Source organism: Sneathiella sp. (assembly GCF_047631475.1).
In the GTDB taxonomy this organism is placed as follows: domain Bacteria; phylum Pseudomonadota; class Alphaproteobacteria; order Sneathiellales; family Sneathiellaceae; genus Sneathiella.
Genome location: NZ_JBLHZT010000010.1, coordinates 57,672 through 98,652, shown reverse-complemented (window position 1 = coordinate 98,652; position 40,981 = coordinate 57,672). Strand labels below are relative to the sequence as shown.

Annotated in this window: 40 protein-coding genes and 1 tRNA gene (1 of these 41 running past the window's edge); 20 read left to right on the top strand and 21 right to left on the bottom strand. The window is 47.9% G+C overall.

Annotation, left to right across the window (positions count from 1 at the left end):
* Nucleotides 1-539 (bottom strand): acyl-CoA dehydrogenase family protein (locus tag ACJAYR_RS06400; protein ID WP_415235832.1); only part of this gene is annotated, 539 nt, incomplete at its 3' end.
* Nucleotides 540-650: 111 nt separating this feature from the next.
* Between ACJAYR_RS06400 and ACJAYR_RS06395 the strand changes: the two genes are divergently transcribed.
* Nucleotides 651-1,049 carry a rhodanese-like domain-containing protein gene (locus ACJAYR_RS06395; RefSeq protein WP_415235831.1) on the top strand — a complete coding sequence of 133 codons (399 nt, stop codon included), beginning with the start codon at nt 651-653 and terminating at the stop codon, nt 1,047-1,049.
* Between the two features lie 103 nt (nt 1,050-1,152).
* Here the strand turns inward: ACJAYR_RS06395 and ACJAYR_RS06390 are convergent, their stop codons facing one another.
* The gene (locus ACJAYR_RS06390) at nt 1,153-2,235 is read right to left on the bottom strand and encodes an endonuclease/exonuclease/phosphatase family protein (RefSeq protein WP_415235830.1); all 1,083 of its coding nucleotides are present in this window, start codon (nt 2,233-2,235) and stop codon (nt 1,153-1,155) included.
* Between the two features lie 249 nt (nt 2,236-2,484).
* Complete coding sequence (locus tag ACJAYR_RS06385; RefSeq protein WP_415235829.1) at nt 2,485-4,473, bottom strand: AsmA family protein; 1,989 nt, start codon at nt 4,471-4,473, stop codon at nt 2,485-2,487.
* A gap of 343 nt (nt 4,474-4,816) precedes the next feature.
* Between ACJAYR_RS06385 and ACJAYR_RS06380 the strand changes: the two genes are divergently transcribed.
* From ACJAYR_RS06380 to ACJAYR_RS06365, 4 genes are all read left to right on the top strand, one after another.
* Nucleotides 4,817-5,800 (top strand): TRAP transporter substrate-binding protein, encoded by a 984-nt coding sequence (locus ACJAYR_RS06380; RefSeq protein WP_415235828.1) that lies wholly within the window; start codon nt 4,817-4,819, stop codon nt 5,798-5,800.
* 39 nt (nt 5,801-5,839) lie between these two features.
* Complete coding sequence (locus ACJAYR_RS06375) at nt 5,840-6,394, top strand: TRAP transporter small permease (protein WP_219821667.1); 555 nt, start codon at nt 5,840-5,842, stop codon at nt 6,392-6,394.
* On the top strand, nt 6,391-7,788 hold the full coding sequence (locus tag ACJAYR_RS06370) for a TRAP transporter large permease (RefSeq protein WP_415235827.1): 1,398 nt from the start codon (nt 6,391-6,393) through the stop codon (nt 7,786-7,788). Before ACJAYR_RS06375 ends, ACJAYR_RS06370 begins: the two co-directional genes overlap by 4 nt.
* Before the next feature lie 109 nt (nt 7,789-7,897).
* Nucleotides 7,898-8,593: a DUF1194 domain-containing protein gene (locus ACJAYR_RS06365; protein WP_415235826.1), complete on the top strand. Its 696-nt coding sequence runs from the start codon at nt 7,898-7,900 to the stop codon at nt 8,591-8,593.
* Nucleotides 8,594-8,597: 4 nt separating this feature from the next.
* Here ACJAYR_RS06365 and ACJAYR_RS06360 read toward each other — a convergent pair whose 3' ends face one another.
* A complete protein-coding gene (locus ACJAYR_RS06360) occupies nt 8,598-9,239 on the bottom strand; it encodes a flavin reductase family protein (protein WP_415235825.1) in 642 nt (213 codons plus the stop codon).
* A 261-nt stretch (nt 9,240-9,500) separates the two neighbouring features.
* Between ACJAYR_RS06360 and ACJAYR_RS06355 the strand changes: the two genes are divergently transcribed.
* Nucleotides 9,501-10,043: a GNAT family N-acetyltransferase gene (locus ACJAYR_RS06355; RefSeq protein ID WP_415235824.1), complete on the top strand. Its 543-nt coding sequence runs from the start codon at nt 9,501-9,503 to the stop codon at nt 10,041-10,043.
* On the opposite strand, the gene ACJAYR_RS06350 is transcribed toward ACJAYR_RS06355, so the two are convergent.
* The 4 genes from ACJAYR_RS06350 to ACJAYR_RS06335 are packed head-to-tail and all read right to left on the bottom strand — an operon-like array spanning nt 10,011 to nt 16,732.
* Nucleotides 10,011-12,074 (bottom strand): hypothetical protein, encoded by a 2,064-nt coding sequence (locus ACJAYR_RS06350; protein WP_415235823.1) that lies wholly within the window; start codon nt 12,072-12,074, stop codon nt 10,011-10,013. The two genes, ACJAYR_RS06355 and ACJAYR_RS06350, sit on opposite strands and share 33 nt — an antisense overlap.
* On the bottom strand, nt 12,071-14,836 hold the full coding sequence (locus ACJAYR_RS06345) for a DUF4159 domain-containing protein (RefSeq protein ID WP_415235822.1): 2,766 nt from the start codon (nt 14,834-14,836) through the stop codon (nt 12,071-12,073). The genes ACJAYR_RS06350 and ACJAYR_RS06345 overlap by 4 nt, the downstream gene beginning before the upstream one ends.
* Nucleotides 14,833-15,732 carry a DUF58 domain-containing protein gene (locus ACJAYR_RS06340; RefSeq protein ID WP_415235821.1) on the bottom strand — a complete coding sequence of 300 codons (900 nt, stop codon included), beginning with the start codon at nt 15,730-15,732 and terminating at the stop codon, nt 14,833-14,835. Before ACJAYR_RS06340 ends, ACJAYR_RS06345 begins: the two co-directional genes overlap by 4 nt.
* 1 nt (nt 15,733) lies before the next feature.
* Entirely contained in the window at nt 15,734-16,732 is a 999-nt protein-coding gene (locus ACJAYR_RS06335; RefSeq protein ID WP_415235820.1) for an AAA family ATPase, read from the bottom strand.
* A 114-nt stretch (nt 16,733-16,846) separates the two neighbouring features.
* Here ACJAYR_RS06335 and ACJAYR_RS06330 point away from each other — a divergent pair, with 114 nt between their 5' ends.
* Genes ACJAYR_RS06330 through ACJAYR_RS06315 form a run of 4 tightly spaced genes read left to right on the top strand, consistent with a single transcriptional unit; the run spans nt 16,847 to nt 19,550 of the window.
* Nucleotides 16,847-17,428 carry a DUF1285 domain-containing protein gene (locus ACJAYR_RS06330; protein WP_415235819.1) on the top strand — a complete coding sequence of 194 codons (582 nt, stop codon included), beginning with the start codon at nt 16,847-16,849 and terminating at the stop codon, nt 17,426-17,428.
* Nucleotides 17,412-18,062 carry a CoA pyrophosphatase gene (locus tag ACJAYR_RS06325; protein WP_415235818.1) on the top strand — a complete coding sequence of 217 codons (651 nt, stop codon included), beginning with the start codon at nt 17,412-17,414 and terminating at the stop codon, nt 18,060-18,062. The genes ACJAYR_RS06330 and ACJAYR_RS06325 overlap by 17 nt, the downstream gene beginning before the upstream one ends.
* Nucleotides 18,062-18,337 (top strand): DUF6111 family protein, encoded by a 276-nt coding sequence (locus ACJAYR_RS06320; protein WP_415235817.1) that lies wholly within the window; start codon nt 18,062-18,064, stop codon nt 18,335-18,337. Before ACJAYR_RS06325 ends, ACJAYR_RS06320 begins: the two co-directional genes overlap by 1 nt.
* A gap of 10 nt (nt 18,338-18,347) precedes the next feature.
* The gene (locus ACJAYR_RS06315; protein ID WP_415235816.1) at nt 18,348-19,550 is read left to right on the top strand and encodes a CCA tRNA nucleotidyltransferase; all 1,203 of its coding nucleotides are present in this window, start codon (nt 18,348-18,350) and stop codon (nt 19,548-19,550) included.
* Here ACJAYR_RS06315 and ACJAYR_RS06310 read toward each other — a convergent pair.
* Entirely contained in the window at nt 19,545-20,408 is an 864-nt protein-coding gene (locus tag ACJAYR_RS06310; protein ID WP_415235815.1) for a hypothetical protein, read from the bottom strand. The genes ACJAYR_RS06315 and ACJAYR_RS06310 overlap by 6 nt on opposite strands.
* A gap of 97 nt (nt 20,409-20,505) precedes the next feature.
* Between ACJAYR_RS06310 and ACJAYR_RS06305 the strand changes: the two genes are divergently transcribed.
* Nucleotides 20,506-20,781, top strand: a complete 276-nt coding sequence (locus ACJAYR_RS06305; RefSeq protein WP_415235814.1) for a hypothetical protein — start codon at nt 20,506-20,508, stop codon at nt 20,779-20,781.
* A gap of 87 nt (nt 20,782-20,868) precedes the next feature.
* Nucleotides 20,869-21,927, top strand: coding sequence for a bifunctional transcriptional activator/DNA repair enzyme AdaA (locus tag ACJAYR_RS06300; protein WP_415235813.1), 1,059 nt, complete (start codon nt 20,869-20,871; stop codon nt 21,925-21,927).
* A 14-nt stretch (nt 21,928-21,941) separates the two neighbouring features.
* On the opposite strand, the gene ACJAYR_RS06295 is transcribed toward ACJAYR_RS06300, so the two are convergent.
* The 3 genes from ACJAYR_RS06295 to ACJAYR_RS06285 are packed head-to-tail and all read right to left on the bottom strand — an operon-like array spanning nt 21,942 to nt 24,138.
* Nucleotides 21,942-22,505, bottom strand: a complete 564-nt coding sequence (locus tag ACJAYR_RS06295; protein WP_415235812.1) for a hypothetical protein — start codon at nt 22,503-22,505, stop codon at nt 21,942-21,944.
* A gap of 14 nt (nt 22,506-22,519) precedes the next feature.
* Nucleotides 22,520-23,206: a hypothetical protein gene (locus ACJAYR_RS06290; protein WP_415235811.1), complete on the bottom strand. Its 687-nt coding sequence runs from the start codon at nt 23,204-23,206 to the stop codon at nt 22,520-22,522.
* Between the two features lie 41 nt (nt 23,207-23,247).
* On the bottom strand, nt 23,248-24,138 hold the full coding sequence (locus ACJAYR_RS06285) for an N-formylglutamate amidohydrolase (RefSeq protein WP_415235810.1): 891 nt from the start codon (nt 24,136-24,138) through the stop codon (nt 23,248-23,250).
* 131 nt (nt 24,139-24,269) lie between these two features.
* On the opposite strand from ACJAYR_RS06285, the gene ACJAYR_RS06280 reads away from it, so the two are divergent.
* The 3 genes from ACJAYR_RS06280 to ACJAYR_RS06270 all read left to right on the top strand — a co-directional run bounded on the left by ACJAYR_RS06280 (nt 24,270) and on the right by ACJAYR_RS06270 (nt 26,154).
* Complete coding sequence (locus tag ACJAYR_RS06280) at nt 24,270-24,641, top strand: response regulator (protein ID WP_169544620.1); 372 nt, start codon at nt 24,270-24,272, stop codon at nt 24,639-24,641.
* A gap of 117 nt (nt 24,642-24,758) precedes the next feature.
* A tRNA-Val gene (locus ACJAYR_RS06275) sits at nt 24,759-24,835 on the top strand.
* Between the two features lie 104 nt (nt 24,836-24,939).
* Entirely contained in the window at nt 24,940-26,154 is a 1,215-nt protein-coding gene (locus ACJAYR_RS06270) for a cation:proton antiporter (protein ID WP_415235809.1), read from the top strand.
* A gap of 48 nt (nt 26,155-26,202) precedes the next feature.
* Here ACJAYR_RS06270 and ACJAYR_RS06265 read toward each other — a convergent pair whose 3' ends face one another.
* Nucleotides 26,203-26,619, bottom strand: a complete 417-nt coding sequence (locus ACJAYR_RS06265) for a MerR family transcriptional regulator (RefSeq protein ID WP_415235808.1) — start codon at nt 26,617-26,619, stop codon at nt 26,203-26,205.
* 235 nt (nt 26,620-26,854) lie between these two features.
* On the opposite strand from ACJAYR_RS06265, the gene ACJAYR_RS06260 reads away from it, so the two are divergent.
* Nucleotides 26,855-27,514, top strand: a complete 660-nt coding sequence (locus tag ACJAYR_RS06260) for a hypothetical protein (RefSeq protein ID WP_415235807.1) — start codon at nt 26,855-26,857, stop codon at nt 27,512-27,514.
* Nucleotides 27,515-27,711: 197 nt separating this feature from the next.
* Nucleotides 27,712-28,206 carry an AAA family ATPase gene (locus tag ACJAYR_RS06255; protein WP_169544624.1) on the top strand — a complete coding sequence of 165 codons (495 nt, stop codon included), beginning with the start codon at nt 27,712-27,714 and terminating at the stop codon, nt 28,204-28,206.
* A 77-nt stretch (nt 28,207-28,283) separates the two neighbouring features.
* On the opposite strand, the gene ACJAYR_RS06250 is transcribed toward ACJAYR_RS06255, so the two are convergent.
* Both ACJAYR_RS06250 and ACJAYR_RS06245 read right to left on the bottom strand, forming a co-directional pair.
* Nucleotides 28,284-29,108 (bottom strand): mechanosensitive ion channel family protein, encoded by an 825-nt coding sequence (locus ACJAYR_RS06250; protein WP_415235806.1) that lies wholly within the window; start codon nt 29,106-29,108, stop codon nt 28,284-28,286.
* A gap of 14 nt (nt 29,109-29,122) precedes the next feature.
* Nucleotides 29,123-29,932: an AsmA family protein gene (locus tag ACJAYR_RS06245; RefSeq protein ID WP_415235805.1), complete on the bottom strand. Its 810-nt coding sequence runs from the start codon at nt 29,930-29,932 to the stop codon at nt 29,123-29,125.
* Between the two features lie 200 nt (nt 29,933-30,132).
* Between ACJAYR_RS06245 and ACJAYR_RS06240 the strand changes: the two genes are divergently transcribed.
* Entirely contained in the window at nt 30,133-31,275 is a 1,143-nt protein-coding gene (locus ACJAYR_RS06240) for a CaiB/BaiF CoA transferase family protein (protein ID WP_415235804.1), read from the top strand.
* 104 nt (nt 31,276-31,379) lie between these two features.
* Complete coding sequence (locus ACJAYR_RS06235; protein ID WP_415235803.1) at nt 31,380-34,610, top strand: hypothetical protein; 3,231 nt, start codon at nt 31,380-31,382, stop codon at nt 34,608-34,610.
* Nucleotides 34,611-34,621: 11 nt separating this feature from the next.
* Here the strand turns inward: ACJAYR_RS06235 and ACJAYR_RS06230 are convergent, their stop codons facing one another.
* Complete coding sequence (locus tag ACJAYR_RS06230) at nt 34,622-35,902, bottom strand: MFS transporter (RefSeq protein ID WP_415235802.1); 1,281 nt, start codon at nt 35,900-35,902, stop codon at nt 34,622-34,624.
* A gap of 101 nt (nt 35,903-36,003) precedes the next feature.
* Here ACJAYR_RS06230 and ACJAYR_RS06225 point away from each other — a divergent pair, with 101 nt between their 5' ends.
* Entirely contained in the window at nt 36,004-36,375 is a 372-nt protein-coding gene (locus ACJAYR_RS06225; RefSeq protein ID WP_415235801.1) for a DUF4870 family protein, read from the top strand.
* Nucleotides 36,376-36,421: 46 nt separating this feature from the next.
* Here the strand turns inward: ACJAYR_RS06225 and ACJAYR_RS06220 are convergent, their stop codons facing one another.
* From ACJAYR_RS06220 to ACJAYR_RS06200, 5 genes are all read right to left on the bottom strand, one after another.
* Nucleotides 36,422-36,646: a biotin/lipoyl-binding carrier protein gene (locus ACJAYR_RS06220; protein ID WP_415235800.1), complete on the bottom strand. Its 225-nt coding sequence runs from the start codon at nt 36,644-36,646 to the stop codon at nt 36,422-36,424.
* Between the two features lie 90 nt (nt 36,647-36,736).
* Nucleotides 36,737-38,554, bottom strand: a complete 1,818-nt coding sequence (gene typA / locus ACJAYR_RS06215) for a translational GTPase TypA (protein ID WP_415235799.1) — start codon at nt 38,552-38,554, stop codon at nt 36,737-36,739.
* 172 nt (nt 38,555-38,726) lie between these two features.
* Complete coding sequence (locus ACJAYR_RS06210) at nt 38,727-39,452, bottom strand: substrate-binding periplasmic protein (RefSeq protein WP_415235798.1); 726 nt, start codon at nt 39,450-39,452, stop codon at nt 38,727-38,729.
* Nucleotides 39,453-39,554: 102 nt separating this feature from the next.
* Complete coding sequence (locus tag ACJAYR_RS06205) at nt 39,555-40,415, bottom strand: DMT family transporter (RefSeq protein ID WP_415235797.1); 861 nt, start codon at nt 40,413-40,415, stop codon at nt 39,555-39,557.
* Nucleotides 40,416-40,418: 3 nt separating this feature from the next.
* On the bottom strand, nt 40,419-40,981 hold the end of the coding sequence (locus tag ACJAYR_RS06200) for an acyl-CoA dehydrogenase (RefSeq protein WP_415235796.1). 1,243 nt of this gene lie beyond the right edge of the window; only the last 563 of its 1,806 coding nucleotides appear in the window; its start codon lies beyond the right edge, outside the window — the gene reads right to left on this strand; it ends in the stop codon at nt 40,419-40,421.

Genomic DNA, 40,981 nt, shown 5'->3' with positions numbered 1-40,981 from the left:
TCTGTGGAGGTACGTACAAGGCAGAAAATCCAATCTGCGTATTGAGCAAGAGTTGTCCAGATTTTTGAACCATTGCACAGAAAATGATCGCCCTTATCTTCGGCTTTCATTTGAAGGGACGCCAGATCTGAGCCTGAACCAGGTTCAGAATACCCCTGGCACCACCAGTCTTCGTTTGTCTGCATCCTTGGCAGGAACCGACGTTTTTGCTCATCCGTTCCAAATTTCAAAATGACCGGCGCACACATTTTGATGCCGAACGGAATAACGCCAGGAGCGTTTGCATTCGCCATTTCGGTCTCGAAAATGTATTTTTGCGTGGTGGACCAACCGGTGCCGCCAAATTCTACAGGCCATTCAGGTGTCAACCAGCCTTTTTTTGCAAGGGCATTTTGCCAGCGAACATGATCTTCGCGGGGTAAATAGCTATTGCGTGTATCTGCCATTTTTTTCTGGAGATCGTCGTCAAAATTGTCATTGATAAACTCGATGACTTCCTGACGGAATTCATTGTCTTTGGGGGTAAATGAAAGATCCATGATTTCCTCTTTGTGTTTTTGCTTTTATCTGCTGGCATCCCTGATCGTGAGATTGTAGCATTCATTGGCAAGGATCAAGTGTTAAGTATAGCCACAAGTCTGGAGAATAAAATGAAAAAAACAGTCAAACAGATGGTTGCGGCCGCAAATGAAAAAATTGAAACCCTGACAACTGCGGATGCAATTGCATTGCATGGTCAGGAAGAAGTCACATTTGTTGATATCCGTGACGTAAGGGAATTGGAGCGTGAAGGGCAGGTTCCGGGTGCGGTACACGCGCCGCGCGGTATGCTCGAATTCTGGGTTGACCCTGAAAGCCCGTATCACAGAGATGTGTTTGCAAGTGGTAAAAAACTGATCTTTTTCTGTGCAGCAGGCTGGCGGTCTGCGCTTGCCACCGCGACGGTAAAGGAAATGGGGTTGGATAACGTGGCGCATATCGACGGTGGTTTCGGTGCGTGGCGGGATCAAGGGGGGCCTGTTGAAGAGCGGGCGGCTAAGAAAGCTTAAGTTTTTCCATTCAGTAGAAAAGGGCGCTCGGCGCCCTTTTTTTGTTTATTGCTCTTTGCAATGGGGGACGTTTGCCATCCCTGATGTAACAAGGCGGGTTATTTTATTTCTCCCAGTCTTCACCCACAGGATTGCGATCCCGTTTTTTTTCTGTGTCAATTACCTCATTCGCTTCGTCGAAATCATTCTTGGTTGCGTCGGGCGGCGTGGTGTTTTTGGCACTAAAATTCAGGGCAAGCTCATACATCATGGGAAAGTGGTCTGATCCTATAAAGGGTTGCCGCATTATATTGACGAGTTCAAATTCTTCAGAATGAAAAATATGGTCCAATGGCCACCGTAAAAAGGGAAACCGGGCATCGAAGGAATTGTACATGCCCCGTCCTTGCCTTGGATCAAGCAGTTGAGACAGTCTCATGAAACGACGAGTGGTTGTAGACCATGCAACATCATTTAGATCACCTGTAATGATCATCGGGCGTTTCCGATCAATGGCAATTTTACCAGCGATCAAAATTTCGGCGTCGCGGCCCTTTGTATCGCTGTTTGGAACCGGTGGATCGGGATGGATTGAAATGAGGTCAAATTGTTGATCATCCTCGTTTTGAAACGTGCAATGAAAACTGGGTATTTTGTCGTTCAGCAAGAATTTTATGTCACCTGAAATCATGTCGAGACGAGAGGCAAGAAACATCCCGTAACTGTTATCCTGTGGGCATGTCAGCGTGTGGGGATAGTGTGAGAAAGCGTCGTTAATCGCGTCAGTCCAAGCCTGATCAGTTTCCATAAGGATGAAGATATCCGGCTCACATTCACGGAGGAGCTCGATAAGCTTTGAATAGTCACGATTGCCCTGTTTCACATTACAAATAAGAAACCGGATGACCGTCCCATCATCCGAAGTCGTATTGGATTTCGCCGATTGTTTGAACCAAAGCGGTGTGAACCGAATGATAAAAACCGCCTGAATAATAAAAGTACTGAGAAGCATGACCAAAAAGACAAGATCCAAGCTGTCGTCTGGCTGTGAAAGAGAAAGGATAATAGCCGTTAGAATTGCAATGGTGGCAATTTGCAAGCGTCCGAAATCGAAGACCCGCACGACCCCATGACTGATGGGTAACAGGGGAAGTAAACTGGCCAGAAGGCAAAGTGATGCGATCGCGCCGAATATGTAGTCTATCATATGGTACCTTCGATGGTGCCCTTGTTTGGGTCGGCTCCGGTGGGGTGGCTCGTGACGACGGAACCCAGTCTACTGGACGCAAGTTGGCCCGTCATCTGAAATTCAAGGCTTGAAATGGACTGCGGACGAAAAGCGGAAACAGAAGATTTCCCAGATTGATAATCTAGGAAATTCTGGCATTCAGTACAAAAAAACCATGACCCCCGGGTCGGCGGCCATGGCTTACTTTGTTGACTTTAAGAAGTTGGATCAGTCTTTCTTTCCCAGAAAGCCGCCCAGGGTTTTCCCAAGAGTATCACCCAAGGTTTTCTTCAGCTCTTCTTTGCCTTTGGTTTCCAGCCCTTCTTTAAGCTTTGCAGGGTCAGCGATATTTGTAATTGCGCCCGCAAGGTCTGGTGCAAATTTTGGATCTTCCCAGGAGCCGGAAATTTTGATCGGGACAACAAGACCGGTTGCATCCTTGCCACCTTGCCCTTCAGTTGTCGCGACCAATTTGGGTTCCACACGGTAATCCAATGTTTTGGGTGGCATATTCACATCCCCTTTACCGGTGATGCGAACAAAAGGATTGAGCATTTTCAGATCATTGTTTTTCAACAAACCATTTACAATTGTGAATGTGCCGGAAAGTTCAGCAAAATCTGTTTTCTGGGTGCCACCACTATCGGTAAAGGCGCTGGTAACATTACGCGCCATTGCGGCCAGATTAATGCCGGAGATGGCACCATTTTCAAACAGGATCTGCCCATTGCCGTTCAATGCTTCGACAAAATCTTTTTGGGATTTGCCCGTCGCATTGATTTTGAGATCGATTTTACCAGTGCCTTCGAGTTTGTCGAAGTCAGCGGCGTCTGTCAGCATCGGTAAGAGTTGTATGCCTTGTAACGAGAAGGATTTCGTGACTTTAGCAGTTGGGTTGCGAGCATCCAGCATGACTGACCCGACGCCCTTTCCATCGTACAAATCAAGTTCTGTCAAATCGACATTAAGAACGCCATCTTGCAATTTCGTTGCAACACTGCTTTTGCCGATCTTTACTTTTTGAACCAATATTTTTCCGACAGACAAATCGAATTTTGCATTGGCCGATTTCAAACCAGAAAAATCTATGGGGTTGTCGTCCCATTTTTGGTCGCTGGCGGTTTTTGCTGGTGCGGACGTGTCAGACGCGGCATTTTGTTCGGTCCCCGCATTCTCGGGCAGATAAGGATTGATATCCAGTTCTACGATATCCAGCCGCCCTTCAAGATAAGGGATTTTCTTTCCAAGATTGACTGAAAAGTCTCCGTTCCCGTTTATTTTGTCAAACACCAAAGTCGCATTTTTAAACGCGTAAGCCGTATCATTGATACTGACATCGCCTTTAACTGAAACCAGACCAAAGGTCCCCTCTTTTGCTTCCATTGGCTGGCCAACCCAGGCCGTAAGATCTTTTAATGATGGAATATTGAGGTCGGTTTTGCCATTTAATTTAAGAGGCTGCGTGGCGTCGATACCGCCGTCCAGAGTAAAGGTAACCTTTGAAGAAGTAACGGATGACTTCAGGCTTGTTGGTTTGTTTTCAAGAACCGCTCTCAAAGCTCCGATTTCGGTCTCAAAATCTACTTTTTCGGCATTCCAAACGGCATTGCCTGCGGCTTTAAACGGGGCGTCCAGTCCGGTGAGTATCAGCGCAATATTAATATCCGAGAGTATTTGGACATCACCAGTTTTCTGGTCATTGTAGGTCAGGGCTCCGCCAATGATTTGCACGTCACCCAAATTCAGATCACTAATTCCCAAATCACCGCCTGAAGAGTCGGAACTACTCTCCGTTTTGGCGTCCGAAGTTCCTGAAGCTGTTCCCGCCGGGCTGGAGAATTCCCAGTTTTTATTCCCCTTTTTATCACTTTCTAAATAGATGACAGGCTTGTTGAGAACAAATTTGTCCACCTGCACCTGACCTGTAAGGATCGGAAGGACAGCAAGTTCAACTGTCAGCGTATCAATGCTAACCATATTCGGTTCATTACTACTCGGGGCGTTGGAAAGAGAAACCGTCGAAGCATTGACGCCCAGTGTTGGGAAAACGCTGACGTTGAAATCGCCATCGATAGACAGTGTTCGTCCCGTTGCATCATTAACGGCTAGTATGAGTTCTTCTTTCAGCCGTTCTGCAGGTACCAGAAATGGTATTGCGACAACAGCCACGATAAGTAGAACAACAATGCCCAGAATACCGTAAAAGACCTTTTTCATTAGTTCACCCCAGTATTGGATCGCGTATGTATGGTGTTGGCCACATGGCCAATAAAACGCTTTGGATCGTTATGGATATCTTGCCATAACTGTGTGTCACAAAGAAGGCTTTGTCAAAATTCATCGCAAGATATTACCAACAATTAATCCGATAATAGAAAGGGAATATGGGATAAAGCTGCAACTTTGCAAACAAATCTACTCGCAAAATGAACAATTAGGCGCTATTCTCCCACTATATAATAAGTATCAGAAAGCTGTATTCCAGTCATTTTGATGACAAGTGCTGTGAAAAACAGCCAATTTTCATAAAAAAGTAGAATAGTTGACAGAGGAGAAAACAATGCGCCTTTTTATTGGAGCTGCAGTCGCGGCTGGTGTGATGCTTGCAGGATTTGTTGCACAAGCTGAACCAATTAAAATTAAATTTTCACATGTTGTGGCGGAAAATACACCGAAAGGGCAGATGGCTCTGAAGTTCAAGGAACTGGCAGAAGCCCGTCTTCCTGGAAAAGTCGTTGTCGAAGTTTTCCCTAACTCTCAGTTATTTGGCGATGGTAAGGTATTGGAAGCGATGCTTCTTGGGGACGTTCAGATCGCGGCCCCGTCTTTGTCCAAGTTCAATAAATACACCAAAAAACTTCAGGTTTTTGATCTGCCGTTCCTCTTTAAGGATATGGATGCAGTTGAAAAATTCCAAAATGGTCCCAAGGGTCAGGAATTGCTGAATTCCATGGAGAAAAAAGGTCTGATCGGACTGGGATATCTTCATAACGGACTGAAGCAACTTTCAGCTTCTCGCGAATTGCGTAGTCCTGTAGATGCGGACGGCCTGAAATTCCGTATTCAGACATCTGATGTTCTGGCTGCCCAGTTTGAGGCCGTTGGTGCAACACCTTTGAAAAAACCTTTCTCAGAAGTCTTCTTGCTGTTGCAGACAAAAGCAATTGATGGTCAGGAAAATACCTGGTCAAATATCTATTCCAAGAAGTTCTTTGAAGTGCAGGATCATATTACGGCTTCGAACCACGGTTTGATCGACTATCTTGTCGTAACATCTGCTGAATTCTGGCAAGGGCTAGAGGACGACACACGTAAGGTTCTGAAAGCCTCTATGGATGAAGCAATTGCCCACGGCAACAAGATCGCTGCGGAAAAAGTCAATAGTGATCGCAAGCGTATTGCCGATTCCGGACGTAGTAAAATTCTGGATCTGAGCGCTGCTGACCGTGCAAAATGGGTTGAAGCGATGAAACCTGTTTGGGCAAAATTCTCTGATGAGATTGGTCAGGATTTGATCGACGCTGCCGTCGCTTCAAACAACTAATTCTCGGTTCCTAGAAAATTTCAGACAAGGGGGCCCATTGTGCGTCACTATGTCGAGCGTTTGGAGGAGGGATTGATTTCCCTCCTTCTCGTTATCATGACGATGCTTGTGTTTGTCGAGGTCGTTATGAGGTTTGTTTTTAACAGTGGGTTTCTCTGGCTTCAGGAACTAACCCTGTTAACTTCTGCGTGGTTTGTTCTCTTGGGCGCGTCCTACGGGGTTCGTGTTGGCGCGCATATTGGCGTAGACGCGCTGGTTCGCTTGCTTCCCCCAAATATCCACCGACTAGTCTCAATTGCGGCCGTTGGCATGTGTCTGTTTTATTGCGGTCTCCTGTTTGCTGGCTCGTGGGTTTATCTTGAAAAGATGAAGAAAATCGGGCTGGAGCTTGAAGACTTGCCGTACCAAAAATGGGTGGCGCATTCCATTCTGGTTGTTGGGTTTGGCCTTCTTTTCATTCGGTTTCTTCAGTTGCTTTGGAAAATCATCAAGGGAGAGAGTATCGGATTTCAGTTGGCTGATGAGGCTAAAGAAGTTTTGGAAGAGATTGCCCATATTGAGCCAGTTAAGAAAAACGAAGGAGATGGCAGATGATTACAGCCGTTCTCTTCATACTTCTGTTTCTGGGCATCTTTATGGGGATGCCGATTGCCATCGCACTCGGTTTCTCCAGTATCGTTACAATTTACTATCTCTCTGGAGACAGTATCGCATCGATGGGACTCAAATTTATTGAGAACCTGACTGATCACTACACATTGCTGGCCATTCCGTTCTTCGTTTTATCCAGTGCGTTTCTTTCAACTGGCGGTGTTGCTAAACGGCTAATCCGATTTGCAAACGCAGGCGTTGGCCACATTCGCGGTGGTCTCGCCATGGCTTCGGTTCTGGCCTGTATGCTGTTTGCCGCTGTGTCGGGGTCTTCACCTGCCACTGTGGCCGCGATCGGCTCAATTGTGATCGCAGGTATGGTCAAAACCGGTTACCCGGAAGAATTCGCGGCAGGCGTGATTTCAAATGCTGGAACATTAGGTATCCTGATCCCGCCCTCCATCGTTATGCTGGTCTATGCTGCGGCAACCGAAGTATCCGCAGCCCGGATGTTTATGGCCGGGTTTATCCCGGGCATCATGATGGGGTCAATTTTGATGTTGGCGATATACATTTATGCGCGCATCAAGGGATTGCCTGCACAGGAACGCGTATCCGCCAGAGAATTTTTCTCCGCGGCGTTTAGTGCGTCTGGCGGTATCATTCTCATTGTCATCATCCTGGGGGCCATTTACGGCGGTATTGCAAGCCCGACCGAAGCTGCGGCTGTCTCCACTATTTATGCCTTTATTATCGCCGTTGCCGGTTACCGGGATATGGGACCGTTGAAGGAAATACCCTGGCGTTATGAAGGGGAGAATGCCGGTTCAGCCATTGTAAGAAATACCTGGCAAATCATGGTTGGTATTCCAAAAGCATTTTTTGCGCCTGATGTACAGAAGGTGGTGCTGGACGGTGCCAAGGTCAGCTTTATGCTGCTTTTCATTATCGCCAACGCAATGCTTTTTGCACATGTTTTGACGTCCGAGAGAATCCCGCATGTGATCGCCGAAGCGATTACAGGGCTTGGATTGCCGGCATGGGGTTTCCTGATCATTATGAACCTCTTGCTTTTGGCCGCAGGTAACTTTATGGAACCTTCCGCCATTCTGCTGATCATGGCGCCAATCCTGTTTCCGATTGGCCTCCAGTACGGCATTGATCCCATTCATCTGGGGATCATCATGGTTGTGAATATGGAAATTGGCATGATTACGCCGCCTGTGGGCTTGAACCTGTTTGTCACGGCGGGAATTACCGGGCGCAGTATTGTGTGGGTGGTGAAGGCTTGTCTGCCTTGGCTATCACTGTTGTTGCTGTTCCTGATAATGGTGACCTACATACCTCAGATATCACTGTTCCTACCAGAACTGATCGATAGTTTGAGAACCCGGTAAGGGGTAAATAAAAGGGCGGTATTGCACCGCCCTTTTTTAATTGTGGAGCCCTATTTCTGACATGAAGGCTTTGCAGAGTAGGGCGGCATTGTCGGTGAAGGAATATTGCGTGCGTTTTAGCCTTTTAATCTGTTTTTTCTGCTGGTTCGGAACGAGTGCGTTCTTATCAACACGCGCCGTTGCCGAGGACGTTGATTTACATCTTGTGCTGGCCGTTGATGTTTCTTCAAGCATTAATTACGACGAATTCGGGCTTCAGATCCGCGGATATGCCAATGCCTTTCGAAGTGCAGAGGTGCAGCAGGCCATTCAATCAGGGGTGCATAAAAAGATCGCCGTTTTAATGACCCAATGGGCGGGCCTGCAAGAACAGAAGGTGGTTATTGGATGGACGGCCCTGTCCACAGTGAATGACGCTGAACAATTTGCCGAAAAGATTGACTATCTCTCTCGCAGCTTTCCGTTCGGCGGTACGGCAATTGCGCCTGCCCTGGAACATGCCTGGCAGCAGTTTGCCACATCGCCGCATAAATCGGCCCGGCGTGTCATTGATCTGTCCGGTGATGGCCGTATTTCCATTGGGCCATCCTTAGAGCCGATCCGTGAAACCGTTGTTGCAAACGGTGTTGTTATCAATGGACTGGCAATTTTAAATGAGGCCCCCGACCTGGATCAGTATTACCGGAAAAACCTGATCGGTGGCAGGGGCGCTTTTGTTCAGGTCGCCAATGATCTGAACGACTTTCCCCTGGCTATTCAAAAGAAACTGGCCAGGGAAATTCGGGGGATATGGTACGGGGTCTAAATGTTTATTTAGTCATCCGTTTTTCCTGAGCCGCCTGATCAGGGCGGTTCAACGAGAAAACTTCCATGACAGCCGAGTAATCCTTGTACCCCAGACGGGCCAAAGGATGAAATTTTGTCATGTCTAGCAGCCCATCGGTAATGAATTCATCCTTGATATGAATCCCAACAACCTGTCCCAAAACCATACGGTTGGGTTGATCGGGATTATTAGACGGAAGGTCGATGGTTTGCAAATATTTGCATTCCATATTCACGGGACTTTCGAGGACCCTTGGCGGTTTGACCATAGAAGAAGGGGCGGCTGTCAGACCACCAAGATCAAATTCATTGACACTTCTGGCCGCCATCTCCGAGGTTGCGTTCATGGCGTCACGAATTTCATAGGTCACAACATTGCATACAAATTCGCCGCAGGCCTCAATATTCGCCAATGTATCTTTTGGTCCCCCTTCTGAATGGTTGCCATTAAACCCAAGGACAACGGTCGGTGGGTTATCTGACATGGCATTGAAGAAGCTGAACGGTGCAAGGTTAAGATTGCCTTGGGCATCCATGCTGCTGACCCAGCCAATAGGGCGCGGGGAAACGATAGCCTTGAAAGGGTTGTGCTTTAGGCCATGATGATTGGCTGTTTCATAAAACATGCAGAAAACTCCACTTTACTGGGGAAAGAGTTGGATAACGAGTTGTGTGAGAAAATAGCAGGGCGAGCCAGTTTGAAGCAAGACAAGTTTATTTTCTTTATTTTCAAATATTTTCGTGATAGATCGCAGTCATGGTACAGAAACAAATCATACGACGACGACGACTGGTAGCGCCAATACGCGCAAACCGATAGCCGTGCCTGTTTTCTAGTCGTTTCCGGGCATCGAGCGTTTTAAAGACTCTATTGCCAGGATAAGACGATGTATAAGATTTGTGACGAGCAGCCGCAGGATGTTGCGGCCATTGAAATTCTCCTCGATGTATGCTTTGGACCGGAAAGGTTCAAAAAAACCGCCTACAAAATAAGAGAAAACCTAAATCCCGAACAAGCCTTGTCTTTTGTCGCGAAAGACGACGAAAGTTTGCTGGCAAGTATTCGTTATTGGCCCGTGACACTGGGCGGTACAACAGAGGCGTTGCTTCTGGGGCCTATCGTTGTCACCCCAGATCAACAGGGAAAAGGGATCGGGGTTGAACTTATTCGCTACAGTATGCAAAAAGCGAAAGCCGCGGGGCACAAGATTGTCGTTCTGGTCGGTGATCGAGACTATTATGCACGGTTTGGTTTTGTGTCAGCCTTTGATGCCGGTCTTTCTTTGCCGGGCCCTGTGGATCCCGATCGGTTTCTGGTGGCCGAACTGGCGGAAAACGCACTACAAGGTGTCAGCGGCGTGGTCGCCGGTAAAGGAACCTCAAACGGGGGGGTAGGATCAGCGACTTTCTCGCCACCATGCCAGGCATAGGATGCCAAGCAGCAAAGATAACGCTATCGCTGGTGGCGTGAGAGCCGTTCTTGTATATCCTGTAATTTCGTAGCTTTTATTCTTCCGAAGGCCGATCCAATTTTGTCCCGCTTGCAATCCATCTGGTGACGTGCGCCTGATTTCCGGTATGACGCCGTTTGTCGTTCGTTTTATGGTTCCGCCTGTTTGCTGAATATAAGGCGTCAGTGGGAGAGCCGATGATCGGATGTCCCGACTTTCAAGTGGATTTAACCGACCCACTGCGACCAGAGTTTTAAGGGCATCTGAACTAAGGCTGTATAAACCCGGCGATGTTATACCCAGCGAACCGGTATCAATCCCGTTTTCGTCCTTGGAAAGCGCGACCTCCGCTGTGGTCCCATCTGGCTTTTCAACAGTGACGGTCTTGGGGCCTGCATCAAGCGACCAGCGTTCCAATTCAAGTCGGTCAGCGTTTACGCGACCGATCAGTCTTTCTTCCTCCAGCTCGGGCTCTTGCATCAACCAGTGGGCTATTCTCCTCAACAACTCTCCCTGTGGGCCGCCGCCTTCAAATCCGTTCCCCCATAACCAAGCATGATCCGACAGCATCTGGGCAACCCGACCTTCGCCGTAGCGTTCGAGGATCAGAAGTGGTTTCTCTGCCGGGCCGGTCATTAAAACGGTGCCCGCAGTCGCGTTCGTGTCAATCATCCGAAACCAGCGACCCCAGTTTTCGCGCTCTTTCGGGGTTGATAGGCGGGCGGTAACCGGGTGACGTTTGCCAGTGTCACTCAGTAGCGGCACAAACCCCTGCTTGAAGACTGACCCGGTTGGTTGCCCCGGAAGAACGTCCGACAACGGTGTTTTGTAAAGGCTGAGAGAGGTCGCAAAGGAAGGGCCCGCCGCTTCAAGAAGAGCGCCCCCCTTCATGACGTAATTTACAATATTTCGAAGATAGGGGGGCGCCAGGACACCTCGCCGCCGGTATCGATCAAAAATTATCAAATCAAATTCGTCCAGTTTCCGTTCGAATAATTCGTTAATTGGGAACGGAATGAGGGACAATTCGTTAATCGGTGTGCCATCCTGTTTTTCCGGGGGCCTAAGGATCGTAAAATGCACAAGATCCACAGACGGGTCTGATTTGAGAATATTTCGCCAGCCCCGCTCTCCCATATGAGGTTCACCCGAGACAAGCAGAACTTTAAGCCTGTCCCGAATACCGTTGACGGTAATAAACGCCTTGTTGTTTTGAAGGCTGATTTCGCCTTCTAATTCCGGGACAGTAATTTCAACAAAATTTGCGCCACCATGGGGAATTGTGATCGCTATGTCGGTGATCCGATCCGTTCTGACAGCCACATTTTTGATGATCTTGCCGTCGAGTTTTACCTCGGCAACAATTGTTTTTGCTGTCTCTACAGGCTCTTTATCTACGGTTTTGATTTTGATGACTGTTTCTTTGTTGACGATGCCAAAAGACGGCGCCGTTTCAACAGTAAGGACCCTGTCTTTCTCATCTTCACTGCCAGTCAGCAGAACATGCAGGGGGCCTGAGCCGTTTAATTCGGACGGTTGATCATGTACTTGTCCATCAGTGATGAAGATACTTCCCGCAACCTGAGAAGGCGGGATTGATTTCAACATTTCTTTCTGGGCTTTAAACAACAGCGTTTTGTCACCGTCTTCGCCAGATAAGCTGTTTCTGACGGTCGACCTTAGAATATTCAGATCGTTTATTTTTTCGAGCCTTGCCAAAAGTGCCTGCAACGCCGCAGTCGTTTGCTGTTCTCTTTCCCCCTGTTTCTGGCTATCTGTTTCATCAACCACAATCAACACCGTGTCCTTCAGATATCGGCGTGTTTCTGAAATAAAAGAAGGATTTGCCAACACAAACAGCAAGCTAACGATAAACGCTGCGCGAAGGAGAGATGTCGGTCCCTGGCGCCAGTAGGAAAGTGCAATGATCAGGACGGCCGCACCGATCATCACTAAAAGAAGGGAATAATCGACAAGGGGATCAAAGAGAAGATTCAGGCTTTCGTTCATTGACCAAGCCTTTCCAGTATCGCGGGAATATGCACCTGATCGGCTTTGTAATTTCCTGCAAGCGTGTACATTACCAGATTGATACCAAAGCGAAACGCCATTTCCCGTTGGCGTTCACCGCCGGGGACCATGGCGGCCACTGGACGCCCTTCAAAATTTATCGCCCAGGCAGCGGCCCAGTCATTACTGCCAACAACAATAGACGCAACACCGTCATTTCCGGCAGCATTCAGGGTATTTTCAACCCAAAGCTCACCATCGTGATATCGGCCCGGAAAAGATTGCATCAAATAGAAAGATCGGGTCAAAACATGATCAGTAGGAACCTGCGTTAATCGCTGAATATCAAGGCGGGATAACAGACTTCTAAGTCTCATGCCTTCTGGGGTTCGGGTAAAATTTCCGTTGCTGACACCGGCGGCAAGCTGGTTTCGGGTATCAAACAGAATTGTGCCACCTATTTTCAGATAGTGATTGATTTTTTCAATGGCTTGATCACTGACCGGTTCAAAATCAGCCGTGATCGGCCAGTATATCATCGGAAAGAAAATCAACTCATTCTGTTCAAGTTTAATAGGCAAAGGTTGAGCTGCTTCTATAGCTGTCCGCCGCCGGAGTTGCTTGCTGAGACCTGTAAGACCGGCTTTGCTCATTTCGTCGATTTGGGTATCACCGGTTACGATATAGGCCAGCCGCGTTTCCAATGTTGCCTGCAGTAGGCGGTCAAGATCATCCTTTGCATAGCTATCGCTCGCTGGGAAAACCGATAGACTTGCAATGAAAGTTATGATGACGGCTTTGGTCGATGCTGATCGAATTAGCAAACGGGATCCGTTCAGCAAAAATATCATGATCAGGCTGTCGATCAGGATCAGACCCAGAGCTGCAGATAACAAGGGCGCCATTAAGGATAGGCTTTTTCCCTCTTCGTAAAACCGTGTTGTCGCTGTAACCTTGGTCAAGTTAATCGGCTCATATCGGTCGATATTCGGGCCGACATTGTTTGCGATACGATTTTGAGGTGATCCGTAATATCCAGAAGCATATAAGCCTCTGTCCGTTGCCTGCGGGTCCAGATAGGAAAGCGATAAGGATTGTTGGGACGCCAGATCAATCGGTCGTCCAAAGCCGTCCAGCAAGGCAAGAGGGGCAAGTAACCCATCGGATGCTGACTGTGAGGGTGAGAAAGAGCCCAGAAAACTTATTTCCCGCAACATTTCAACAAATAAGCCGGAGATAGCCAGATCGGACCAAGCCATTTTTGCCGTCGTATGAAACAGGATGATCTTTCCGCGACCGCGATCATCGGCCGTTACAAGCGGCGTTCCGTCGGCCAGTTGCGCCCACGTTTTTTGACTGAGTTCCGGAGAAGGGTTGGCAAGAACCTGTTTGGAAACAGTGATGTCGGGATCGACCGTAAGGTGGGAAAAGGGACTGTTTTCTGGCATTTTCCCCAGCTTTGCAGGTTTGCCCCAAGACATAGCGCCATCCAGATTACGATTACCGGCACGCAAGGGAACCGGAAGAAGGCCCGATCGTGCGTTCGCCAGTTTCGGTCCAGCAAATCGGATTAATATGCCCCCGTCAGAGATCCATTTTTCAAGCATTGAAGACTGTTTTGCCGGTAAGGCCGCTGTATCCCTCATGGCAATTAAAGCTGGGTCTTCCTCTATCAATTGGGAAAGTGTGTTTTTCTTTATGTCATAAAAAGGCAGCAACGCATTTTCTAGATAATAGTTTTCTTCAAGCAAGGACGGTGTGTCTTCTTCGGCGCTATTTGTGACAAGGCCGATCGTGCGTCGTTTCCAACGGTCATCCAATAAAAAGACAGATCCGGCGCTTTTACTGTTTTGGATCTCAAACCTAGACAGGTCATTGCGGATTTCGTTGGGGAGCTTAAATGTCACCGAGGTGGATTGGGACGTTATGCCGTCAAAGACAACGGGCATTTTCTCCAGAATTTTCCCACTTTCTGATCGGGCCAGCAGCATAGACGGCCTTGCGGGCGAGTTTGCTGGGCGGGTAATCTCAACGGTGATCCCGCCGCCTGAATTTGACACAGAGCGGATAATCGGCGGTCCAATTAATTCCTTGTCCCGATAGATAGTCAAACTGCCCAGATCGGCTATTTTCTCCAACGCATCGATCAGCGCAGTTTCAGAGCCTGTCGTCGTATATCCATTTGTAAACCAGAAAATCTCTGGCGATTGTAAGCGGGAAAGGGCTGGATAGTACTGTTCAAAGACGCGGTGATCGACCCCTTGAGACAAAGGATGAACCTGCCGGCTGATGGCTGAAAGACTGTCTGGTGAGACAGCTTTTAGAGAGTAATCTGAATTATTCTGAGGATGCGCGGTAGTTACGATATAGACCAGTCGGTCCTGAGCATAAAATTCTTTCGCCATTCGGTTTAGCGTTGCTTCTTTGATGTCCCAGTTGCCGGCGCTTAGCCAATCGTTGTCGATAAAAAGCACGATGGGTCGGTCTGTTCCTGTCAGTTCGGTTCTATTTAAGCTTGGTCCTGCCAGCGCAACAATGACGAGCGCGGCGATCATCAGGCGCAGCAACAGAAGCCACAAAGGCATTTTGGCGCGGCTTTCTTCTTTTCCGGCGATCTGTAACAGAAACTGTATGGCGGGAAAACGGACCTTTTTCGGCGCAGGCGGCATAAGGCGTAACAGCCACCAGATCGCAGGTAAAATCAATAAGGCACTGAGGATCCAAGGCGTTGCGAATGTCAGACTAGTCAAGAAGGCTGTCATTTCGTCTTCCTTTGCAAAGAAAAGAAGATGGAAGAAAGAGGCTCGCTCATTGGGTTTTCTGTATTATGGCCAAGATAATCCCATTGCAGTTTGCGCGCAGCCTGTTTGAGAAAATTTTGATGGGCCTGAAATTTTTCCAGATATTCGTCGCGAATATTTTCAGATCTTCCAAACAAGGCAGAAAGCGGACCGTTCATTCCCTTGAAAAGAATTCGGCCTTTAAATGGGAAGCCGATCTCAGCGGGATCATTGATCTGCACTAACAGACCACGATTTTCAGTTTGTTGAAGAATGTTGAAGAATTTTTGTAACTGTTCCTGCGGATATAGAAAATCGCTCACCAAAACGACGCGTGCTTTTTTGGGTAAACGAAGCCCAGTTGTCAATGTTGCAAGGTCCTTGCTGTCCAACCGAAGGAGATTTTCGGTGAAGCGCTCAAACGATACGGGGCCCTGCGATGCTTTTTGCAGACCGCCAATATATGCGAAATTTTCGCTGCCTTTCATGAGAAGTAAAGCCGTCGCAAGCGTAAGAACCCGACTTTGGAAAAGCTTTGACGGGATGGCGTTTTTGGAACTGAACGCCATGCCGGGACTGTTATCGCACCAGAACCACACACTTTCAGGCGTTTCCAATTCATTCTGGCGAATGAAAAGTTGATCACGCTTGGCAGACTGTCGCCAATCGATGCTCGAGGATGGATCGGACTGTTCGTATGATTTGAACTGCCAGAAATCCTCGCCAACGCCGGATTTGCGGCGACCATGTGTTCCGGGATCAAACCCGTTTACCAGTTTTTCAGCCTGTAACATCAACGCAGGCAGGCTGGAGGAAAGCATTTCAGCGTCCACCCTTTCCAGGCGATGTGAGTTTTTGCGCAGGCCCAGGTCGGTCATTTTATTGCATGGTCTGTGTGAGAGATTGAATGATATTTTCTTCCGTTATGTTTTCTGCTCGGGCGGAATAGGAAAGCGCTATTCTATGCTTCAAGATCGGGATAGCGAGGTCGATTACATCATCAATAGAAGGGCTCAATCGGTTTTCCAGCAAAGCTCTGGCACGTGCAGCAAGGATCAGGGCTTGGCTGGCACGAGGGCCCGGCCCCCAGGTGACATACTGTTTGACAAGCGCGTTTTCAGATTGTTCCGGGCGAGCCTGCCGAACCAGCTTTAAAATCGCCTCGATAACCTGATCACTTACAGGAACAGATCTGACCAATTGCTGGGCTTTTAAAAGTTCGCTAGCGGAGAGGACTGCGGGAATATGGGGGGTGTTTGTTCCGGTCGTTTCAATAAGGATCTGTTTCTCGGTTTGTTCATCCGGGTATCCTACATCAATCTGCATCATGAAACGGTCCAGTTGAGCTTCCGGTAGCGGATAGGTGCCTTCCTGCTCGATGGGGTTTTGGGTTGCCAGAACGTGAAAAGGTTCTGGTAGAATATGCTCCTCTCCGGCAATGGTGACCCTTTTTTCCTGCATGGCTTGCAACAAAGCTGACTGGGTTCGGGGACTGGCGCGGTTGATTTCGTCAGACATGAGAAGCTGGGTGAAGATGGGACCCTTGATAAAACGAAAGTGTCGTTGCCCATCCGCGGCTGTTTCCAGGATTTCTGATCCGAGAATATCAGCGGGCATCAGGTCTGGGGTGAACTGAATACGTTTATTATGCAGGCCGAGGACGCCGCCGAGGGTTTCAACTAGCTTTGTTTTGGCAAGGCCAGGAACGCCGATCAGCAAAGCATGTCCCCCAGCAAGTAATGTAGTTAGTGTCAGTTCGATCACTTCTTCTTGACCAAATATTTGCCCGGATATCGCCGTTTTTATATCCTGCAGTCGGGACGACAACATATCTACCTGTTCGAGAATTTTGTCTTCTGTGTTATGTATGTCATCCATGGCGAAGCGAGGTCCTTATAAGTACAAGTATGCTAAATATCAGTTTTACATCTTGGTATGAAAGCTCGATAGAATTAAATATAACAATAATATGCGCGACGATAAGGTCTTAATATGACAACGACAGCATCACAAAATGGACTTAACGCAATAATCAGTCAGATCAAGGACAAGAAGCATCCGCCTGTTCACTTGTGGAACCCGGACTTTTGCGGCGATCTTGATATGAAGATTGCGCGGGATGGGACTTGGTATTATCTGGGCTCGCCAATCGGGCGAAAGCCTTTGGTGAAGCTGTTTTCGGGCGTTATTCGGCTGGATGACGACGGCAAATATTATTTGGTTACGCCAGTTGAAAAAATTGGAATTACGGTAGAAGATGCCCCCTTCGTCGCGGTAGAAATGTTTCGCGAAGGGTCCGGTGAAGATCAGGTTTTGAGCTTCAGAACACATGTTGACGATTTCGTGATCGTTGACGAAAGCCATCCATTGAGATTGGCAATCAATGCGGAAAATAATGAACCTTCGCCTTATGTGCGTGTCAGAAGCAATCTGGAAGCACTGATTGCACGCCCCGTTTTTTATGACCTTGTGGAACTATGCGAGGAGCAGGAAATTGACGGGGAAAAAAGGTTTGGCGTATGGAGCAGCGGTTCTTTTTTTGATTTTGGGTCGGTAGATGACATTTTTGAATAAGACAGTGGATATATTGAAAGAAACCCTGGCGCCGGTTCTGGACCCCATTCCGGAAAGTAACAGAACCGTATTGGATGAGTTTGGTAATTTTCGGGGGGATCACGACCTAAATCCGGCCAGCTTTCCCCAAAATAATATAGTCTATAAACCTGCTGCCGTGCTTGTTCCCATCGTTCACCGTCAATCAAAACCCCATGTAATTCTGACCCGGCGGGCGGGACATTTGAACAAACATGCAGGGCAGATCAGTTTTCCGGGTGGACGAGCGGAAGAAACTGACCAAAGTGTTGTCGATACGGCGCTTCGTGAAAGTCATGAGGAAATTGGTTTAGTGCCTTCCAGGGTTGATGTTCTGGGCACATTGAATACATACCTAACGGTAACACATTATTCTGTTACGCCTGTTGTTGGGCTGGTTGAACCAGAAGGGGACTTCGTGGCAGAAGTAAATGAAGTGTCCGAGATCTTCGAAGTGCCGCTGGATTTCCTTATCGATGCGGAGAACCATCAGAAACATAGTGGTTTTCACAATGGCATTGAAAGATTTTGGTACGCGATGCCCTATAACGATTATTACATCTGGGGGGCAACCGCCGGGATGATCAAAGATTTATCAGATCGGATTTCAGACTAATGCTCAGAGGTATTTTATTCCATCTTATTCCGCTGCTTTTACCGTTCATCGTCTATGGTGTTTATCTCTATTTCAATAAACGCGCTGGCGGAGAAAAGACCTGGCAGGGGAAATCTGTTGCGATAGCAACAATCATTGGCTTGATCCTTATGGGGGCAAGTCTCATTACTCTCGCTGTTTTGAGGGAAGATACCAAAGAAGGCGTTTATACGCCGGCCCGTTTTGAAGATGGAAAGATTATCGAACCACAATTTATCCCTGCAGAAAAAAAATAAAGGCGTCATTGTGCCGCAAGCGCTTGTCGATTTAACGAAAGAGCCGCCCGCCTGGCTTCACTATAAAGAGACACAAAGTTTGTTTGCCGCCCTTGAACAAGCGGGTGGCCAATGTCGTTTTGTTGGTGGCTGCGTACGTGATGCATTGGTTGGTACTTTAAGTGATGATTTGGATGTTAGCACGAACCTGATCCCGGAAGATGCTTCAAAAAGGCTTGAAAAGGCGGGGTTTAAGGTGGTGCCAACGGGCATTGATCACGGGACAATCACCGCTATAAAAAATCACAGGGTTTTCGAAGTCACGACATTGCGCATTGATGCAGAAACATATGGCCGTCATGCATCCGTTGCTTTTACCGATGACTGGAAGGTTGATGCCGCGCGGCGGGATTTTACGTTTAACGCGCTTTCCTTGGATCAGGCAGGGGTCCTGCATGATTACTTTGGCGGGCAAGAGGATTTAGCGAAAGGCAGGGTACGCTTTATCGGGGATGCAGAGGCTCGTATACAGGAAGACTATCTAAGAATATTACGATATTTCCGGTTTTTTGCGCGATTTGGTAATGGCAATCCCGATAAAAATCAGCTGGCACAGATTCAAAAAAACGCGACCTCTCTCTCTCGGTTATCGAGGGAGCGGGTGACAAAGGAATTAATGTTGTTGCTGGGGCTTGATAAACCGGTTCCATCTCTTAAGCTGATGAAGGAATATGGCGTTTTCAGGTCCCTGTTTGGCGTTGATCTTTTCCCGGAATATGTGGAAGCCTTAACGGCGGTTGAGCGAGAAAAGGATCCGGTGGCCAGATTGTTGGCATTGATCGGCGGTGAGATCAATAATTTTCGTTTGGTGCAAGCCGCCTTGAGGTTGAGCAACAAGACGCAACAACGAATTCAAAGCGCGTGTGAAACTGAACTTGCGGCAGATCTTGATCCCCATGCCCAAAAAACGGCGCTTTACCGACTTGGGCCTGTGGTTTTCAAAGACTGCGCGATGATCGGCATGTTGAAAAACAGCAGTGACCGTTCTTTTCAAGAGTATCTAAGGTTAGCCGAAACCTGGTCGGTTCCAGAATTTCCGGTTAAGGGGCGAGATCTTGTGGCTTGGGGGATGAAGCCCGGACCGGAGATTGGCAAAGCGATCACCTTGTTGATCCAGATTTGGATTGACCATGATTTTACGCTCACGGCAGACGAACTGCGCAAACGGTTATAATCCTTCAGATCCCACACCCAAAATCCAGCCTTCTTCTTTTTCGCATCTCAGAAGTTCAGTTTGAGAGAGGTCAGGGGCCCCCAATACGGCACTTAGCGTCTTTTCCTTCAGTGTTTTTGTAATCCAGTTCCGGCAGGCAAGAACCTGACGCGCGTCTTTGATCGGATGATCAATTGCGGTGTGATTACTGAGGCTTGGCCATGTCTCGGCGAGAATTATACCATCCAGTTTTAGATCCCAATGAGTTTCGAACGGCCAAAATCTCGCCCGTTTTGCGATGTTCTTATGCTCAGTAAACCGGATAAGTTCGTGCAAACCGGTGAGCGTCTGACTACCAACAGAGCCCTGTCCGTAAAGCTGCCAAACATTCATGATCGGGTGGCCACGATCCTTTAAATATTTTTCGCAAACCCGCCATTCTGCAAAGGGATGCTGAAAGGCAGGTTTTTTGCGGGTTAGTTGTTCGAATTCCATGGATACGGGGTGACCCCAAAAAGGTCCGGGAGACGCTGATATTTGTTTGTTTAAAACGTTGGCGGCCGAAAATCGATTGTTGGTGTCATCTTCATTCGAAATAAGATGCTGTTGAATAAGTTTTGCCGCTTCGCGCCCGCCTTTCAATCCAGAGCCGTATGGGTATCCAAAGGGAAAATCAAAAGCCAGTAAAGCAGAGCCCGGGCAAGCGGAAACAAGCGCGTGCAGGCGTTTCATGCAGGCCGAGCGGGTGGGGAAATATTCAGCTTCAGAAGAGATTGACTGATTTTGCCAGGCAATCCAGCATCGGTCCGCAGTTGGTTTTTTAGGCCCTTTTGAGGCGGCAGCCGACCAATCAACGACAACAATCAGGTCAAAATGCATTAGAGAGTTTCCCGCCTATACTAAAAATCACGAAAATGACAAAATGTGATATGACATAATAGCTCTGTATAATGTCATTTCCTGACAGGAGATTGGAATGAAAAAAAAGCTTTCGATAATTGGTTTGGGGGTCATGCTGGCAATGACACCAGCAGTTTCCTCCTATGCCGACGAAAAAGGTGCGGATGAACTGGCCGTTGAAGGGTTAAGCAAATTACTGGATGCGTTGAGTGTGTTCATTGATTCCATTCCACAATATGAAACACCAGAAGTTTTGGATAATGGTGACATTATTATTCGCCGTGTGCCTTCTACCAAAGAAGATAAAGACACGGACGATAATGATCACGGAGTTGAGAAAACATCTACTTAAGACGCGTTTTGAAAACGGGAAACGGATAGTTCCCGGGCAGAAGAAGTTTATCCTAGGTGCTTGGTTCAGCTGAGCACGGAGTGAAGAATGGACGTGTTGGAAAAAAGAGTGGCGGTTTCTAATCGGGACAAGAGGTATGATGGCGTTTTTGTATATGCTGTAAAAACAACGGGTATCTATTGCCGCCCGTCCTGCCCGTCTCGGCACGCAAAGCCTGAGAATATGCTGTTTTTCGACCTGCCTGATGACGCTGAAATGAACGGGTTCAGGGCATGTAAACGGTGCCGCCCGGATTTCGTGAATTCGAAAGACCCCCTTTTTTCAATGATACGTCAGGTATCGACCATCATCCGACAGGAACTTGAAGAGAACCCGGACGACAAAGTCTCACTGGGTCATCTATCTGCCAAAACGGGTTATAACGAAGACTATCTAGCCCGTAGTTTTAAGCAGGTTATGGGGGTAAGCCCGTTTGAATATTATGATATGTTGCGTAATGGTAAGCTGAGGGAAAATCTGAAGCGGGGCGAGAATGTCTCAGCCGCGGCTTACGGGGCCGGTTTTGGATCTTCAAGCAGGCTCTATGAAAAAGTGCATGAACGTCTTGGGATGACACCCGCTTCCTACGCCAAGGGCGGAAAAGGGGCTGAGATCGCCTATGCTATCGTTGACTGCTTTCTTGGAAAAATGCTGATCGGGGGAACCCGAAAAGGGGTCTGCGCCGTTTATTTTGGAGATTCTGAATCTTCTCTGTTGGACGAATTGAAAGCAGAATTTCCTGAGGCGGAAATTGCGCCCGAGATTGGCGATCTCGCTGAATGGACAGCAAAGATCAGCGCATTTTTGGAAAGAAAAACCGCAGCTGTTCCCGAAATCCCACTTGATATGTTTGGGACTGCATTTCAGCGCCGCGTATGGCAGGAATTATTAAAAATAGCGCCAGGTGAAAGCAAAACATATAAACAAATTGCCGACGATATGGGACATCATAAATCTGCGCGTGCTGTTGGTCGTGCATGTGCGACGAATCCAGTGTCTTTGGTTGTGCCGTGTCATCGGGTAATCGGGTCAGATGGAAAGTTGCACGGGTATCGCTGGGGGCTTGAAAGAAAAGAGCTGCTTCGGCGGTGGGAACTTACTGAATAAATCCGTCGGGTCTTTTAGAAGGCGCCCGTTCTCTGTTTAGGAGAGGCCGGCCCTCTCAGATTTTTAAGGGCATCATAGCCAAGGGTCAGTTGTTTTTCTCGGGGAAGGCTTTTCAGGTAGTCAAACCCGTCTTTTGTCTTAGTGTTATAAATTGGATCATTTTCTTCTTTTAACCGGTTAATTGCCTTATACCATATAATGTAGATCTTCATTTCATGGGTATGATTATTGTCCAGATGCCGATAGAGCGCACAACAAATAAACAAGATGAGATCGGTAATCTCATCTGCATAATTATAACTGCGGTCAATGGTTGACAACAAACCGTGGTTTGTAACCGGGTCAAGTGACATGACTGAGGAGAAAAAGAATTGTCGATCGTCCGGCGCCAGATAGTTCAAATATTCTGGTACAATATCTGGTTGGTGAGCACGGTTGCTTAATCGATGGAGAAGGCGATATCCACTAAGCGTTAAGGCATGTATCCCAACCGGGTCGGTGTGAGAAAAATGCAGCTTTATCGCCAGATTAACCAGGCGTTTTGCTGCCTCCATTTCGTTGATACGATTTTTTTGCATTCCAAATTCAGGGTCTAACTGTTTGACGCAAGTTGAAGAGCCTCCTGTTTCTTTTTCAGTAATGCCTCTCTTCTTTTGTCGATCAGGGCGCGACGTTTGCGATATTGCTCTCTGGCTTTTTCCATGCGAAGGGCTGTATCGCGCCGCCTTTCTTCCTGCCAGAGTTTAAGGACTTTCTTTTTGTACGGAATATTGAATTTTTTTGTCTGCGAGTGATAATGAGCGACTGCAATGTTCCAGGACCGGTTTTTCCTTTGCAGTTTTTTCAAAAGAGCGCCGGCATAGGACGCATTCACCGTTGGATCAAAAGCCTCTTCAAGTGAGGTAAAGGCGTTAGGGTGCCAATGCAGGTTCACTTGCATACATCCCACATCAATATTTTTTACGCCCTTCTTTTTAAGTTTTCTAACTTCGGCAATAGCGGCGGCTTTGCTCGGCAAATATCGCCCTCTTCCTTCGGAATAAACAGTCCAGGGCCAGGCAATTATTTCCCGCTTTTCTTTGTGCCAGCGACCAGTCTCAGCAAGTGAAATGGCATTTAAAAGCCGCTTTGGCAGCCTTAAGGATTTTTCCGTACGTTCTGTTGCAGAACGACAGGTGTTGAGGAATTCTGCGCCGTTTGCAGGAAACTGCGCAGCCTGAACAGGGGCTGTCTGGAAAATAAGTGTTGTTAACACCAAGATGAAAAATTTTTTAAACATTATGCTTCTCCTGCTTACCTAGCAGCAAGAAGCGTGCCGATTTATTCTGCCGCTTGAATATTTGGGTGAAGACTGTTGGATACGGGGCCTTCAGCAAGGCAGCCGTGGATAATGTCACCGATCAGGTCTGTAATTTGCGCCTGCAAAACCGGGAAATGCTCGTTTGGTTCAATCGCGTCCTGTTCCATGTAAAGAGCGCGGCTGATCTCAATTTGCAGGCTGAATATTTGCCTGTCAGGCTGAGCATATTTCTGCGTTATAAACCCACCTGCGTAAGGAGCGTTAAAGGCGACGGTGTACCCCAGAGAGTTCAGCTTTTGTTTGACCAGAGCGCGGAGCCAGGCTGGACAGGATTGGCCATAACGATCCCCCAGAACGAAATCCGGTAACCGGATTGGAGGGTGGGAAGGCATCGAATGACAGTCGATCAAAAACGCCGTCCCAAATTTTTGAAGGGTTTGATCCATTAAGCTGTTCAAGGCACCATGGTAGGGCTTATAGCAGGTGTTAATGCGGTTTTGGGCCTCGCTGAACGAGATCGGCCCAGGGTGAATAAAAAGGCCGTCAGACACGATTTTTGGGATCGTTCCAATCCCAGCTGAAATGCGTGGGCTAAATGTTGTCACATAGCTTGGCAGGGGCTCCAGAAACATATCAGGGTCCAGCTCATAGGCTTTTCGGTTTACATCACAATAAGCGCGCGGGAAGGTTGCTGTAATAAGCGGACTGCCCTTCGCTGGCGCGGCTTTGAAAAGCGCATCGATCAGGAAATCTTCTGATTTGCGTAAATCGCTGAAGGAAAGAGGGGATTGATCAACAAATGAATCGGGGTATTGGCGACCACTATGAGGGGAAGAAAAAATAACAGGGCTGGTCCAGCTCTCTGGCGTTGAAACATGAAAAGTTGATGTTTCTGGCTGGCCGTCAGGCATTGATCCGTTCCGTTCCCTTCAATTGTGTGATCTATGCTTCGAAAAGTTCACACTTTTTTGCCAAGATTAATCCTTTGGTATATTCTTTGTGACAAGCATAACAGATAAAATTCTAATAGTAGATAGTTCTTATGGCCCGAATACTCCTAGCTGAAGACGATAATTCGATGCGATATTTCCTTGCGCGCAGTCTGGAGCTGGCGGGTCATGAAGTACTGGCATTTGCCGATGGTGAAGATGCAATCCCGGCCCTGAATGCAGGGCCTTTTGATATCCTGATTTCCGATATTGTCATGCCCCGCATCGGCGGTATTGAGCTGGCGGTCCGGGCAAAAGAAATTGTCGAAGGATTGCCGGTAATCTTTATCACCGGATTTTCTGCGGTTGCCATCGAAGATATGGATACAGTTGAAGGGATTAGCCAGATGCTTTCCAAGCCGTTTCACCTGAATTCCCTTGTGGATGCTGTGGATCGGGCCATCGAAGCAAAAGAGGCTTCCTAGGCCGAGACATATCCCCAAAACGATCGTTCTTAAAAATTTGCCAGTTTGCGCTTGCAATGCGTAGTTTGGAGCATTATAAGACCCGAACTCCGGTCGCGAAAGTGACAGACTTTTCGGGGGTGTATAGCTCAGTTGGTTAGAGCGTTGCCTTGACATGGCAGAGGTCACAAGTTCGAATCTTGTTACACCCACCATTTTCCCACACCATTGTCCCTCTCAGTCTCGAATTTAGTTTGCTGAATATGCTGGTTCGTGTGAAGTATACTGCATTCTTCTGAGGTCAACTGCAGGCGCTGGTATGGACGATTTCCCAGTTTTTTTTGTTGGTGCATTTTTACTTTTCATCTTTGGGCTTGTGTCGCGACTGATCGAAAAATCAGTTTTCTCTGGGCCCATGTTTTTCTTGGCCGCAGGCGTGTTGATGGGGCCGGTTGGTCTGGCTGTTATTGACCTTCAGTTAAACACACCCACCAGCAAGATCATCGCAGAACTGACCCTTGTACTCATCTTGTTTGTCGATGCCTCGAAAATTCATCATAGAGATCTGGTTGAAACATTGATCGGTGTCCCAGCACGGTTGCTGGGGATTGGATTGCCGCTCACGATTGTGACCGGGGCTATTATTGCGTTTCTCTTGTTTCCAGATCTTGATCCGTGGCTTGTTGTATTGATCGCCTTAATTTTATCACCGACAGATGCGGCATTAGGCCAAGCAGTTATTAGCAGCGATAAAGTCCCTCAAAGAATAAGAGAATCCATTTCCATCGAAAGCGGATTAAATGACGGTATCGTTTTACCATTGGTGCTCGTGTGCCTGGCCGTTCTCTCGGGCGGGGCAGAGGCCTTTAACGGCGGGGAGACGTGGCTGCCCTTTATGATAAAGCAGTTAGTGCTTGGGCCTCTTATTGGTGCGTTAGTCGGTTATGGTGGGGGGCGATTGGTCGATCTGGCTGTTAATTTCGGCTTGATGGAAAGTACCTTTCAGCGACTGGCGTCCATTTCGATTGCTCTGCTTGCCTACGCTTTTGCGGAATTTTTCGACGGAAACGGATTTATTGCCGCCTTTTTTGCAGGCTTGTTTCTTGGGGTGAAGTCCTTGGCAGTACGGAAGAGAATTCAAGCCTTTGGCGGCGCTGAAGGCCAGATGTTGTCGCTATATATCTTCTTCATTCTGGGGCTTGTCGGTGTCCCCATTGCTGTGCCCTACCTTGATCTAACCATGGTTGCTTATAGCTTACTGAGCCTTACTATCGTTCGCATGATGCCCGTTGCCCTCTCGATGATCGGTAGTGGATGGACGGGTTTTTCGGTGCTGTTCGTTGGATGGTTCGGTCCGCGGGGGATTGCCTCAATCCTATACCTGTTGATCGTCGTGGGGGAATTGGGCACAGAGGGATTTGAACGTGCAATTGCAATTATTGTTCTTGTTGTCGTGATCAGTACATTTCTGCATGGGTTCAGCGCCGCCCCGATGACTAAACTGTTTAAAGGTCGTCGCGACAAAGAAGCTTAACGCAAAATGATATCCCCGGATTGGAATAGGGGAATTCAGAAGGGCCTATCAATGTTCTGTTTGGCAAAGTTCATGATTTGCCAGCGAACGAATGACATAGCAATCGCCCACTTGATTTGCCTTGCATCCGGCAACAATCCGGTCGAGTTCGGCTTCCAATCTTTTGAGTTGCGTAATCCGCGCGCGAATATCAGAAAGGTGGGACGTGGCGATTTCGTCCGCATGGGCGCAAGGACGCTCCGGATGGGAATTCAATTCAATAAGCTCACGGATCGCTTCGAGGGGTAAGCCGAGGTCCCGCCCATGTTTAATAAAGGAGAGACATTCCAATTGTTGTTGGGAATACCGTCTTTGATTTCCCTCAGAACGGATCGGCGCACTTAACAATTCTATTTTCTCGTAATATCGAATTGTTGGTACTTTTACGCCGGTTTTTTGTGAAAGTTCACCAATTGAAAAATGCATGTTTCTCTCCATACCTCTAGTCTATAGAGATATTGGATGAGAAAACAAAATCAAGAGTTTTCAATATTTTGTACATCTTTTTCACTGATCAGATCGGTGAATGAAATTATTCAGACCGCCAGTTGTTTCGCCCTAATCCAATGCTGAGCCGTTTTATAGGCTGCAAGCCCGCCATATGTGATTTACAATTTTATAAAACAACGTTAAGGTTTTGTTAATAAACTTGGAGGGGTCCATGAAAGTGCTTGCATTGATTTCGGGGTTGCTGCTGTTCAGTTCGACTGTACAGGCAGCGGTGCTGGATTTTTCGGGCGTTACCGATATTGGCCCCAGCCACACAAGTTATGTTGAAAAAGGGGTGACGGTACAAAGTATCGGCGGTGATCTTGCGTATCATGGAACGCCAGGCCGTGTGCATATCACTGACTCGGGAACCTCTTTTGCAACAGGCCTCTCGTTCACTACCGGAGCGAGATTCGACGCCGTTCAGTTTGATATATTCGGAAGCAGCAATTTTTTCTGCTTGGGTCCGGGCTGTAATTCACCGATCCCCTTTAATAACGTTGTGGTGACAGCTGAACGTTCTGGGGTTGAGGTTGCGCGCCGGGAATTTTACTCTGGAACAAGTCCGCATACTGAAGTTCTGGATCTTTTCTTTCTGGATATTGATCGGCTTAGCATCAGTATTTTATTTCCTGCAGCCGTTGACGATACTGTTTGCGCCTTTGCCGCACCGTGCACTTTCTTTGATGTCGACAATGTTCTCTTAATTCCAAATGGAAACATTTCTTCTGTTCCTTTACCGGCCGCTTTACCACTTTATGGGGCAGGGCTTTTAATGGTTGGGTTTCTGGGAAATAGGGCCCGGCGCCGAAATAAAAAATATACCAACTGAAACAAAGCCTCTTTACATCAAAAAAATTGGACGTTAAGGTTTTTGCATGAAACAGAATTTTGCCGCCATCATTATTGTGATTGTAAAGGTCATTGCTCCTTAGAGTCTGGCGGACGCTTCTGTATGAAATCACCATCCGCCCTACGAGGCGGATTTTTTGTTTCTTCCTCGGACGGCACGAATAAATGAGGAAGACAATGAGACCGAATGATACGCCCCCTTCATTACATTTTTTCTGTGGAAAAATGGCCGCAGGAAAAACCACATATGCCCGTGAGCTTGCTGAAAAAGAGAAGGCTGTTCTAATCAGTGAAGATCTTTGGCTGTCCCGCCTCTTCCCGGAAGAAATCAATACCTTTCAGGAATATCTGACTTGTTCTTCACGGTTGAAACGCGTTTTGCAAGACCATGTGCAGAGCCTTTTGCGGGATGGTGTCTCCGTTGTTTTGGATTTTCCTGGAAATACCAGAGGGCAGCGGGCCTGGTTCAAGAACGTTTGCAAGGAAGCCAATGCCGAGCATTGTCTGCATTATCTCGAACGATCAAATGCAGAATGTCTTGTGCAATTGAAAAAGAGAAACCGGGAAAAGCCGGAAGGGTCGAAAAGAACTTCCCCCGAAGAATTTATGATGGTGACCAGCTATTTCGAAGAACCCAGTGTTGAAGAGGGATTTAATGTCCATCATGTTTAGGGAAAACGGGGGCCTGTTAGACCCCCGCATTTCGTCTGCGCAATAGGCGTCCTGTTATTCTTCGCCGGTATTAAATGTTATTCTTCGCCGGTATTAAAAACGGGTGCGAGCAATTTGATTTTTTCAGATTTGAGAAGCGCCAGAATGGCATCATTCACTGAATAGCGAATTTTAAAGTAACAATTTCCGGGTATCCAGGCGCGCACACCCATAACCACACCGCCCAAGGCAAAATCGTGGATGCCAACTTGTGGCGTTGGGTCTTCACGAATTTCCGGAAAGGTTTTTAGTAGTGCAGATATTTTTTCTGCGAGCCTCTCTGTATCTGTTTTGGACGACACGGAAAATTGTAGCTCAAGGATCCTGTTTTCGTTGGAATTTACGAGGATCTGACCGACAATTTCCTTGTTGGGAATGGCAATTTTCTCGCCGTCTTCACCTAGCAAAAAGGTGGTTCCAAGGGTAACCTTGTCAACAATGCCACTTACACCGCGGACGGTCACAACATTTCCAACAACATAGGGGCGTGTCAATATAATGGCGACGCCCGACCCAAAGTTGGATATGGGGCCTTGCAAAGCCATGGTTGCGCCTAACGTCACGGCACCTGCAAGGGCAATAAGCGGAGCGATGCTGATACCAAAATTTCCAAGGGTGATGATGATCAGCATTACCATCATCACCAATTTCAGGCTGCTGGCCATAAAGCCAGATAATGTCTCATCAATATTCTTGGCAATTGCGAGTTTTTGCAGTCGGTTGCCAATCCAATTGATTACCAGAAATCCAAAGGCAAAAAAGGCAAGGGCACCTAGAATTTGAAACCCGTATGTGACGCCAAATTCAATCAGCATATCAATATACTTGTTCAGATCTTCGATGTTCTGTTCGACATTATCCATGCTTTGCACCGCCTTTACTTGAAGAGGCTTTTTACAGCGCCCGTTGCACCTTCGACCGCTTTGCCAGCGCCTTCAGCGGCTTTTCCGGCACCACCGCTAACCGCATCAGCGGCTCCGGATAGGCTGTTTTTCAGGCCATCCAGTGTTTTGCCAATGCCTAGATCAGAAACGACAGACAATGCACTATCTGTAATTTTGTCGGCGACTTGTGCTGCAACTTCAGCCGGTGACGCGCCGCCACTGTCTTTTCCGATGTCCGTAAGCTGGATAGTTGGCAGTTTGCCTTCAATTTTCTGGTTCATCGTGATGGGGGCCTTCACAGTCACCAGACCATCTTTTATGACTAACTTATCAATAATAAGTTTTGGTCCATCTTCTTCTGATTCAGACTCGGCGCTCGTGTCTTTTGTGCCGCTATTTGCCTTGATGTAATCATCGATATTCTTCTGAAGAACATCCAGATTATTCCCCGTTTCGCTCAATTCGTAGGTAATCTGAGGTCCAGTTACCAGAATTTCCTCAATATGAATGACTTTGTCATTGCTGTCGGAAAGATTAACCGCCACTGAAATTTCGTTCAACATAAAGGCGTTTGGTTCTTCAAAACCTTTTGGGTTGCCCACAGACAATCCGCGCAGCGCCCCTTTTCCAGATGTTAGATCCAGATCGACTTCGTTCAGAGTTACGTCTGTCTGGGTGACGTCTGGCCCAACTTCTTCAACAGCGGTTATGATAACTTTGTCCAAGTTGAAATAAAAGACAGCAACAAGAACTGCTAACAGTACAACAAGGCCAGCAACGGCCCCTGTAATAATTTTTCCCATAACTCAAATACCCCAGTTTGATTTGTTCATAATTTTAGATATAGCCGTTCCGGACCACGGATAGCAAATTTTTCGTCTGTGTTTTTCCTCCTCAAACTCTGTACGGGAAGATTTGTTTTTTGGCAGGTGACAGTTCCGTGCGAGAAACGTTAGAATAGGCCCCTAACAAATACAGGCCTTAAAAAAAGAAAGGAATAATAATGGGACCTTTAGCAGGATATAAAATCGTCGAAATGGGAGGTATCGGACCAGGACCAATGTGCGCATTGTTACTGGCAGATATGGGCGCGGATATCGTTCGAATTGATCGGATGCAGGAAACAGGACTGGGTGTTCATACGGATCCGAAATTTAACCTGCTCATGAGAGGCCGGCGGTCGGTCGCCGTTGATAGCAAATCCAAGGAGGGACAAGAATTAATCCTTTCCCTGATAGAACAGGCGGACGGGTTGATCGAAGGATTTCGCCCAGGCGTAATGGAACGGTTGGGATTGGGGCCGGATGTTGTTTTTGCTCGTAACCCGAAGATTGCATACGGCAGGATGACCGGTTGGGGGCAGGATGGTCCAATGGCTCCCGCCGCAGGTCATGACTTGAACTATATTGCCTTGTCAGGCGCGTTACATGCGATGGGCCGGCGCGGCAGCATGCCAACACCGCCTTTGAACCTTGTCGGCGATTTCGGCGGCGGTGCACTGTATCTTGCAATGGGCATGCTTGCCACAATGCTAGAAGCGTCCAATTCCGGGAAAGGTCAGGTTGTTGACGTTTCCATGGTGGACGGTGCAGCTAGCTTGATGACAACGTTTTTTGGTCTAAAGGCGGCTGGACGTTGGAGTGACGAACGGGGCACTAATATTCTTGATTCAGGCGCCCACTTTTATGACGTTTATGAGACTAAAGATGGAAAATATGTTTCCATTGGCTCTATCGAAACCAAATTTTATGCGGAATTGTTGCGCCTCACTGGGTTGGAGGGTGAAGATCTTCCCAATCAAATGGATGTTTCTGCTTGGCCCGCGCTAAGAGAACGCTTTGCCGCGGTCTTCATCACGAAAACACGAGATGAATGGTGCGATATTATGGAAGGAACGGATGTCTGTTTTGCGCCGGTTCTGTCTATGGAAGAAGCGCCACAGCACCCGCACAATATTGCACGAGGAACTTTTGTTGAGGTGGATGGTGTTGTCCAACCTGCCCCTGCGCCCAAATTTTCGCGTACTAAATCCGAAATTCAAGGGCCTGCCTGTGCTCCGGGAGAGCACACGGATGAGGCCTTGTTAAGTTGGGGGGTGAGTGAAGATCGCATACGGGATCTGAAAGCCGCAAACGCAATAAAATAGTATCGTAAAGCGGCGTTCCGTTTCGGTGCGCCGCTTATCCGACAGACAGACTTGACGGATTAGCCTTTATACCGGACTCTGAACTGGTCAGACAGGAGAAGGGTATGATTTTAAAACATCCAGAAGCCGCTCGTAACGTTGAAGAGCATGAAGCGCCCCTTGTGCTGGGCGGTCATGAACAGTTGAAAGCTGTTTCCGGCCCCAGTCTGGCAAGCAAGCTGATCGTTACAGCGGTTAACCTTGTTACCCTGTTATGGCTGGTTGCCGCCTTCTATTATGTCCATAAAAATATCGGATGGCCGAATTTGTGGGAGTTGTTACCCCACGAAATCGGGGCCTTCTTTGCAGGGGTTTTTACCCCAATTGCTTTCCTTTGGTTGCTGCTTGCCTACGCCAAACGGGGAATTGACAACAAGCTCAAAGGAAATGCCCTTGACGCTTTGATGCGCGAGCTTGGATATCCCAGTCCTGAAGCAGAGGCCCGTGTTGCGAGTTTGACGTTGGGTTTGCGCCGGCAATCCAAAGAAGTGCAGGCTGAAACTGAAAATGCGGCGGTTCGTATTTCTCAGGCAACAAAAGAACTGGATCAACAATATAGTCAAGCGGAAGAGAGTGCAGGAAAACTGCTGGCAAATAGCGATCAGTTTCAGGGGGAAATGGATCGCCGCCTTAAATTGATGCAAGACCTCATTGCCCAGACCGACGCTCAAAAAGAGCAACTGGACGGTATGATGCTGGATCAGGCTGAGATATTCAGCCGGGCTTTGAAAGATGCCGAAGAGAAGGGAGGGAGCCTTAAAGTATCGCTTGCTGAACAGGTAGCGGCTCTTGAGGAGGCGATCCGCAATTCCGAAGAAAAAACCAGCAAAATGGTTTTGACAATGGAGAAAACCAGTCAGGATCTGGCGTCGCTTGCAGAACGCAGTCTTGCGCGCACCGAAAATGCATCAGCGGATATTACGAGTAGTATCTCGGCGTTGGAAGAAAGCAGTAGTGCGCTAAGTGAACGCCTTAATCGCCAGTCCGGGCAATTGGTGGGCAATGCCAGAGACATCGAAGCACAGTCCCGAACAGCGTTGTCGGAGTTGGCTAAAGCCAGTGACATGCTGCTTCAGAATTCATCTGATCTCTCTCTTTCAACTGAGGATGCGGTCTCGCGTCTGAATACGGTGCGGGACGGGTTGTCGGCGGGCACACAGGATGTCGAGCGGGCAATCGACACGATGGAGGAGCGACAGGCAGATTTACTGGCTGGCAGCAAAGAACTGGACCAGTCATTAAAGATTTCATCCGACCGACTTGTTGATAATGCGGGCCTCATCCGCAAGACCCTCACAGAAACGGGAGAGGAGATGCAGAGCGCAGGTGCCCGGTTGCGGTCTGAATTGGACAGCTTGACCGAAACCTATCAGAAAACCGAGGCGGGTCTTGGTGATGTGGAGGCTGTGTTGCAGCAAGGGAAGAAGCTTCTGGATGATGCTGGTGAAAAATCGCTACAGAATGCAGAGGTCTTGAAAGGACACATGGCCGACCATGCTGAAAGTCTGCTTGGTAGCAATGAAATTGCCGCGAACCGAACGAAAGAAATACAAGATCAGTTGCGCAAGCAAATGATGGTCCTTGATCAAGCATCGGATCAAATTCAGGTGTTATCCCGTGAAATTTCAGAGCGCCTTGATGCAAGTGTTGATCAACTCTCTACAGCGAGTTTGGAGACAACCAATCGTGTTGTTCAGGTAGGAACGGGCTTCCAGCGGCAGGCAGACGAATTGAAAGCGGCGTCTGAGCGGGTTGCAAGCCAGATTAAGGATGCAGGGGAAGAGTTAAGGCAGGAAACATCTGATATTGAAATGCGGGCCGACAGAAGCGCAAAAACGATCAAAGCCGCGTCAGAGGAGCTGGAACGCAAACAAAAAGAACTGGGTGCAACAGCCGATCATTCCCGTTTAAAAATTCAAACTGTCATCGAAGAAACTATGCGATTGCATCAGGATTTTATGGCGACCGCAGAAAGAGCAACGTTGCAAGCCCGTCAATCGGGGGAGGCGGCTCATTCGCAAACCGCCGAGCTTGCCCAGACCGCAGAGCGGGCATCAGCTGAATTGCGGGGGATGGGTGATCAGGCAAGGCTTCAACTGGAAGGGCTCGATCGCGCAGCGGCGAATGCCAATCACCAAACGAGCGAACTCGTGGACCGAACAACCGGAAATATTGAAAATCTTGGAAATGCGAGTGATCTGGCGACGGAAAAAATGGCGATGCTCGCCGATATTTCAGAGCGGGCAAAGACCCATACGGAAACGATGGAGAAATCTCTTCGCGAGGAAACCGGGGCTCTTGCTGAAATAGCAAGACAGCTTGCTGATAGTGCTGAAGCCGTCCAGTCCGGTATTGGGGATCGGGCTAAACTGTTGCAAACCACTGGACATCACGCCGATGTTGCCGGCGAATCCTTCCGCCGAAAAACGCTGGAACTGGCGAAAGCGAGTGAATTGATGCTTGCTGGAATTCAGCGGGCGGATCAAGCGCTGGACCGTCATAAGGACGAGATTGAAAAAACCCGACGCAAGGTTCAGGGGGATCTTGAATATGTTGTCTCCAGCATGGCGGACGCGGGACGCCAAGCAGCAGAGATGGGAGACGGTAGTTTTCAGGCCTTTAAAGGGAAGGCAATTGAACTATTGGAATACTCGAAACAAGCCGAGAACGAATCCCGTGCTTTGACGGAGCAATTTGACCAGCAACGCCAGAGACTGGAAGTGACGGCAAAACAGGTTGCCAATTCAATCAATGAAACATCGACTATTTTGAAATCCGAGAGTGGCAACCTGCGGGAAGCCGCTAGCCTTGCCGCGGAAGAGGCGCTGATTTCCAGTTTGAAGTTTCAGAAAGAAGCGGATCGTCTGCGGGATGCCTCTATGGATGTCGCGGCCCAAAGAGAAAAATTGGGAGAGAAGCAACAGGCGGATAGCAACGCAGCTTATCGTAAGTCTGTGTCCTTCATACTTGATAGTCTGCATTCCCTTGCCATTGATCTGTCGCGTAATTTAGACAATACAATGCCTGAAGAACTTTGGAAGCGGTACCGGCGAGGTGAGAAAAGTATTTTCACCAAGCGCCTGCTGAAGACCAAAGACGCAGACAAAATACGTCTGCTATATCGGGAAAATGGTGACTTCAGGCGATATGCAGATCAATATTGCGAAGCCTTTGACCGCTTGCTTAAAGAAACGGAGGATACCGAGCATTCAGAGCTTCTGATTGAAACCTATATGAGCTCGGATATCGGTAAAGTCTTTATGATGTTAAGCGATGCGTTTGACGGCGGCTACTGAGGGCCTGATTGCTATAGCGGCGCCTTTTCTTCATTGGCAGTATCTTTGTCGGCAAGCGAAATAACAACGCGCCTGACGAAGATGAGGAAAATGACAGTGAGAACGCCCCCAATGATCAACGGCATGTCATAATCGACAAATTCGAAAAATGCCCCGCCCCATAAGGGGCCAAGGATCCGCCCTAGTCCAGAAAAGCTATTGGCGATGCCGAGTGTGCTTCCTTGCTGACCTTTTGCTGAAACAAAACTGATAAGGGCGGAATGTGTCGGGTTCAGGATTGCAATTCCGACACTCATAAATGTAATGGCGGCAATGAAGATGCTGAAATGAAAGGCGACGGTTGTACTGAAGAGCCCGATAGCAAGAGCACTAAGGCCGACTAAGAGCAGCTTCGGTTCTCCCAGTTTTTGTGTGAGTGGGCCAATCAGCCGCCCTTGGACAATGACAAGAATAACACCAATATAAGCAAAGCAGTATCCAAGATCCTTTGGTTGCCATCCGTAATTCCGCTCAGTCCAAAGTGGAAACAGGGTTTCAACCTGACTGAAAACAAAGCTTACGATAAAGAAGGAGCCAATGAGCCAGGGAATAGACGGAGACGCAAAAATCGCCTGCAATTGTGTTTTCAAGGGTAATTTCGTTGTCTCTCGTGCTGTGGCTCTATCCTCTGCGGTCAGGCTTTCTTTTACGGTAAACAGGGCAAGGAGTAAGCCCAGAAGGGACAAACCAGCGGCAACAAACATTGGGGTTTGAAAATCAGGGTTTTGCGGATCGTTTCCAACAAGAAAAGCCCCGATAGCGGGGCCGAGTGTAAATCCGAGGCCAAAGGCCGCCCCCATTAGTCCCATTCCCTTGGCACGGTTCTCTGGCGTTGTAACATCAGCCACGATTGCCTGTGCCACTGAAATTTTGCCTGAAGCGATGCCGCTAACGCAGCGGGCTACAATGAGAACGGCAAAACTCTCGGCCAATCCTGTCCATAAATAAGCACCGGCACTAACAGCCAGGCACATTAAAAACACAGGTTTACGCCCGATCCGATCCGAGACCCGTCCCCAAATTGTTGAGAATATAAGCTGGAAAAGGGAAAAACTTGTGGCCAGCCAGGTTACCATAAATGCTGTCGCACCATAATGTTCGGCATAAAAAGGAAGCAATGGCAGAATTATTCCAAACCCAACCAGGTCCAGAAATATGGAGAGAAATACAGCAAGCATAATAATCTGATATCTGACGTTAAAGAGGGGTGATCCTAGACAAGATTTTGTCGTTTGGCGACATTTGGAATGCATAAAGTAGATTTAATACTAAAAAAGGCTTCGTTCTTTACTAGGAATAGGTTGTTTTTTGAGCTTATACTTACGGGCGAGAGACACACATAATAGGAGATTATATGTCTGGCGATGTTACAGAGCAGGTTGTTGAAGCTGCCAAGGCTAAAGGCGCAGCAAAGTCTGCTAATTTGGTATATATTCTTTATTTAGCCAGTATTGTATTCGGTATAACCGGTTTGATCGGGGTTGTTATGGCCTATATTAACCGGGGAGACGCGCCCGCCTGGGTTCAAACGCATTATCAATTTCAGATTCGGACCTTTTGGATTGGTATCTTGATTTCAGTTATTGGAATGCTCACGATCGCCTTTTTCATTGGCGGCCTGATCCTTTTAGGCTTTTTGATTTGGTACATTGTACGCAGTGTGAAGGGGATGAAATATTTATCTCAGAACCAGCCGCACCCTAATCCAACCACTTGGATGTGGTAAAGTCGTTACGAGACATTAAAAAGCCCGCGATTAAGCGGGCTTTTTTTTAAACTTCAAGTCTGGCAACAATTTGACCCTCTTTAACCGGGTCGCCTTCTCCTACCAGAATTTCCAAAACTGTCCCATCTGCTGGGGCATCCACCGGAATTTCCATCTTCATGCTTTCCAGTATGAGAATGGCGTCGTCTTCTTCCAGACTTTCACCTTTTTGGGCTTCAATCTTCCAGACTTTGCCGGCAATCTCGCTTTCAACATCAAGGATCGTCATCATAGGCTCCACTATTTTTCTTATTCTTAATGGAGATATGTTTTCACAGGATCGGGCAGAAAACTATTGAATTCTGCCCGATCTGTAAAAATATCAGGATGCGATCTTGCTGCGAGACGCTTTTTTCCGCTCATGTGGATCGAGGTGACGTTTGCGCAAACGAATGTAGTTTGGTGTAACTTCTACAAGCTCATCATCATCGATATAGGCAATGGCTTGTTCCAACGTCATCTTACGAGGTGTTGTCAAGCGAACGGCTTCATCAGTGCCTGAGGCACGAATGTTTGTCAGCTGTTTGGCTTTCAGCGCGTTGACTTCCAAGTCGTTCGGGCGGTTATGTTCGCCGAGGATCATGCCTTCGTAAACATCAATACCACTTCCAATAAAGAAGACACCGCGTGCTTCCAGGTTCCAGATTGCAAAGGCTACAGATTTCCCTGTTGAATTGGCAATCAACACACCGTTGCGGCGTCCTGGAATTTCACCTTTATGCGGAACATAAGAATGGAAAAGGCGGTTCATGATACCGGTTCCCCGTGTATCCGTCAGAAACTCGCCATGATAGCCGATCAGTCCGCGTGTCGGGCATAGGAAGGTAATCCGTGTTTTCCCGCCGCCTGATGGCCGCATGTCGGTCATTGTCCCTTTGCGCAATGCGATCTTTTCAACAACGACGCCAGAGAATTCTTCATCCACATCGACAACCACTTCTTCCAGCGGCTCCATTGTTTTGCCGTCTTCTTCACGGAACAATACCCGAGGGCGACTGATAGACAGCTCAAACCCTTCGCGGCGCATGGTTTCGATCAGAACGCCCAATTGCAATTCGCCCCGGCCAGAAACGATGTAGCTATCCGCTTCAGCGCTGTCTTCGACCCGAATTGAAACATTGCCTTCAATTTCTTTCATCAGGCGGTCACGGATGACGCGGCTCTGTACTTTGTCACCATCCCGGCCGGCGAGCGGCGAGGAATTGATTGCAAAGGTCATCGAAATGGTCGGAGGATCAATTGGCTGTGCATCAATCGCTTTTGTTTCTTCTGGCGTACCAATGGTTTCAGCAACTGTTGTTTTGACGAGGCCGGCGATGGAAACAATATCACCTGCGCGGGCTTCTTCGATCGCTTCGCGTTCCAGTCCGCGGAAAGCCATGATCTTGCTTGCCCGGGCATCTTCGATTTTTTCGCCAGAGCGGTTCAAGCCTTTGATGGGATCATTTGTCTTCAAAACGCCTGATTCCACACGGCCCGTCAACAAACGACCCAGGTAAGGGTTACTTTCAATGGTTGTTACCAGCATCTTGAAAGGGGCATCTTCGTCAACCTGTGGCGCAGGGACGTGTTTGACAATCAAATCGAAAAGCGTATCCAGGCTTTCTTTCTTATCGCCAAGATCCTGAACGGCCCATCCTTCTTTTGCTGAGGCGTAGAGAACAGGGAAATCGAGCTGCTCTTCGTCGGCGTCCAGTGCGACGAGAAGGTCAAAGCACTCGTCGAGTACTTCTTCTGGGCGGCCATCCGGACGGTCCGCTTTGTTGATCAGGACAATTGGCTTCAGGCCCAATCCAAGGGCTTTTTGCGTTACGAATTTTGTTTGTGGCATTGGACCTTCAGCGGCGTCAACCAAGACCACAACGCCATCGACCATGCTCAGGATACGTTCCACTTCACCACCGAAATCGGCGTGGCCCGGTGTGTCAACGATGTTGAGGCGATAGCCCCCCCATTCAACTGATGTACACTTGGCCAAAATGGTAATGCCGCGTTCCCGTTCCAAATCATTGGAATCCATGGCACGCTCTGCCACCTGCTGGTTTTCCCTAAAGGTACCACTTTGTTTCAACAAGCCGTCCACAAGGGTTGTCTTCCCATGGTCGACATGGGCAATGATCGCAACGTTCCGAATTTCCATGATATATTTTTACATTCGCTAAATTAAAGGCGGGCGCAGTATACCGATGACTGAATATATAGCAAGCCTTGTAAAATGAAGGTTTTGCGTACTGGTTTCAGGAGCAGTTTTTATCAACAAAAAGGGTCTTAAAAAATTGTTCCTGAAAATAGATTTGCTAACCGGGATTAGATTAATTTGCCATCAGGGCCTTGTTAAAAGAGGCCCGTGCTGATTTTCCTGTTTCCGTATTTGGAAAACAAATATGCAAACCGTGTTCTTTTAAAAGCTTACTATTCATTTCGACTTTATCGGCCAGCTTTGTCAGGCTTTTGTCTGCTTTGAGCAAATAGTTTAAAACGTTTGAATCAATAACAGCAAGATCCAGGCGTCCTTTAGCAATTTTACGAATATTGAGAACATCTGCCGTTACTTTTTGAACCTTCAATGATCCATCCGCGACCATCGCGTCGAAGCGTTCTTCGTTCACATATCCCGATACAACACCGACGTTCAACTTTTTCAGATCATCATAACTGGTCCACTTAACGGGTGCGTTGCTCTGCTGTACAAATCCCACTGGTGAAGAGCCAAAGCTATTAGAAAACAAACATTTGCCGTCTTTGCTCTTCTCAGCATCCAAAGCGGTGCTGTAATATTCCGGAAAATATCCAACATATTCAGGATTTCCAAGACCTTCAGCCACAGCTCTATTCCAAGGGAAAAAGTCAAAACTCACCGAATGGCCAGCGGCGGCGAGCAATTTTTTTACGGTTTTGGCGGAAGATCCGTTATCCTCAAGCCCTTTTCCTGAATAGGGGGGCCAATCAAGGCTTGTGAGTTTTAGGTTGTCTGCCTGTGCAATAGAGGCTGGGAAGGCCATTGCAAGGACGGCGGCGAAAATCAACGATTTCGACATGTTCAAAATTTCCATTGAGAAGAGTTGAGCTCAAATCAGTGTTCAATATATTTTTAATTTACTAATATTTTCATAAAGTGAGAAGAAATATATTGGGTGCACTTAGTCTTTCTTCACCCGACTTTGAAGGGCCGCACTAACAAGGATTGCTGTTATGCCGATAAAACTCAGGAAGCCAACTATTTCCGAGAAGATTAAATAGTCAATAATGGCTGCGAAAAGAGGTGTAAAGTAGACAAATGGAGCCAGAAAGCTGGCATCTCCGCGTTTCATGGCTTGAATGAACAAGCTTTGACCGCTCACCATGATGGCCCCGATCAATGCCAGAAACAGCCACTGCAAGGAGGTTGGCTGAACCCAGAAGAAAGAAACAAGACAAAGGGCGATTATGGCGCCAATTCCATTATTAATGCTGAGGATCCGCAACGGACTTTCTGTATCTGAAAGGCGCTTGATAAAAATGGCTTCCGTGCCCATGAAAATGGCGGAAGCGATTGCAATGATTGCTAGGGGCTGGAAACTGTCCATTCCAGGGCGTGTGATAAAGAGCATGCCCAGAAATGAGAGGGCAACAAGGTACCACTGTGCCGAAACTACTTTTTCCTTCAGGATCATGGCCGCGAGGATCATCGTAATAATCGGGCTTAAGAAGGAGATGGAGGTTGCATCCGCCAATGCCATGCCGGACGCCGCTGCAAATAGACAAACAACACCGAGCCAGCCAAAAATAGTACGGCCAATATGCAATTTGAACGGAACGTTTCGATAGGTGGGTCGCCGAATTGCAAGAACGGGAAGCAACGCCAGAAAGGCAAAACAAAAACGGCCTGCTGCGATTTGAAATGCACTAAGCGGCGGACCTAAAAGGTCGTTGCCCAGCAACTTCGCAATAACAGAAGCAAGCGCGAAAAACGAACACGCGATAATCATGTACGAAATACTGGCCAGGGTATTTCGCGACATTCTTTAGAATATCTCTGCAGGAGCTGAAAATGTGGTGGCGTCCACAGAGCCTAGAAGCTTTGACCAAGGCTCCACTTTACAGAGTTCAAAGCGGTAAAAATACTGGCAGGCTTGTAGTTTGCCCAAATAGAAATTCTGATCATCCTTTGTCGGGCCTTGATTTAGTTTTTCAGACGCAACCAAAGCCTGTTTTAGCCATTGCCAGGCAAGAACAAGATGTCCGAACATATCAAGGTAGAGTGTAGCGTTTGCCAAGGCGAGATTGATATTACCTTGTTGCATTTCAGCGGCCAGCGCCCGGGTGACATTGACCACATTTTCAATCGCGTGGTCCAAAAGATCAGAGAACTCGGCCAATGCCGGGTTTTTTCGGGCGCTTTGGCTGGTTTCGGTCATTTTTCGGACTAACAGTTCAAGGCCAGTCCCTTTATTCATGATGACTTTTCTGCCTAATAGATCAAGACCCTGAATACCGTGGGTCCCTTCATGTATGGGGTTTAGACGATTGTCTCGGTAATATTGCTCAACGGGATAGTCGCGGGTATAGCCATATCCTCCCAGAACCT

Bases quoted from the DNA above. Each gene is read 5' to 3' on its own strand.
- ACJAYR_RS06395 (WP_415235831.1), top strand. From the start codon at position 651: ATGAAAAAAACAGTCAAACAGATGGTTGCGGCCGCAAATGAAAAAATT.
- ACJAYR_RS06390 (WP_415235830.1), bottom strand. From the start codon at position 2,235: ATGATAGACTACATATTCGGCGCGATCGCATCACTTTGCCTTCTGGCC.
- ACJAYR_RS06385 (WP_415235829.1), bottom strand. From the start codon at position 4,473: ATGAAAAAGGTCTTTTACGGTATTCTGGGCATTGTTGTTCTACTTATC.
- ACJAYR_RS06380 (WP_415235828.1), top strand. From the start codon at position 4,817: ATGCGCCTTTTTATTGGAGCTGCAGTCGCGGCTGGTGTGATGCTTGCA.
- ACJAYR_RS06370 (WP_415235827.1), top strand. From the start codon at position 6,391: ATGATTACAGCCGTTCTCTTCATACTTCTGTTTCTGGGCATCTTTATG.
- ACJAYR_RS06360 (WP_415235825.1), bottom strand. From the start codon at position 9,239: ATGTTTTATGAAACAGCCAATCATCATGGCCTAAAGCACAACCCTTTC.
- ACJAYR_RS06355 (WP_415235824.1), top strand. From the start codon at position 9,501: ATGTATAAGATTTGTGACGAGCAGCCGCAGGATGTTGCGGCCATTGAA.
- ACJAYR_RS06350 (WP_415235823.1), bottom strand. From the start codon at position 12,074: ATGAACGAAAGCCTGAATCTTCTCTTTGATCCCCTTGTCGATTATTCC.
- ACJAYR_RS06345 (WP_415235822.1), bottom strand. From the start codon at position 14,836: ATGACAGCCTTCTTGACTAGTCTGACATTCGCAACGCCTTGGATCCTC.
- ACJAYR_RS06340 (WP_415235821.1), bottom strand. From the start codon at position 15,732: ATGACCGACCTGGGCCTGCGCAAAAACTCACATCGCCTGGAAAGGGTG.
- ACJAYR_RS06335 (WP_415235820.1), bottom strand. From the start codon at position 16,732: ATGGATGACATACATAACACAGAAGACAAAATTCTCGAACAGGTAGAT.
- ACJAYR_RS06330 (WP_415235819.1), top strand. From the start codon at position 16,847: ATGACAACGACAGCATCACAAAATGGACTTAACGCAATAATCAGTCAG.
- ACJAYR_RS06325 (WP_415235818.1), top strand. From the start codon at position 17,412: ATGACATTTTTGAATAAGACAGTGGATATATTGAAAGAAACCCTGGCG.
- ACJAYR_RS06320 (WP_415235817.1), top strand. From the start codon at position 18,062: ATGCTCAGAGGTATTTTATTCCATCTTATTCCGCTGCTTTTACCGTTC.
- ACJAYR_RS06310 (WP_415235815.1), bottom strand. From the start codon at position 20,408: ATGCATTTTGACCTGATTGTTGTCGTTGATTGGTCGGCTGCCGCCTCA.
- ACJAYR_RS06305 (WP_415235814.1), top strand. From the start codon at position 20,506: ATGAAAAAAAAGCTTTCGATAATTGGTTTGGGGGTCATGCTGGCAATG.
- ACJAYR_RS06300 (WP_415235813.1), top strand. From the start codon at position 20,869: ATGGACGTGTTGGAAAAAAGAGTGGCGGTTTCTAATCGGGACAAGAGG.
- ACJAYR_RS06295 (WP_415235812.1), bottom strand. From the start codon at position 22,505: ATGCAAAAAAATCGTATCAACGAAATGGAGGCAGCAAAACGCCTGGTT.
- ACJAYR_RS06290 (WP_415235811.1), bottom strand. From the start codon at position 23,206: ATGTTTAAAAAATTTTTCATCTTGGTGTTAACAACACTTATTTTCCAG.
- ACJAYR_RS06285 (WP_415235810.1), bottom strand. From the start codon at position 24,138: ATGCCTGACGGCCAGCCAGAAACATCAACTTTTCATGTTTCAACGCCA.
- ACJAYR_RS06280 (WP_169544620.1), top strand. From the start codon at position 24,270: ATGGCCCGAATACTCCTAGCTGAAGACGATAATTCGATGCGATATTTC.
- ACJAYR_RS06270 (WP_415235809.1), top strand. From the start codon at position 24,940: ATGGACGATTTCCCAGTTTTTTTTGTTGGTGCATTTTTACTTTTCATC.
- ACJAYR_RS06265 (WP_415235808.1), bottom strand. From the start codon at position 26,619: ATGCATTTTTCAATTGGTGAACTTTCACAAAAAACCGGCGTAAAAGTA.
- ACJAYR_RS06260 (WP_415235807.1), top strand. From the start codon at position 26,855: ATGAAAGTGCTTGCATTGATTTCGGGGTTGCTGCTGTTCAGTTCGACT.
- ACJAYR_RS06255 (WP_169544624.1), top strand. From the start codon at position 27,712: ATGAGACCGAATGATACGCCCCCTTCATTACATTTTTTCTGTGGAAAA.
- ACJAYR_RS06250 (WP_415235806.1), bottom strand. From the start codon at position 29,108: ATGGATAATGTCGAACAGAACATCGAAGATCTGAACAAGTATATTGAT.
- ACJAYR_RS06245 (WP_415235805.1), bottom strand. From the start codon at position 29,932: ATGGGAAAAATTATTACAGGGGCCGTTGCTGGCCTTGTTGTACTGTTA.
- ACJAYR_RS06240 (WP_415235804.1), top strand. From the start codon at position 30,133: ATGGGACCTTTAGCAGGATATAAAATCGTCGAAATGGGAGGTATCGGA.
- ACJAYR_RS06235 (WP_415235803.1), top strand. From the start codon at position 31,380: ATGATTTTAAAACATCCAGAAGCCGCTCGTAACGTTGAAGAGCATGAA.
- ACJAYR_RS06230 (WP_415235802.1), bottom strand. From the start codon at position 35,902: ATGCATTCCAAATGTCGCCAAACGACAAAATCTTGTCTAGGATCACCC.
- ACJAYR_RS06225 (WP_415235801.1), top strand. From the start codon at position 36,004: ATGTCTGGCGATGTTACAGAGCAGGTTGTTGAAGCTGCCAAGGCTAAA.
- ACJAYR_RS06220 (WP_415235800.1), bottom strand. From the start codon at position 36,646: ATGATGACGATCCTTGATGTTGAAAGCGAGATTGCCGGCAAAGTCTGG.
- typA (WP_415235799.1), bottom strand. From the start codon at position 38,554: ATGGAAATTCGGAACGTTGCGATCATTGCCCATGTCGACCATGGGAAG.
- ACJAYR_RS06210 (WP_415235798.1), bottom strand. From the start codon at position 39,452: ATGTCGAAATCGTTGATTTTCGCCGCCGTCCTTGCAATGGCCTTCCCA.
- ACJAYR_RS06205 (WP_415235797.1), bottom strand. From the start codon at position 40,415: ATGTCGCGAAATACCCTGGCCAGTATTTCGTACATGATTATCGCGTGT.